Origin of the sequence: Ancylobacter sp. 3268 (assembly GCF_031456575.1) — a bacterium.
Classification (GTDB): Bacteria; Pseudomonadota; Alphaproteobacteria; order Rhizobiales; family Xanthobacteraceae; genus Ancylobacter.
The window spans coordinates 1-55747 of the sequence record NZ_JAVDUX010000003.1; the positions used below are offsets into that span (position 1 = coordinate 1).

Annotated in this window: 55 protein-coding genes, 1 tRNA gene, 2 pseudogenes and 1 riboswitch (1 of these 59 cut by a window edge); of the genes and pseudogenes, 28 read left to right on the top strand and 30 right to left on the bottom strand. The window is 66.5% G+C overall.

Annotated elements, in window-relative coordinates; all coding sequences use genetic code 11:
* The first annotated feature begins 198 nt into the window (after positions 1–198).
* On the top strand, positions 199–663 hold the full coding sequence (locus tag J2X65_RS04430) for a CBS domain-containing protein (RefSeq protein WP_310198577.1): 465 nt from the start codon (positions 199–201) through the stop codon (positions 661–663).
* A gap of 44 nt (positions 664–707) precedes the next feature.
* On the opposite strand, the gene rpoH is transcribed toward J2X65_RS04430, so the two are convergent.
* Together rpoH and J2X65_RS04440 are read right to left on the bottom strand one after the other, a co-directional pair.
* Complete coding sequence (rpoH, locus tag J2X65_RS04435) at positions 708–1616, bottom strand: RNA polymerase sigma factor RpoH (protein WP_310198579.1); 909 nt, start codon at positions 1614–1616, stop codon at positions 708–710.
* A 124-nt stretch (positions 1617–1740) separates the two neighbouring features.
* Complete coding sequence (locus J2X65_RS04440) at positions 1741–2817, bottom strand: RluA family pseudouridine synthase (protein WP_310198583.1); 1077 nt, start codon at positions 2815–2817, stop codon at positions 1741–1743.
* Here J2X65_RS04440 and J2X65_RS04445 point away from each other — a divergent pair.
* The 4 genes from J2X65_RS04445 (at position 2816) to J2X65_RS04460 (ending at position 4572) form a co-directional block, all read left to right on the top strand.
* Positions 2816–3154, top strand: coding sequence for a hypothetical protein (locus J2X65_RS04445; protein WP_310198586.1), 339 nt, complete (start codon positions 2816–2818; stop codon positions 3152–3154). The genes J2X65_RS04440 and J2X65_RS04445 overlap by 2 nt on opposite strands.
* A gap of 109 nt (positions 3155–3263) precedes the next feature.
* Positions 3264–3339: transfer RNA gene (locus J2X65_RS04450), tRNA-Glu, on the top strand.
* 88 nt (positions 3340–3427) lie between these two features.
* Entirely contained in the window at positions 3428–4060 is a 633-nt protein-coding gene (locus J2X65_RS04455) for a DUF6538 domain-containing protein (RefSeq protein WP_310198589.1), read from the top strand.
* Between the two features lie 5 nt (positions 4061–4065).
* Positions 4066–4572, top strand: a complete 507-nt coding sequence (locus J2X65_RS04460) for a LysR substrate-binding domain-containing protein (RefSeq protein ID WP_310198592.1) — start codon at positions 4066–4068, stop codon at positions 4570–4572.
* Positions 4573–4934: 362 nt separating this feature from the next.
* Here J2X65_RS04460 and larB read toward each other — a convergent pair whose 3' ends face one another.
* The 8 genes from larB to J2X65_RS04500 all read right to left on the bottom strand — a co-directional run bounded on the left by larB (position 4935) and on the right by J2X65_RS04500 (position 13081).
* A complete protein-coding gene (larB, locus tag J2X65_RS04465) occupies positions 4935–5636 on the bottom strand; it encodes a nickel pincer cofactor biosynthesis protein LarB (protein ID WP_310198594.1) in 702 nt (233 codons plus the stop codon).
* Positions 5633–6433, bottom strand: coding sequence for an adenine nucleotide alpha hydrolase (locus tag J2X65_RS04470; RefSeq protein WP_310198597.1), 801 nt, complete (start codon positions 6431–6433; stop codon positions 5633–5635). The genes larB and J2X65_RS04470 overlap by 4 nt, the downstream gene beginning before the upstream one ends.
* Positions 6434–6435: 2 nt before the next feature.
* Positions 6436–7641: a LarC family nickel insertion protein gene (locus J2X65_RS04475; RefSeq protein ID WP_310198600.1), complete on the bottom strand. Its 1206-nt coding sequence runs from the start codon at positions 7639–7641 to the stop codon at positions 6436–6438.
* 15 nt (positions 7642–7656) lie between these two features.
* Entirely contained in the window at positions 7657–8979 is a 1323-nt protein-coding gene (locus J2X65_RS04480) for a lactate racemase domain-containing protein (protein WP_310198603.1), read from the bottom strand.
* Positions 8980–9030: 51 nt separating this feature from the next.
* Positions 9031–10530 carry a tripartite tricarboxylate transporter permease gene (locus J2X65_RS04485; protein WP_310198606.1) on the bottom strand — a complete coding sequence of 500 codons (1500 nt, stop codon included), beginning with the start codon at positions 10528–10530 and terminating at the stop codon, positions 9031–9033.
* A 15-nt stretch (positions 10531–10545) separates the two neighbouring features.
* Positions 10546–11016 carry a tripartite tricarboxylate transporter TctB family protein gene (locus J2X65_RS04490; protein ID WP_310198608.1) on the bottom strand — a complete coding sequence of 157 codons (471 nt, stop codon included), beginning with the start codon at positions 11014–11016 and terminating at the stop codon, positions 10546–10548.
* A gap of 61 nt (positions 11017–11077) precedes the next feature.
* Positions 11078–12049, bottom strand: coding sequence for a tripartite tricarboxylate transporter substrate binding protein (locus tag J2X65_RS04495; RefSeq protein WP_310198611.1), 972 nt, complete (start codon positions 12047–12049; stop codon positions 11078–11080).
* 237 nt (positions 12050–12286) lie between these two features.
* Complete coding sequence (locus J2X65_RS04500; RefSeq protein ID WP_404977669.1) at positions 12287–13081, bottom strand: FadR/GntR family transcriptional regulator; 795 nt, start codon at positions 13079–13081, stop codon at positions 12287–12289.
* A 119-nt stretch (positions 13082–13200) separates the two neighbouring features.
* On the opposite strand from J2X65_RS04500, the gene J2X65_RS04505 reads away from it, so the two are divergent.
* The 6 genes and pseudogenes from J2X65_RS04505 to J2X65_RS04530 all read left to right on the top strand — a co-directional run.
* Positions 13201–14493 carry a four-carbon acid sugar kinase family protein gene (locus J2X65_RS04505; RefSeq protein ID WP_310198617.1) on the top strand — a complete coding sequence of 431 codons (1293 nt, stop codon included), beginning with the start codon at positions 13201–13203 and terminating at the stop codon, positions 14491–14493.
* Positions 14490–15515: a 4-hydroxythreonine-4-phosphate dehydrogenase PdxA gene (gene pdxA / locus J2X65_RS04510; RefSeq protein WP_310198620.1), complete on the top strand. Its 1026-nt coding sequence runs from the start codon at positions 14490–14492 to the stop codon at positions 15513–15515. The genes J2X65_RS04505 and pdxA overlap by 4 nt, the downstream gene beginning before the upstream one ends.
* Positions 15516–15529: 14 nt before the next feature.
* On the top strand, positions 15530–16663 hold the full coding sequence (locus J2X65_RS04515) for an iron-containing alcohol dehydrogenase (protein ID WP_310198624.1): 1134 nt from the start codon (positions 15530–15532) through the stop codon (positions 16661–16663).
* Between the two features lie 38 nt (positions 16664–16701).
* Complete coding sequence (locus J2X65_RS04520) at positions 16702–17592, top strand: dihydrodipicolinate synthase family protein (protein ID WP_310198628.1); 891 nt, start codon at positions 16702–16704, stop codon at positions 17590–17592.
* Positions 17593–17602: 10 nt separating this feature from the next.
* Positions 17603–18568: a hydroxyacid dehydrogenase gene (locus J2X65_RS04525; RefSeq protein ID WP_310198630.1), complete on the top strand. Its 966-nt coding sequence runs from the start codon at positions 17603–17605 to the stop codon at positions 18566–18568.
* A 150-nt stretch (positions 18569–18718) separates the two neighbouring features.
* Positions 18719–19161 (top strand): annotated as a pseudogene (locus tag J2X65_RS04530) (SMP-30/gluconolactonase/LRE family protein); the annotation flags it as partial.
* A 384-nt stretch (positions 19162–19545) separates the two neighbouring features.
* On the opposite strand, the gene J2X65_RS04535 reads toward J2X65_RS04530, so the two are convergent.
* The 6 genes from J2X65_RS04535 to J2X65_RS04560 all read right to left on the bottom strand — a co-directional run bounded on the left by J2X65_RS04535 (position 19546) and on the right by J2X65_RS04560 (position 23944).
* Positions 19546–20403, bottom strand: a complete 858-nt coding sequence (locus tag J2X65_RS04535) for an IclR family transcriptional regulator (protein WP_310198632.1) — start codon at positions 20401–20403, stop codon at positions 19546–19548.
* Between the two features lie 58 nt (positions 20404–20461).
* The gene (locus J2X65_RS04540) at positions 20462–20851 is read right to left on the bottom strand and encodes a RidA family protein (protein ID WP_310198634.1); all 390 of its coding nucleotides are present in this window, start codon (positions 20849–20851) and stop codon (positions 20462–20464) included.
* Positions 20852–20865: 14 nt separating this feature from the next.
* Positions 20866–21636: an amino acid ABC transporter ATP-binding protein gene (locus J2X65_RS04545; RefSeq protein ID WP_310198637.1), complete on the bottom strand. Its 771-nt coding sequence runs from the start codon at positions 21634–21636 to the stop codon at positions 20866–20868.
* A gap of 12 nt (positions 21637–21648) precedes the next feature.
* Entirely contained in the window at positions 21649–22332 is a 684-nt protein-coding gene (locus J2X65_RS04550; RefSeq protein WP_310198640.1) for an amino acid ABC transporter permease, read from the bottom strand.
* Between the two features lie 7 nt (positions 22333–22339).
* Positions 22340–23002, bottom strand: coding sequence for an amino acid ABC transporter permease (locus J2X65_RS04555; protein WP_310198644.1), 663 nt, complete (start codon positions 23000–23002; stop codon positions 22340–22342).
* A gap of 96 nt (positions 23003–23098) precedes the next feature.
* Entirely contained in the window at positions 23099–23944 is an 846-nt protein-coding gene (locus J2X65_RS04560; protein WP_310198646.1) for a transporter substrate-binding domain-containing protein, read from the bottom strand.
* A gap of 174 nt (positions 23945–24118) precedes the next feature.
* Here J2X65_RS04560 and J2X65_RS04565 point away from each other — a divergent pair, with 174 nt between their 5' ends.
* The gene (locus J2X65_RS04565; protein ID WP_310198648.1) at positions 24119–25192 is read left to right on the top strand and encodes a D-TA family PLP-dependent enzyme; all 1074 of its coding nucleotides are present in this window, start codon (positions 24119–24121) and stop codon (positions 25190–25192) included.
* A gap of 213 nt (positions 25193–25405) precedes the next feature.
* Here the strand turns inward: J2X65_RS04565 and J2X65_RS04570 are convergent, their stop codons facing one another.
* Both J2X65_RS04570 and J2X65_RS04575 read right to left on the bottom strand, forming a co-directional pair.
* A complete protein-coding gene (locus tag J2X65_RS04570; protein WP_310198650.1) occupies positions 25406–26881 on the bottom strand; it encodes an MFS transporter in 1476 nt (491 codons plus the stop codon).
* A gap of 471 nt (positions 26882–27352) precedes the next feature.
* On the bottom strand, positions 27353–28189 hold the full coding sequence (locus J2X65_RS04575; RefSeq protein WP_310198654.1) for an oxidoreductase: 837 nt from the start codon (positions 28187–28189) through the stop codon (positions 27353–27355).
* Between the two features lie 159 nt (positions 28190–28348).
* Here J2X65_RS04575 and J2X65_RS04580 point away from each other — a divergent pair.
* Positions 28349–29219 (top strand): annotated as a pseudogene (locus tag J2X65_RS04580) (LysR family transcriptional regulator).
* Positions 29220–29382: 163 nt separating this feature from the next.
* On the opposite strand, the gene J2X65_RS04585 reads toward J2X65_RS04580, so the two are convergent.
* The 7 genes from J2X65_RS04585 to J2X65_RS04615 all read right to left on the bottom strand — a co-directional run bounded on the left by J2X65_RS04585 (position 29383) and on the right by J2X65_RS04615 (position 37099).
* Entirely contained in the window at positions 29383–30819 is a 1437-nt protein-coding gene (locus J2X65_RS04585) for a mannitol dehydrogenase family protein (protein WP_310198657.1), read from the bottom strand.
* 109 nt (positions 30820–30928) lie between these two features.
* Complete coding sequence (locus tag J2X65_RS04590; RefSeq protein WP_310198659.1) at positions 30929–31930, bottom strand: ABC transporter ATP-binding protein; 1002 nt, start codon at positions 31928–31930, stop codon at positions 30929–30931.
* A gap of 9 nt (positions 31931–31939) precedes the next feature.
* A complete protein-coding gene (locus J2X65_RS04595) occupies positions 31940–32770 on the bottom strand; it encodes a carbohydrate ABC transporter permease (RefSeq protein ID WP_310198662.1) in 831 nt (276 codons plus the stop codon).
* A gap of 1 nt (position 32771) precedes the next feature.
* A complete protein-coding gene (locus J2X65_RS04600) occupies positions 32772–33644 on the bottom strand; it encodes a sugar ABC transporter permease (protein ID WP_310198666.1) in 873 nt (290 codons plus the stop codon).
* 119 nt (positions 33645–33763) lie between these two features.
* Positions 33764–35083: a sugar ABC transporter substrate-binding protein gene (locus J2X65_RS04605; RefSeq protein WP_310198669.1), complete on the bottom strand. Its 1320-nt coding sequence runs from the start codon at positions 35081–35083 to the stop codon at positions 33764–33766.
* 247 nt (positions 35084–35330) lie between these two features.
* Positions 35331–36290, bottom strand: coding sequence for a sugar-binding transcriptional regulator (locus J2X65_RS04610; protein WP_310198671.1), 960 nt, complete (start codon positions 36288–36290; stop codon positions 35331–35333).
* Positions 36287–37099: an HAD family hydrolase gene (locus tag J2X65_RS04615; RefSeq protein ID WP_310198674.1), complete on the bottom strand. Its 813-nt coding sequence runs from the start codon at positions 37097–37099 to the stop codon at positions 36287–36289. Before J2X65_RS04615 ends, J2X65_RS04610 begins: the two co-directional genes overlap by 4 nt.
* 394 nt (positions 37100–37493) lie before the next feature.
* Between J2X65_RS04615 and J2X65_RS04620 the strand changes: the two genes are divergently transcribed.
* From J2X65_RS04620 to J2X65_RS04635, 4 genes are all read left to right on the top strand, one after another.
* Entirely contained in the window at positions 37494–38033 is a 540-nt protein-coding gene (locus J2X65_RS04620) for a TRAP transporter small permease subunit (RefSeq protein ID WP_310198676.1), read from the top strand.
* A 60-nt stretch (positions 38034–38093) separates the two neighbouring features.
* Positions 38094–39506 carry a TRAP transporter large permease subunit gene (locus tag J2X65_RS04625; protein WP_310198679.1) on the top strand — a complete coding sequence of 471 codons (1413 nt, stop codon included), beginning with the start codon at positions 38094–38096 and terminating at the stop codon, positions 39504–39506.
* A 481-nt stretch (positions 39507–39987) separates the two neighbouring features.
* The gene (locus tag J2X65_RS04630; protein ID WP_310198681.1) at positions 39988–41247 is read left to right on the top strand and encodes a multidrug effflux MFS transporter; all 1260 of its coding nucleotides are present in this window, start codon (positions 39988–39990) and stop codon (positions 41245–41247) included.
* A 129-nt stretch (positions 41248–41376) separates the two neighbouring features.
* Positions 41377–41784: a DUF1236 domain-containing protein gene (locus J2X65_RS04635; protein ID WP_310198684.1), complete on the top strand. Its 408-nt coding sequence runs from the start codon at positions 41377–41379 to the stop codon at positions 41782–41784.
* A gap of 29 nt (positions 41785–41813) precedes the next feature.
* On the opposite strand, the gene J2X65_RS04640 is transcribed toward J2X65_RS04635, so the two are convergent.
* The gene (locus J2X65_RS04640) at positions 41814–42332 is read right to left on the bottom strand and encodes an NUDIX hydrolase (RefSeq protein WP_310198686.1); all 519 of its coding nucleotides are present in this window, start codon (positions 42330–42332) and stop codon (positions 41814–41816) included.
* Positions 42333–42397: 65 nt separating this feature from the next.
* Here J2X65_RS04640 and J2X65_RS04645 point away from each other — a divergent pair, with 65 nt between their 5' ends.
* Complete coding sequence (locus J2X65_RS04645) at positions 42398–42793, top strand: MAPEG family protein (RefSeq protein WP_310198691.1); 396 nt, start codon at positions 42398–42400, stop codon at positions 42791–42793.
* 126 nt (positions 42794–42919) lie between these two features.
* Here the strand turns inward: J2X65_RS04645 and J2X65_RS04650 are convergent, their stop codons facing one another.
* Together J2X65_RS04650 and J2X65_RS04655 are read right to left on the bottom strand one after the other, a co-directional pair.
* A complete protein-coding gene (locus tag J2X65_RS04650) occupies positions 42920–43129 on the bottom strand; it encodes a hypothetical protein (RefSeq protein WP_310198694.1) in 210 nt (69 codons plus the stop codon).
* Between the two features lie 93 nt (positions 43130–43222).
* Positions 43223–43942, bottom strand: coding sequence for a phosphatase PAP2 family protein (locus J2X65_RS04655; RefSeq protein ID WP_310198697.1), 720 nt, complete (start codon positions 43940–43942; stop codon positions 43223–43225).
* 374 nt (positions 43943–44316) lie between these two features.
* Here J2X65_RS04655 and J2X65_RS04660 point away from each other — a divergent pair, with 374 nt between their 5' ends.
* The 5 genes from J2X65_RS04660 to J2X65_RS04680 all read left to right on the top strand — a co-directional run bounded on the left by J2X65_RS04660 (position 44317) and on the right by J2X65_RS04680 (position 49598).
* Positions 44317–46542, top strand: a complete 2226-nt coding sequence (locus J2X65_RS04660) for an MHYT domain-containing protein (RefSeq protein WP_310198699.1) — start codon at positions 44317–44319, stop codon at positions 46540–46542.
* Between the two features lie 50 nt (positions 46543–46592).
* Positions 46593–46730: riboswitch (TPP riboswitch) on the top strand.
* 49 nt (positions 46731–46779) lie between these two features.
* Positions 46780–47814: a glycine oxidase ThiO gene (gene thiO / locus J2X65_RS04665; protein ID WP_310199384.1), complete on the top strand. Its 1035-nt coding sequence runs from the start codon at positions 46780–46782 to the stop codon at positions 47812–47814.
* Positions 47792–47989, top strand: coding sequence for a sulfur carrier protein ThiS (thiS, locus tag J2X65_RS04670; RefSeq protein WP_310198701.1), 198 nt, complete (start codon positions 47792–47794; stop codon positions 47987–47989). The genes thiO and thiS overlap by 23 nt, the downstream gene beginning before the upstream one ends.
* Position 47990: 1 nt before the next feature.
* Positions 47991–48797: a thiazole synthase gene (locus J2X65_RS04675; protein ID WP_310198705.1), complete on the top strand. Its 807-nt coding sequence runs from the start codon at positions 47991–47993 to the stop codon at positions 48795–48797.
* Between the two features lie 195 nt (positions 48798–48992).
* The gene (locus J2X65_RS04680) at positions 48993–49598 is read left to right on the top strand and encodes a thiamine phosphate synthase (RefSeq protein ID WP_310198708.1); all 606 of its coding nucleotides are present in this window, start codon (positions 48993–48995) and stop codon (positions 49596–49598) included.
* 281 nt (positions 49599–49879) lie between these two features.
* Here J2X65_RS04680 and J2X65_RS04685 read toward each other — a convergent pair whose 3' ends face one another.
* Together J2X65_RS04685 and J2X65_RS04690 are read right to left on the bottom strand one after the other, a co-directional pair.
* On the bottom strand, positions 49880–51181 hold the full coding sequence (locus tag J2X65_RS04685) for a hypothetical protein (protein WP_310198710.1): 1302 nt from the start codon (positions 51179–51181) through the stop codon (positions 49880–49882).
* Between the two features lie 290 nt (positions 51182–51471).
* Positions 51472–52062, bottom strand: coding sequence for a DUF1134 domain-containing protein (locus J2X65_RS04690; protein WP_310198713.1), 591 nt, complete (start codon positions 52060–52062; stop codon positions 51472–51474).
* Between the two features lie 332 nt (positions 52063–52394).
* On the opposite strand from J2X65_RS04690, the gene chpT reads away from it, so the two are divergent.
* The 5 genes from chpT to J2X65_RS04715 all read left to right on the top strand — a co-directional run.
* Positions 52395–53036 carry a histidine phosphotransferase ChpT gene (gene chpT, locus J2X65_RS04695; protein ID WP_310198716.1) on the top strand — a complete coding sequence of 214 codons (642 nt, stop codon included), beginning with the start codon at positions 52395–52397 and terminating at the stop codon, positions 53034–53036.
* A gap of 129 nt (positions 53037–53165) precedes the next feature.
* Positions 53166–54275, top strand: a complete 1110-nt coding sequence (locus tag J2X65_RS04700) for a chemotaxis protein CheW (RefSeq protein WP_310198719.1) — start codon at positions 53166–53168, stop codon at positions 54273–54275.
* A gap of 188 nt (positions 54276–54463) precedes the next feature.
* Positions 54464–54925 (top strand): hypothetical protein, encoded by a 462-nt coding sequence (locus J2X65_RS04705; protein ID WP_310198722.1) that lies wholly within the window; start codon positions 54464–54466, stop codon positions 54923–54925.
* A 72-nt stretch (positions 54926–54997) separates the two neighbouring features.
* Positions 54998–55378 (top strand): DUF305 domain-containing protein, encoded by a 381-nt coding sequence (locus J2X65_RS04710; RefSeq protein ID WP_310198724.1) that lies wholly within the window; start codon positions 54998–55000, stop codon positions 55376–55378.
* Between the two features lie 228 nt (positions 55379–55606).
* Positions 55607–55747: the 5' portion of a methyltransferase domain-containing protein gene (locus J2X65_RS04715; protein ID WP_310198726.1), read on the top strand. Its footprint extends 720 nt past the window's final position; 141 of the gene's 861 nt are visible here — the first part of the coding sequence; it begins with the start codon at positions 55607–55609; its stop codon lies beyond the right edge, outside the window.

The following is a 55747-nucleotide window of genomic DNA, read 5'->3' on the forward strand; positions in this document are numbered from 1 at the left end:
GCCCCCGGCCGCCGCCAGGCCAACCGCACCGCACACCCCAGACCGAAATCGCACCCACCCTACACCGCACCATACCGGGGGTGGGCGGGTGACGTTGCGGCACATCCGGTGATTGACAGAAGGTGTACCGTATACCAGAATTAGACAAAAGAATAAGATCGTGAAGACCGTGCAGGCACCGACAGGGAGAGGAACGCCATGCTCGTCGCAGATCTCATGCAGCTCAAAGCCGCACGGGTTCCCACCGTGCGCATGACCGAAAACGTTGAAATGGCAGCGACTTTGCTCAACCGCGAGCGCATCGGCGCCGTCGTGGTGAAGGACGCCTGCGGCTCGGAGGGTGACACCGTCGTCGGCATCTTCTCCGAGCGTGATGTGGTGCGTGCCGTCGCCGAGCGCGGCGTCGCCGCCCTTAAAGCGCCCGTTGCCGATCTCATGTCGCGCAACATGATCTCCTGCCAGATGGACGACAGCGTCGACCATGTCCGTGCGCTGATGGACACCCATCGCGTCCGCCATCTGCCGGTGCTGCAGGATCACCAACTGGTCGGGGTGCTCTCCATCCGCGATGTTCTCGCCTATGATGTTAGAAAGGCTGCGGAATCTTCCGCCCAGCCGAGCCCCGACCGCGTAAATGCGGAGCCATTGCGGCTTCAGGCCTGACGGCAAAAATCCGGCGCCCTCCCGGGAGGGCGCCGGTGGTTAGGTCAGTGCGCCGTGGCAATCTCGCGGGCCGTCGGCGCTTCTATCTTGTTGACCCGGTCGATCACCGCCTTCTGCACCTTCTCGAAGGCGCGGACCTCGATCTGCCGCACCCGCTCGCGCGAGACGCCGAATTCGGTGGCGAGGTCCTCCAACGTCATCGGATCCTCAGCGAGGCGGCGCGCCTCGAAGATGCGCCGCTCGCGATCATTCAGCACCGACAACGCGCCAGACAAAGCATTGCGGCGGTTATCAAATTCCTCGGTTGCCGCCAGCAGGGTCTCCTGGTCCTCGCGCTCGTCGGCGAGCCAATCCTGCCACTCGCCGCCGCCTTCGACGTCGCCGCGCAAGGGGGCATTGAGCGACGAATCTCCGCCGAGGCGGCGGTTCATCTCCACCACGTCCTGTTCGGTAACGCCGAGCTTGGTGGCGATCTGAGCGACCTGCTCGGGTCGCAGGTCGCCTTCCTCGAGGGCGGAAATCTGGCTCTTCGCCTTGCGAAGATTGAAGAAAAGCTTCTTCTGGGCTGCGGTCGTGCCCATCTTCACCAGGCTCCAGGAACGCAGGATGTATTCCTGTATGGAAGCCTTGATCCACCACATGGCATAGGTCGCGAGGCGGAAGCCCTTGTCGGGCTCGAAACGCTTGACCGCCTGCATCAGGCCGACATTGCCCTCCGAGATGACCTCGGAAATCGGCAGGCCGTAGCCGCGATAGCCCATGGCAATCTTTGCCACGAGGCGCAGATGGCTGGTCACGAGTTTATGAGCGGCATCGGGGTCGTTATGCTCGCGCCAGCGCTTGGCGAGCATATATTCCTCCTGCGGCTCCAGCATCGGGAACTTGCGGATCTCGGCCAGATACTGGCTGAGGCCGCCTTCGGCCGATGGGATCGTCATTGCGGAACGGGCCATGGCAGCGCCCTCCTTTCGTTTTGGTCCCCTGCGGGCGACCAGAGTGCTCGGCCGCATGTCGCCGGCCGAGAAGCTAGCATAGCAGCAACGCGCAGGTTTTGCGCAATGGCATCATGAAAACCGGTCACGATGACTTGAGCTGTACAGTCCGGTCCGTGCCGGCAAGTGTTGCCTCGAGCCGGGCAAGGTCAGGCGGCATCGGACTCACAAACCGCATGACCTGCCCGGTGGTCGGATGCTCAAAACCTAGCCGGGCGGCATGAAGTGCCTGCCCCGCAAGCGATTTCAGCGCCTCGCTTGCCGGCGCCGCAAGGCGGCTGGCCTTTGTGCGGAAGCCTTGGCCATAGACCGCGTCGCCGAGAAGCGGATGACCGATATATCCCAGATGCACGCGAATCTGGTGAGTTCGGCCGGTCTCCAACTGGCATTCGATGCGGCTCGCCACCGGTCGTCCGTCGGCATCGCCATAGATTGCCGTGCGCTCCCAATGGGTAATGGCGAAGCGCCCACCCGGCCGCACCGCGATGCGCTCGCGTGAGACCGGATGGCGGGCGAGCGGCGCATCCACCGTGCCCTGCGAATGTTCGGGCACTCCCCAGGCAAAGGCGACGTAAAGTCGCTCCAGCGGGCCGGTGCGGCCGTGATCGGCGAACTGCGCGGCGAGCGCCCGATGGGTGCGGTCATTCTTGGCGACGACGAGCAGACCGGAGGTCTCCTTGTCCAGGCGATGGACGATGCCGGGCCGACGCACGCCGCCGATGCCGGAAAGGCTGTCTCCGCAATGATATAGGAGCGCGTTGACCAATGTGCCATCGGGATTGCCCGGGGCCGGGTGCACCACCATGCCGGCGGGCTTGTCGACGACGATGAGGTCATCGTCCTCATAGACGATGGCAAGTGGGATGGCCTGTGCGATCGGCTCCGCCGGCTCGGGGGGCGGGAGGGTTAGGACGAAGCGGGTGCCGGCGGCGACGCGCGCCGCGCCACCGATGACAGGCTTGCCGTCGCGGGTGAGCCGGCCATCGGCGAGCAGCGCCTGCAGCCGGGTGCGGCTCATCTCCGGCAGATGGCGCACCAGAACGCGATCGAGCCGCAGGCCTTCATCCTCGGGCGCGGCGATGATATCGAGGCGCGTGCCGTCGGCCGCAGCGTCGTCGGCGTCCTCGAAATCCTCCAGCGGCTCTTCCGGCGGTGTGCCCATGCCTTCTCCCGATACAGACGACAAGCTCGATCCCCAACAGGAGCGCGTGCTCCGCAAGCTGCGCGGCTTCGCGGCATTCTCCGGCATCCTGATGGGCTTCGGCTTTCTCGCCCTGTTCGGGGCCATCGGATACAGGGTGATGGTCGGCTGGAAAAGCGTGCCGAAGGAAATCAGCGGCACAATTATGCTGCCGCAGGGTGCGCAGGTGGTGTCGAGCACGGTTTCCGACGGGCTGCTGGCGGTGACGGTAAACCGCCAGGGCGTTGTCGAGACGCGGCTGTTCGATATCGAGACGCGGGCGCCGCGCGGCATAATAAGCTACGCGCACGAGCCGTGAGAAGGGGATCGAGCGGATTGGCGGGCGGCTGTGGATGGATATGGCGAATATTCGGCGGGCGCTCTTGCCTTGAGCCGGCTTTCCCCTTAAGAGACGCCCCTGCCGCGCGGCTCCCATCGTCTAGCGGTCTAGGACGTCGCCCTCTCACGGCGAAAACACCGGTTCGATTCCGGTTGGGAGCGCCAAAGCCTTTGTAGATCAAGGTTTTGGGTTGCATACAGCTCTTGCCAACAGATGTTGCCAACAGCCGGGCCTTGATGGCAGCTTCCACCCATGGTGAAGAAGCCCTCATCAGATAACCTCTACCTTCAGCGACTCGGCACCCGCTGGTACGCGCGCATTCCCGTTCCCTATGCATTGCGTGGCGAGGTGGGGCCGTACTTCCGAAAGGCCCTTGGTACAGCCGACTTGCAGGAGGCTCGGCACCGCCGATGGGACGTTCTGGCGTTGGCGCGCGCGGAATTCGAAAAGCGCGCGCAACGGCCGGGAACGAAGAAGAAGGTTCGCTCCACCGACTATGATGCGTTCCGTGCTCGCTTGAAAGCCGCAGGGCCGCCCACCGTCGTCAATGCCCTTGACGGGGAGGAGATGACCAATCCCGGCTTGGACCTCTTGGCAGACGAGCTGGAAAGGGCAGAGGAGGCCGGCGCGGACGTGGGCGCCGCTTGGGACGCGTTCGGGGACCATGTGCACGGTCGAGAACCGATTTCCGAGGTGTTGAAGGACTACCTTCAGCGGAACCCGAAAGTCAGCCCTACGACGGTTGCCAACTACAACGGCACGGTGAGCCTCTGGATTGCGGAAAGGGGCGACCGCGCGCTCAACGGGACCACCCGAAAGGCGGCCACGGAATGGCTTGAGAAGGTCGCTGAGGGCAAGTCTCGGGAGACCATCAGCGGTACGTGAACCATATGGCGACGCTCTGGGCGTGGTCATTCCGCAAGGAGGAGGAGCGGCACAATATCGGCCGGCGCGAAACCCTGATCGGTATCCGCAACCAGCGACCTTCCGAGCCGGGGCTGGCTGTGCGCCGGACGGCAAGAGTAAGCTTCGCACCCTATGCGCTGGACGACGGATCGGCAGGAGACGGCTGGATCGCTTGCACGGTCGACACCCCCTCGGCGCGCTGGGTTCGCGACCACCGGCGGGCGCAGATCCGCATGGAGGTGTCCCATCCGCGCACGCTGCTCGATCTGGCCTTGGCCGGCGTCGGGCAGGTGGTGCTGCCCTGCTTCGTCGGCGCGGCCCATGAGGGGCTGGTCAGGACCGGCCCGGTCATCGAGGAGCTGTCACATGACCAATGGCTGGTCGTTCATGGGGAGGACCGGAACCGCAGCGGCGTGCGCGAGACGATCGACGCTGTCGCCAGCCTCATCGTCGCAAAGCGATCGATGTTCGCTCCGATGGAAGAGGCGTGATGGCGATGTCGCGCCAGCCGCCGCACTTCGATGCTCGCCAGGTGGCGGAGGTTCGAAGGCGGCGTGATCATTCGCTGGAGGAAGGCCACCCGCACATCCAAATAGCCAGCGTCAGCTTTTCCAGCGCTTTCACAGGGAAGTAAAGAACATTGGTACCCTTGCTGAGCGCCACATTCTTAGCCTCGAGACCATGGACTTGAGCAGGCTGTGCTTAAGAATGAGGACCGCTTCGCCTCGGGCGCGGCAGGCTCATGTCCGATAGAGAGAATGAGACTTCCGCCGCTTGATCGAAGATCGGGCGAAATCCAGCCGTATGAACAAAGTCAATCGCGCAGACATTGACCGCTTCCGGCAACGGTGGGTTAGCCGGAAGTCCCTTCCAGGTCACGGCAGAGCCGAGCGGCTTCGATCTGTGTCCTGATGCGAAGCGCCGCTTGGGCGGCTCCAAAGCCATTGTCGATGTTGACGCTGACGACGCCGGGCGCGCAACTCGCCAGGGCCGAATGAAGCGCGACATGGCCGTCGGCAGCGACTCCGCGTCCGACGGAAGTCGGCACGGCTATTACCGGCGCGGCGATCAGGCCCGCGAGCACGCTGAACAGCGCCCCTTCCATACCCGCCACCGCGATGACAACGCGCGCCGCGCGGATGTCTTCCAGCCGCTCCATGAGGCGCCAGAGCCCGGCGACGCCGACATCGGCGATGACGTTTGCCCGTACACCACAGAACGCCAGTGTTCGCACGGCCTCGCCAACGACCGGCATGTCGGCGAGGCCGGCAGCGACCACCGCGATGTCGGCGACGTCGGGCAGCGCCGGCGGCGTGCCGAGGATGGCAGTGCGCGAGAGCGCGTCATGATCGAGCCGCGCCCGCCACTCCGCCGGCAGATCGGCGAATTGTGCGACCTCCATACGGGTGAACAGCAGCGCTTTATCCCGCGCCGCCGCATCCTCCAGGATGGCGACGAGCTGGGGAACGGTCTTCACCTCGGCATAAACAGCCTCGGGCAGGCCGGTGCGCGCGCCGCGGTCCCAATCCATGCGGGGCGTACCGTCCCGGCTCATTCCGTGGCCTCGCGCAGGAAGGCGCTGCCGGTGCGGTAGGGCGCCATGCCGGCGAAAAGCCGGTTCTCGTCAGTGCAGAGGCACATCATGATGCCGGCGATCTCCGCCTCTCGCGCCGGATCGAGCGCCGAGCCGAGCTCAAGATGAACCCCGTCGCGGCGGAGGCGGACTCGTATGGTCTCGCCACGACCAAGGCGTTCGCGCACGCTGCGTTCCGCCCGGTCGATGAAGGCGAGGTCGCGCGGATTGATGGCGATGCCGGTCTCGACCCGGCTGGCGAGGCAGGGCTGAGCAGGCAGATCGGCGAAGGCGGTGAATCCCAGATGCCGCGCGATGGAGCGTATCGCCGCCTTGTCGATGCCGGCCAGCACGAAAGGATGCACCACGTCATGCGCGCGGGCCGCGTCCAGGCCGGGGCGGTGATCGGACAGGTCATCGAGATTGGTGCCGGATGCGAGCGTGCGGTCGGTCGCCGCGCGCATGGTGCCATACAGGTTTGACTTGCAGAAATAGCAGCGGTTGTAGGGATTGGCGCGATAGTTTGGGTCGTTCTGCTCGCCGGCATCCAGGAGGTGAAGGTTCCAGCCCTCCGCCTCGGCATGGCTCTCGATCAGTGCGCGGGCGGCGGACGGAACCGCCGGCGAGACGGCATGGATCATCATCGGCGGTGTCGGCGCCACACGATGGGCGAGCGTGGCGAGCGTCAAGCTGTCGATGCCGCCGCTGACCGCCACCGCAAGCGGGGGAAGGTCGGCGATCACTGTGGCGAGCCGGGCAAGATGCGGAAGTGCCGACACCGTCAATCCTCCGCCTTTGCGATGCGTCGCCGGACGGCAAGGGACGCGACGCCGGCCAGAGCATCGCTTTCCACCTTGGAGGTCCGCGTGCCGTCCGGGCGACGCGCGTGCTTCACCGGATGTCCCTGCGAGGTGACGGCCTGCTCGCGGGCGAGCACCCTGCGCTCGACCGTATGGAAGCGCAGGCCGAGCGTGGAGGTTTCCAGGAAGATGGTGTCGCTGACAAGGTCGAAGGCCTGCGGCTCGGCGAGCAGCGCGAAGGTGGTAAGCGGGCGGCCTTTCTTGCCGATGGCAGGAATGAGCCGCACGTCGCGTATGCCGGTGTGCGTCCTCAGCAGGTCCGCGGCGTGGGCGATCTCCTCGCCGGTCATGTCGTCGATGTCGAAGGCGATCTCGATCAGGCGCGTCTCGTCGATGCCCGCGGCATCGAGGGTGAAGAGGCTGGCGCGCAACACATTGGGCAGGCCGGGCAGCTGCCGGGTGCCGGCACCATAGCCGACCGTCCCAAGACGCGCGGCGGCGGGGCGAGGTGCGGGAGACGCGCCGACGAGGAAGCGCAGGATGGCGGCGCCCGTCGGAGTGACGCGTTCGCCGGCGATGCCGTCGTCGCGCCAGTCGAAGCCCTTCAGGATTTCGGCGGTGGCGGGAGCCGGCACCGGCAGCAGGCCGTGGGCGGTCTTCACCATGCCGCCGCCGAGCGGCAGCGGCGCGACGCTCCAGCTTTTCGCGTTGAGCGCGGCGATCAGGCTGCCGGCGGCCACCACGTCCATCAGCGAATCCCAGTCGCCGATTTCATGGAAGTGCACCTCCTCGATCGGCAGGCGGTGCATGCGCGCTTCCGCCTCGGCGAGGATGGTGAGGATGCCGACGGCGGCTTCGGCCGTGCCGGGGCTCAGCGCCGAGTCGCGGATGCGCGAGCGCATGCCGGCAAAGGTGCCGTGCGCGGTGTGCTGATGATGGCCGTGCCCGTGGTGATGATGCGCGTCGGGCTGCGAAGGCGCCGCGACGAGCGAGAAGTGCCGCGCGGCGATTCCGCCATTGACCACCTCGGCGAGCCGCGCCGCTCCCGCTTCCGCCGGCAGCACCGCCGCGACATCGGCGAGAACCCGCGCCGCCAGATCCGGCCGCGCATCGAGGAGCGCGGCGACGAACATGTCGCCGGCGATGCCGCCGACCGGATCGAGATGGATATGCACCGCGCTGCTCATCGCCGGATCCACGCCTCAGTGGCCGATAGGCCAGGGATCGAGGAGCCTGCCATCGGCGTCGAACCGCATCGGCGCCGGCTCGCTCATGATCTCGACGCCCGGCCGGCCGACGAGTTGCGGCAGCAGCGCCTCGGAGGCGTAGAGATATTCGAGGTGCAGCGTGTTGGGAATGCGGATCATGGTGATCGCATCCGGCGTGTGCGACTCGCAGGTCTTCACCGCCGCCTGGATCGCCGTCTTCTCGTCCGGCATCGCCATGGGCAGCGAGGCGGCGATCAGGACGCCGGAGGTCAGCGAATTGGTGTAGACCGACTCGCGGTCGAAGCGGTCGAACAGCCGCTCGGTGATGACGTCGGCCCGAGCCACGCCATTGGCGTTGCCCTGGCTCTTGTCGGTAACGTCGAGCACCACGATGCGCGAGACGGACGGACCGCCCTTGATGGCGGTGGTGGAGGGTCGGCCGGTGATGTTGGGGTCCATGCCGCTGCCGGAGAATTCCTTGCCGACATAGTCGACCAGCAGCACGTCGAGAGGACCGGAGGCGAGCGGCTGGTCGAGCGGGCCGAGCGGCAGGCGCGGCATGTTCCGCATCGCCTCGGCGAGAAAGACCCGCTCCTTCTCGATCATGCCCTCGGTGGGCAGCACCACCACCTTGGAGAGGCGGTCATAGGCATTCTCCACCGTGCCGATGCCGAACAGCACCTTGCAGGTGGCGAGCTTCACCCGCGCCATCTCCACCACGAAGCGTCCGACATAATTGAATCCCCAGGCGTGGCAGTTGTCGGCCCCGGACTGCTTGCCGAGGCCGATCGCCAGCATCTTGGCGAGGCCGCTCTCGTTCTCCCAGCGAAAGGCGCTGTGCGGCTTGATGCGGTTGAACAGCACGATGCCGTCCGCCTCATAGGCCAGCTTATCGATGCGGACCGACATGCCGTTGTCGAGCACGCCGACCTCCACCGTTTCCATGCTGGAGCGGATCGGGCAGCCGGCGCTTGCCTCAGTGACGCCGAGCTGGGCGAGGACTTTAACCTGCCCCTCGGCGGTGGCACCGCCATGGCTGCCCATGGAGGGAACGATGAAGGGTTCGGCGCCCAGCGTACGCAACTCGCCGACGATGGCGCGTACCAGTTCCGGCAGGCTGGCGAGGCCGCGCGAGCCGACCGTGAGCGCCACCGACATGCCGGGCCGGATGCGTTCGCGCACGAAGCCGGCGCCAGCGAGCGCGTCGTGGACGGCGTGTGCGGGATCGTCGACATCCTGCGCTGCGAAATGCTGCCGGACGAGGGCCATCCTCGGCAGCTTCACAGTCTCGACGAGCTTCACATAGCTCGGCCGCATCGTTGTCCTCCCGGCGTCTTCCGTCACTGCAAGCGGGCGCGAGCGCCCGCCTCACTCCTTGAACACCACCTCGCGCTTGCGCGAGACGTTCGGCAGCAGCACCACGATCAGGCTCAGCGCCGCGATCGCCAGCAGGCTTGCCGTCAGCGGCCGCGTGAAGAACTGCATGGCGTCGCCGCGGAACAGCAGCATGGAGCGGCGCAGGTTCTCCTCCAGCATCGGGCCGAGGATGAAGCCGAGCAGCAGCGGCGCCGGCTCGCAGTTCAGCTTGTAGAGGATGTAGCCGAACACGCCCATGCCGGCCATCACCAGCACGTCCGCCGTGCTGTTGTTGACGCTGTAGACGCCGATCGCCGAGAACACGACGATCGCCGGGAACAGGTAGTGATAGGGCACGGTGAGCAGGCGCACCCAGATGCCGATGAGCGGCAGGTTGAGGATCACCAGCATCAGGTTGCCGACCCACATCGAGGCGATGAGGCCCCAGAACAGGTCGGGCTTGTCGGTGACGAAGGACGGGCCGGGGGTGATGCCGTGGATGATCAGCGCGCCGACCATCAGCGCCATCACCGGATTCGAGGGAATGCCCAGCGTGAGCATGGGGATGAAGGAGGATTGGGCACCCGCATTATTGGCGCTTTCCGGTCCGGCGACGCCCTCGATGGCGCCCTTGCCGAATTCGCGCGGAGTGCGGGAGAGCTTCTTCTCAAGCGCGTAGGAGGCGAAGGAGGAGAGCAGGGCGCCTCCGCCCGGCAGGATGCCGAGGATGGCGCCAATGCCGGTGCCGCGCAGCACCGGCGGCGTGATGCGGCGAAACTCCTCCCTCGACAGCATCAGCCCGCCGACCTTGGTGACGGCGCTGGAGCGCGTCTCATGGCTCTCGAGGTTGCGCACGATTTCGCCGATGCCGTAGATGCCCATGGCGAGCGCCACGAATTGCAGGCCGTCGCTGAGATTTTCCAGATCGAAGGTGAAGCGTGCCTCGGTCGTGTAGATGTCGCGGCCGACGAGGCCGAGCAGCAGGCCGAGCAGGATCATCGCCAGCGCCTTGAGCAGCGAGCCGGAGGCCAGCGTGATCGAGGCGATGAGGCCCAGCACCATCAGTGCGAAATATTCCGGCGGCCCGAACTGCAGCGCGAGATTGGCGAGCGGCGGCGCGAAGAGGGCGATGAACACCGTCGCCATCGTGCCGGCGAAGAACGAGCCCAGCGCGGCGGTGGCGAGCGCCGTGCCCGCACGACCCTGGCGCGCCATCTGGTAGCCGTCGATCGCGGTGACGACCGAGGTGCTCTCGCCCGGCAGATTGATCAGGATGGCGGTGGTCGAGCCGCCATACTGGGCGCCGTAATAGATGCCGGCCAGCATGATCAGCGCCGAGACCGGCTCCAGACCGAAGGTGATCGGCAGCAGCATCGCGATGGTCGCGACCGGGCCGAGGCCCGGCAGGACGCCGATCAGCGTGCCGAACAGCGCGCCGATGAAGCAGTAGAAGAGATTGGTGACGCTCAGTGTCGTGGCGAAGCCGAGCGCGAGATGGCTGAGGATATCCAACGTGCGGATCCTTCGTCAGGACAGCCAGGTGCCGACCATGGCGATCGGCAGTCCGAGTCCGAGAATGAAGACGGCCCAGGTGAAGACAACAAGCGCCGCCGCCAGGATCACGGCGCCGCGCAGGCCGACTTGGCCGCTGGCGAGCGTGGCGAGGACCGTGCCGATCGCGACCGCGGGTCCGAGTCCGAGGCCGTTGAGGCCGAACCCGAAGACGAGCACCGCCGCGACGACGAGAATGAGGCCGCGCCAAGCGAACGGCGTCATCTGTCCGCCTTCTCCCAGAAGCGCGCGAATGAAGATGGCGAGGCCTATCGCGCCGAGCAGCCCCGACAGCAGCAGCGGGAAATAGCCCGAGCCCATGCGCAGCGCCGTGCCCAACGAGAGATCCTTCGCGAGAAAGGCGAAGCCACCGGCGAAGGCTATGAACATGAGGCCGGAAAGGGCGTCCTGGCTGACCAGGGCCCTAAGGAGGGATTTGCCATTCATCGAAGATATCCGTTCGAGCGGGCGGGAAGCGGGAGCGCGCCCCGCTTCCCGTTTGCGTGCGTCACTGCGGCTTGATGTTGCCGGTCACGATGACTTCCTTCCACTGGGCGGTCATCGACTTGATCAGATCGGTGAACTGCTCGGGAGTGGAGGAAACCGGAGTGATGCCGAGTTCCTGCATCTTCTTGATCGTCTCGGGCTGTTTCATGAACGCCTGGATCTCGGTCGAGAGCTTGTTGGTGACGTCGTCCGGCGTGCCCGCGGGAGCAAGGAAGCCGTGCCAGGCGGTCGCCTCGAAGCCGGGGACGAACTCGGCGACGGCCGGAAGGTTCTTGTCGAAGTCCTGACGCTCCGGCGTCGCCACGGCGAGCGCGACCAGCTTGCCGGACTTCACATGCGGCAGCAGAAGCGGCACGTTGTCGAAGGCGAGCTCGACATTGCCGGCGAGCAGGTCCGGCAGCATGGCGCTGGAGCCCTTATAGGGGATGTGCACCATCTGGGTGCCGGTCTTCTGCATGAACAACTCGCCGGCGAGGTGCTGCGTGGTGCCGGTGCCGGCGGAGCCGAAGCTCACCTTGTCCGGGTTGGCCTTCAGATAGGCGATGAGATCGGGCACGGAGCGCGCCGGGATCTTGTCGGGATTGATGACGAGCACGTTCGGCACCACGCTCACCTGGCTGATGGGCTTCAGGTCGCGCAGCGTCTGATAGGGGAACTTCTCGCCATAAAGCGTGGGATGCACCGCCAGGTTCGAGGTCGAGGCGAGCACGAGGGTGGACCCGTCCGGCGCCGACCTGACCACCTTCTCGACGCCCGAGACGCCGCCGCCGCCGCCGATGTTCTCGACGACGAAGGGCTGCCCGAACTTCTTCTGCAGGTGCTCGGCCGCCATGCGGGCGATGATGTCGGCGGTGCCGCCGGCCGAGAACGGCACGACGATCGTCACCGCCTTGGTGGGATAGGCGGTGTCGGCGAATGCCGGGCTCGCGACGGCGAGCGAAAGACATGCGGCGGCGAGTGTTGAGAACTTCACGGGTTCCTCCCTAAACATCTCGGGTGCGTCCTTGTGGCGGACGCTGATCTGCGCGGCCGGTTAACTCCGGCCTTGGGCGGACGCTCACGGGCGCCAACTGCCGCGGGAAACCTGTCTAGTTGTCCATTATTTGTCAAGATGTAATTGCGCTTGGGCTCGTGCCGCCGTTTCGGCGCACGCGACGACCGGTATGACGCGGGGGTGGCCGCCCCGCGCTGCCTTTCGAATGGCGGCGAATCACAGTGACAGATCGAGGGTGCGTCCTTCGAAGATCCGATCCCGCGAGCCCTCCAGATGACGGCGCATCAAGTCGCGGGCGGTTTGCGCATCGCGACGGCGGATGGCTTCGAAGATCGCCTGGTGCTCGGCGAAGACGCCGGCGAGACCGGGATTCGGGCCCATCAGCGAAACGCCGTGGAACTTCATGCCGACAGCGATGTGGTCCTTAAGCGCCTGCATCGACGAGATGTAATAATGGTTGTTCGTCGCATCGGCGATGGCGCAGTGAAAGGCGTAATCGGCGTCCTCGCGATGGCGTTGTGCCTGGGTGGCGTCGCGCATCATGCCGAGCGCAGCGGAGATCGCTTCGAGAGCCGGCTCGTTCCAGCGACGGGCCGCGTAGAAGGCATGATCCGGCTCGATGGCCAGGCGAAACTCATAGCAGCGCTGGATATCGGCGATGGTCTCCACTGGCGAGTAGCCGATGGTGCGCGATTCCTCGACGCGCACCTTTACGAAACTGCCGGCGCCCTGCCGGGAATAGATCAGCCCCTCGTCGCGCAGGCGTTTCAGTGCCTCGCGGATGATGGGGCGCGATACCAGGAAAGTGGCGGCAAGCTCATGTTCTCCCGGCAGTTTCTCGTCCGGCTGATAGTCGCCGCGGCTGATCTTGGTCAGGAGCATCTGATAGACGCGCTGGACCAAGGGAGTCCGCGGCGCGCGGTCGTCGGCGGTTTCCGTGGCGACCTGCGAGCCATGGTTTTCTGCCGGAGCCTCTTCAGATGCTTCCTCGAGGGTGTCGCGTTCAGCCATGACATATTTCCAGGTGTCGATTCGGTGCGAGGGCGGCCGCTCAGGCCATCCGCATGCCTGTCCGGGAGGACGTTTCTTTATAACAGATTGCGTCCGCAATCGTATTCGGCAAGCCCATCATGGGCGGTGCTATCGTTTCACTGCAAGGTCAACATTACAACATGTTGACATCACAATCAGCCGTGTTTAAGCAATGTTCCAAATTATGCGGCGGGCCCACCGTCGCGGGTGTGGAGGATCACGTCTTTGGTCATGGGCCTCATCCGTCCCAGATGCGCCGTTCTGGCGGAAAGGTGCGGCCGATGACGGGCGTGCGCCTGATCGCCGACGATCTGACGGGCGCCCTCGATGCGGCGATCGCCTTCGTCGAGGCGGGACGGGGCGTTCCTGTCTATTGGGGCGGCGTGCCGGTCCTGGAAGCCGCCGGAAGCCTCGCCGTCGACAGCGCTACGCGCGAGGCCGGGCCGGAAGAGGCGCGCCGCAAGGTTGCCGAACTGGCGCGGGCGATGCCGCGCGGGGACGGCGCCATCTGCTTCGCCAAGCTGGACAGCCTCCTGCGCGGGCAAGCGGCGGCCGAGATCGCCGGATGGATCGAGGCGTTCGCACCGGATCGTTGCATCGTGGCTCCGGCCTTTCCCCATCATGGTCGCATCACACGGGGCGGCCTCCAATATCTGCACACCGAGGCGGGCGAACGGGCGGTGGGCGCCAGCCTAGCCGCCGGCCTGCGCGCCGAAGGTGTGCCGGTGCGTCTGTGCCGCCCGGGCGACGCGGCGCCGGCCGGCGTCAGCCTGTGGGATGCGGAGAGCGACGAGGACCTGGCGTCGGTCGTCGAGGTGGGCAGGGCGTGCGAAGGCGTCACGCTGTGGTGCGGCAGCGGCGGCCTCGCGGCCGCACTGACGCAAGGGCCTGGACAGGCGGCGATCGATCCGGCCGCCCTGCCGCGGCCGATCCTCGGCCTGTTCGGCACCGACCATCCGGTCACAAGGGCGCAGCTGGCGGCGTGCGGCGATGCGGTGCTGGCGCTTGCCGATGGAGGGCGCGCGAGCGCGGCGAGCCTGTCGGCGAAACTCTCGGCCGAAGGCGCGGCCCTTGCCTGTCTCTCGCTGCCGGAGGGGCTGGCGCGGACGGAGGCGGCAGGGCGCATCGGCAGCGAATTCGCCCGTCTCGCCGAAGTTCTCGACGCACCAGGCACGCTTGTCGTCGCCGGCGGCGAGACGTTGCGCGGCCTGTGTCTCGCGCTCGGCGCCGACCATCTCGACCTCTACGGCCAGATCGAGGCCGGCGTGCCGTGCTCCGTCCTGCGCGGCGGCCGCTTCGACGGTGTGCATGTCGTGTCGAAATCCGGCGCCTTCGGAGCGCCTTCGCTGCTGCGGCGGCTGATTTTTCCAGTTCAGGGAGACCACACATGACGCCGCATCTGGCGATCACCATGGGCGATCCGGCGGGCATCGGCCCAGAGATCATCGTCAAGGCCTGTGAACGCCTAAAGGATCGGCTGGCGGCGGGCGAGTTGCGGCTGCTGATCATCGGCAGCAATCCTGCGCTGCGACGTACGCAGGCCGCGCTCGGCAGCGCCTTCGATATTCCCGAGGTGTCGGTCGAGGATGCCGCGTGGCCGGCGCTGGCCTGCCTCCAGGCCGGTCCCGAGGGCGAGCCGATCCTGCCCGGCGTGCTGTCGATGGATGGCGGCCGCTTCGCTTATCTCGCCATCGAGCAGGCGGTCCGCCTCGCCCAGGCCGGGCGGATCCAGGGCATGGTTACGGGCCCGCTAAACAAGGAATCGCTCAACAAGGCCGGCTATCACTATGCCGGCCATACCGAGATGCTGGCCGACCTGACCGGCGCGCGCGGCTCGGTGATGATGCTGGCGCACGGCAATATGCGCGTGAGCCACGTTTCCACCCATGTGGCGCTGGAGGATGTGCCCAAGCGCCTGACGCCGCAGCGTCTGCGCTATGTGATCGAGCGCACCGACGAGGCGCTGCGGGGGCTCGGTCTTGACCGTCGCCGCATCGCCGTGGCCGCGCTCAATCCGCATGCCGGCGAGGGCGGACTGTTCGGGCGGCAGGACATCGACGTCAGCGAACCGACCATCGCCCAGGCGGTTGCCGACGGTTTCGATATCGTTGGCCCGGTGCCGGGCGACACCGTGTTCGTCAAGCTGCGCGCCGGCCAGTACGACGCGGTGATCGCGATGTATCACGACCAGGGGCACATTCCGGTGAAGCTGCTCGGCTTCAATGTGAACCCTGAGACGGGGAGCTGGGACGCGCTGTCGGGCGTCAACATCACGCTCGGCCTGCCGATCATCCGCACCTCGGTCGATCACGGCACCGCCTTCGACATCGCCGGCAAGGGCATCGCGAGCGAGACCAGCCTCATCGAGGCGATCGACTACGCCGAGAAACTCGCCGCTTCCCGCGCCGCCTGAAGGAACCGAACAGCATGACCCTCGGGCTTTCGACCCCCATCGAACTGGTGCGCCCGCCGCGCATCGCCTTCGGTTCCGGCACGCTGCCGGCCGTGCAGCGCTGGCTGGACGAGAAAGGCTATCGACGCGTCCTCGTGGTGGCCGATGCCTTCAACGCGACACGCGTCGATCTGCTCGACCTCACCGGCGAGGTGACGGTGTTCGCCGAGGTGAAGCCCGAGCCGGACCTGCCGAACCTCGAGGCGCTCATCGCCCGTGCCGAACAGGCAAAGGCCGAGGTGGTGATCGGCTTCGGCGGTGGCAGCGCCATGGACCTCGCCAAGCTCGCGGCCGTGCTGCCCGGCTCGGGCCAGACGCTGCACGACGTCGTGGGGCCGGAGAAGGTCGCGGCCAAGCGCGCGGCGCTGATCCAGGTGCCGACCACGGCCGGGACGGGGAGCGAGGCGGGTACCCGCTCGCTCGTCACCGATCCCGCGACGCAGAACAAGCTCGCGGTGCAGAGCCTCCACATGCTGGCCGACCTCGCGGTGATCGACCCGGACCTGACGCTTACCGTGCCGCCCGCGGTGACGGCCGCGACGGGGGTGGACGCGCTCGCCCATTGCGTCGAAGCGTTTACTAGCCGCAAGGCGCATCCGGCCATCGACCTCTACGCGCTGGAAGGCGCTCGGCTCACCGGCCGCTATCTTGCCCGCGCCATCGCCGACGGCAGCGACCGCGAGGCCCGCGCCGGCATGGCGCTGGCATCCCTTTACGGCGGCTTCTGCCTCGGGCCAGTAAACACGACCGCGGGTCATGCGGTCGCCTATCCGCTCGGCACCCGCCATCACATCGCCCATGGCGCGGCCAATGCGCTGATCTTCCCGCACGTGCTCGCCTTCAACGCCCCGGCCGTGGCGGAGAAGACGATGCTTGTGCTTGAGGCGCTCGGCCTGCCGCCCTCGAGCGATCCGGCTGCCGTGCTCGATGCCGCCCATGGGTGGTGCAGGGGGCTGGGCTGCGAGATGGCGCTGTCGGCGTACAAGGTGCCGGAGGACGACCTGCCGGTGATGGCCGCCGAGGCGCATGCCATCCGCCGCCTGCTGGACAACAACCCGCGCAACATCAGCCGCGAGGAGATACTCGCGATCTACCGCGCCGCCCTTTGATGGGCGCTTCAAGAACACGATACGGAAAGGCCGAGGACATGAGCAAGATCAAGGGCACCTTCGTCGCCATCGTCACCCCCTTCGACAAGGACGAAGCCGTCGACGGCGCCGCGTTGCGCCGTCAGGTCGAGCGTCAGGTGGGCGCCGGCAACGGCATCTTCTGCGCCGGCACCAATGGCGAGTTCTATGCGCTCTCCTTCGAGGAGAAGATCGAGGTTGCGCGCATTTGCGTGGAGGCAGCGGCCGGACGTCAGCCGGTGCTTGCCCATATCGGCGAGATCTCTACCCACCAGACCATAGCGCTCGGCAAGGAAGTCCAGACGCTCGGGGTGAAGGCGGTCTCGGCCATCACCCCCTCCTTCATCGCCTGCTCGCAGGCCGAATTGATCGATCACTACCGCAAGGTCGCGGACGCGCTGTCGGTTCCCTTGTACCTCTACAATATTCCCGCCCGCACGGGGAACACCATCGAGCCGGAGACGGCGCGCATCCTCGCCGACCATCCGAACATCATCGGCATCAAGGACAGTGCCGGTTCGCAGGAGAGCCTCGACGGTTTCCTCGCCATCGCCCGCGAGCGCGACGATTTCGACGTGCTGGTCGGCCCGGATTCGCTGATCCTGCACGGGCTGAAGAACGGCGCCGCCGGCAACATCTCCGGGCTCGGCAATGTCTCGCCGGTCACGCTGAACGCCATCAGCTCCGCCTTCGAGAGGGGCGATCTCGCAGCCGCCGAGGCGGCCCAGACCCGCTTCAGCACGCTGCGCAAGGATCTCTATGCGTTCGGCTTCCCGCCGGCGCTCGTCAAGCGCGCCCTGCGCCATGCCATGCCGGAGGTCGGCGCCAGCCGGGCGCCGGTGCTGATCACCGACGAGGCGGATGCCCAGGTGGCGCTGATCTCCAAGGCCAACGCCGAAGCCGTGGCGTGAGGAGCGGAGTATGAGCTTCACCGTCATCAGCCTCGGCGGACCGGTTGCGCCCGAGGGCGAAGAAATGCTGAAGGCGGCGGGGATCACCTCGCTCGCCACCAAGCCCTATCCGTCTAAGGCCGAGACCGTCGACCTGCTATCGACCACACAGGCGGACGCGATCATCGTGCGCCTCGTCGAGCGCGTCGACGAGGAGATCCTGCGCGCCTCGCCGAAACTGAAGCTGGTGCACAAGCACGGGGCGGGCACCAACGACATCGACGTGGCGGCGGCCAAGAGCCTCGGCATCCCGGTGCTGGCGGCGGTGGGCGCCAACGCGCATTCGGTGGCCGAACACGCGCTGGCGCTGATATTCGCGCTCATCAAGGACATGCGTCGTCAGGATGCTTTCGTGCGCGGCGGCGGCTGGGCGAACAAGTCCTATCAGGGCCATGAACTGCGCGGACGCAAGCTCGGCCTCGTCGGCATGGGATTGATCGGCCGCAATCTCGCCCGGATGGCCGGAGCGATCGGCATGACCGTCGAAGCCTATGATCCCTATGCCCCGGACGAGGCCTTCGGTCCGGAGTGCGGGCGCGCCGCCGATCTCGATGCGCTGCTGGCAAGTTCCGATGTCGTCAGCCTGCATTGTCCGCTGACGGAGCAGACCCGCAACCTCATCAATGCCCGCACGCTGGGGCTCATGAAGCCAGGCGCGCTGCTCATCAATACGGCGCGCGGCGAGGTGGTGGACGAGGTGGCGCTCACCGAAGCCCTGCGCGACGGCGTGATTGCCGGCGCCGGTCTCGACACCTTCTCGCCGGAGCCCCCGGCCTCCGACAATCCCCTGTGGCAGCTCGACACTGTGGTGGTGTCGCCGCACGTCGGTGGCGTGACGGAGGAGGCGCGGCGCGAGGTGTCGCTCATCACCTGCGCCAATGTGATTGCCCTGTTGAGGGGCGACGAGGTTCCGCCGCGCTTCTTCGTGCGGGGCTGACGGCGTCGGCGCGGCTTTGCCCGCGCCGGCTTTTCCGCGTTCGAGCCGTCGTTTCGGCTGCCTGGGTGTGCCGCAAGGCTTGCCGCCACTCAAAGAAGGGCCCGGATTCCCAAGAAAAGACAGGACGATCATACGAAGACACGCCGGCCCATGTGGCAGCCCGGCGAACGCTATCCGGATCCCGCCAGCGAGGTGCTCGATGCGCGCTTGCGAAATGCGCACTGAATCGCGCCGCGGCCGAGCGTCTCGTCACCGGCATGCGCTGGACTGAGGGCCGGTCTGGTTCGGCGATGGCCGGCATTTGCTCTGGAGCGACATGCCGAACGACCGGATCATGGAAGGGGAGGAGGACACAAGGGGCGATCCGTGTCTTCCGCAAGCCGTCCAACGTCGCCAACGGCCACACGCGCGACCGGTAGGGCCGGCTCGTTCCTGCGAGCAGGGTGGCCGCCGGGTCGTGCGCACGCAATAGGACCGCAGCCTGCCGTCCTCGCCGACAGCTTCGGCGGCAAGCGGTTGAATTCTCCCTATGATGTGGTGGTGAATAGCGACGGCAGCGTCTGGTTCACCGAATCCCCTTCGGCATCCTCGGATAATACGAGAGGGACAAGGCGGATGCTGAGCTCCCAACCTCCACCTCCCCTGTTGGCTGGAGATAGCTGGCGCCAGTGCAGGCGGTGCCCCGAGGCGGACGTTCCCGACAGGGCAGACGGAGGTCCGCTCGCGAGCCATGCCCGTTGGGTCTCCGCCTTGCCGGCACTTGCTCCGCGCCGTTCTGCGCAAGGACGGCATCACCTATCCTCAATATGTCGCTGAACTTACCTATCTGCTCTTCTTGAAGATGATGCACGAGACCGGCGCGGAACGAGGGAGAGTGGCGTCGGGCCTCCGCTGGGGAACTTGGTCGCGGCGTCCTCTGCCGAGAAGCTCGATCTCTACAACGGGGTCTCGGTGGGCTTGGGAAGAGGATTGCCCCCTCACTCCGCCGGACGGGCGGCGGGCAAGCGGGGGCGTAGCCCGGTGCCGGCGGGGAGATAGCCGAGTTTCTCGGAGAGTTCGCCGGCGGCGGCGAGCAGCCGGTCGAGATAGGAGTCGCGATGGCGCAGGCCGTCCTCGCGCGGCGCGACGAGACACAGCGTTGCAATCACCGCACCATCGGCCTGATGCACCGGCACGGCGAAGCAGTAGGTGAAATTCTCGACCGTGCTGTTGAAGGTGAAGAAGCCGTCGGCGGTTGCACGCCGCACCTCGGCGAGGAACTGACCAGGCTCGAGCAGCCGGCCGTTCGGCAGCATGAAATCCTCTTGCGGTATGAAGCCGAGGATCTCCTCATCGCTCATATGGCCGACGAGCAGGCGGCCGGAAGCGGTCCACGGGATCGGCACGATCTCGCCGATATCGGATGAGATGCGGAATGGACGCAGGCCCTCGCGCATCATTGCGACAGTGTATTTGTTGCCGTCGAGCATGCACATCTGTGAGGTCTCGCGCGTCTCCTCGGCGAGGCGCTGCAGCAGCGCCGCGCTTTCGCGCATCAGGTCGAAGTGCCCGGAATAGGCCATGCCGAGGAAATAGAGTCGGCGACCGAGAAACACCCGGCCATCGCCGCCGGAATAGTCCAGCATCCCCTGGCGCAGCAGCAGGTTGACGAGTTCATAGATAGAGGAGCGCGGCCCGCCCATCTCGGCGGCGATCTCGTTCGGACGCATCGGCTGGCGACGGGCGCGCAGGAATTCGAGGATCTCGAAGGCGCGATCGAGCCCGCGGCTGCGCTTGGTGCCGCCAGCTGCCCCGTCCGCCTGCTCCTGCCCGATCTGCGGTTCTCTGGACGTCATCTCGCTGCTCCCGCTGGAGGGCGCCGCCCCGCCCGGTCGGACGGGACGGCGGCGGGCGTCACATCTTGTCGGCGCGAAAGGCGACGCAATCGATCTCCACCTTGCAATCGACCATCATGCGGGACTGCACGCAAGCGCGGGCCGGGGGATTTTCCGAGAAATACTCGGCATAGACGCCGTTGAAGCTCCAGAAGTCGCGCGGGTCATCGAGCCACACGCCGCAGCGCACGATGTCCTCGATCCCGTAGCCGGCTTCGTGAAGGATGGCGATCATGTTCTCGATGGCCTTGCGGCTCTCGGAGACGATGCCGCCGCGTACGATCTCGCCCTTCTCCATGGCCACCTGGCCGGAGACATAGAGCCAGCCATTGGCCTGGGTGGCGCGGGCGAAGGGCAGCTTCTGGCCGCCCGCGCCGGTCTCGCCGGCGCCGTATCGGATGATGGTCATGCGGTCCTGCTCTGCTACTGGAAACTGGAGGTCTTGAGGAATTCGGCGAGCCGCTCGGTGCGCGGCCGCACGAACATCTCCTTCGGGTCGCCCTCTTCGCCGATCACGCCCTTGTTCATGAAGATGACGCGGCTGGACACCTCGTAGGCGAAGCGCATCTCATGGGTGACGAGCAGCATGCTCATGCCCTCGGCCGCGAGGCCCTTGATTACCTGCAGCACCTCGCCGACGAGTTCGGGATCGAGCGCCGAGGTCACCTCGTCGAACAGCATCAGCTTGGGATTCATCGCAATGGCGCGGGCGATGGCGACGCGCTGCTGCTGGCCGCCGGAGAGCTGGCCGGGATAGTGATCGGCCCGCGCCGCCAGCCCCACCCGCCCCAGCCACTGCTCGGCGAGGGTGCGGGCCTCGTCGCGGCCCATCTTCTTCACCTTGACGAGCCCGAGCATGACATTCTGCGCGGCGCTCATATGCGGGAACAGGTTGAACTGCTGGAACGCCATGCCGGTGAGCGCGCGCTGGCGGGCGACCTCCTTCTCGCTCTTGCGACGGCGGCCGGACGGGTGCTCCTCATAGCCGATGGCCTCGCCGTCGAGCAGGATCTGCCCGCCCTGAAACTCCTCCAGCATGTTGATGCAGCGGAGCATGGTGGTCTTGCCTGAGCCGGAGGAGCCGATGATCGAGATCACCTCCCCCTGGGTCATGGTGCAATCCACCCCCTTGAGCACCTCGACGGCGCCGTACTGCTTGCGCAGCCCCTTGATTTCGAGAAGCGGCTTGTTCATCGGCGCGCGCCTTCAGGACGGAACGGCGGTCTTGCGCTCGACATATTTGCCGAGCCGCTCGATGCCGAAATTGATGAGGAAATAGAGGAAGCCGGCGAGGAAATAGAAGTGCAGGCTGAGGAAGTTGCGGGAGATGATCTCCTGCGTGCGCAGCAACAGTTCCGCCACGCCGATCACCGAGAGCAGGGTGGAGGCCTTCACCATCTCGGCGGCGGTGTTCACCCAGGTCGGCAGGATCTGGCGTAGCGCCTGCGGCCACAGCACGCTTGAAAAGGTCTGGCCGAAGGTGAGGCCGATCGCCTTGGCCGCCTCGGTCTGGCCGGGCGGGATCGCCTGCAGCGCGCCGCGGACGATCTCGCCGACGTGCGACGAGCAGAACACCGCGAGCGCCAGAACCCCGGCCTGGAAGGGCCCGAGATCGAGCCCGACCGTGGAAAAGATATAGTAGCTCGCCAGCACCAGCACGAGCACCGGCGTGCCGCGCACGATGTCGACATAGACGCGGATCGTCGCCCGCACCACGCGCGGGCCGTAGACGAGGCCCAGCGCCACGCCGACGCCGAGCACCGAGCCGGCGACGATGGCGAGCGCCGAGATGGACAGCGTGACGCCGAGCCCCCTAAGCAGGGCGTAGCGGGCGATCCAGATCTCATTGGCGAAGAGGGAGAGATCGTTGAATACGCTCAGATCCAGCATCGGCGCCTCACTTCGGAATGGCGAGGCGGCGCTCGAGGGCGCGCATCAGCGCGGCGAGCACGGCACAGGTGACAACGTAGAGTGCGGAGGTCACCATCCACACCTCGATGACGCGGAAGGTCTCCACATTGATCTTGCGCGCCTCGAAGGTGAGTTCCGGTACCGCGATGGCGGCGGCGAGCGAAGTGTCCTTGAACAGCGAGATCAGCGTCGAGGATAGTGAAGGCAGCACGTTGCGCAGCATCAGCGGCAGGACCAGCGAGGTGCGGATCTGCATCGGAGTCAGCCCGATGGCGAGCCCCGCCTCCTTCACCCCGCGCGGCACCGAAAGAAGCCCGGCGCGGAATACCTCGGCGAGATAGGCGCCGGAATAGACCGCCAGCGTCAGCACGAAGCTCTGGATCTTGTCGATGCGGACCCCGAGCTGCGGCAGCGCGAAATAGGTGAACAGGATCAGCACCAGGATCGGCAGGTTGCGGATCAGCGTGACATAGGCACCCGCCACGCGGCGCAGCGGTGCCGGCCCGCCCGCCAGCGCGAAGGCGACGGCCAGGCCGATCACCGCGCCGAGGGCGAGCGCCGCCGCCGCCAGCTCAAGGCTGAGCAGCAGGCCGCCGAGCAGCAGGTCGAAGCTGCGCCAGACCGCGGAGAAATTGAGCGTGTAGCCCATGACGGAGTCCCGTTGGGAGGACGGGCGCGCGGGGAACGCCGCGCGCCCGGAGATCATCGGCCGCGTCGCCGCACCGGCCTCAGCCGGCGCGCCGGATCACTTGAACTCGACCGGGAAGCCGATCTGCGGCGGCGGCAGGTCCTTGCCGAACCAGGTCTTGTAGGACTTAGCATAGGTGTCGAACTCGACGCCGGTCATCGCCTCGTGCAGGGCGGTGTTGACGAAGTTCAGCCAATCCTGGTCGCCGCGCTTCACCGCGCAGGCATAGGTCTGGGGGCTCCAGCCATAGCCGGCATCGACATAGCGGCCGGCATTCTGCGTCATGAACCAGGCGATGGAGGACTGGTCGGTGGCCACCGCATCGGCGCGGCCGGAATTCAGCGCCTGATAGACGAGGTCCTGGCTGTCATACTGGTCGACCTTCGCCTCCGGCAGCGCGGCATGGACCATGGCTTCGGCATAGACGTTCTGCAGCACCGCGACGGTGACCTTGGAGCCCGCCGCCTTCAGCGCCGCGAAATCCTTGTAGGACCCACCGGCCTTCAGCATGAGGCCGACGCCCTCGCGGTAATAGGGAATGGTGAACGCCACCTGCTGGGCGCGGGCCCCCGTCACCGTCATGAACTGGCAGGTGATGTCGACCTTGCCGGTGGTGATGTTCGGAATGCGGGCGTCCGAGGACTGGTTGACGTACTCGACCTTGTTCGGGTCGTTGAACAGGGCCTTGGCGATGATGTGACCCATGTCGACGTCGAAGCCCTGCAGAGTGTCGTCCGCGCCCTTGAAGTGCCAGGGCGCATTGGTCGAACCCGTGCCGACGATCAGATGGCCGCGGGCGAGCACCTTGTCGAGCGTGCCGCCGGCGTCCTGCGCGAGCGCCGCGCCGGAGAGAAGAAGAGATGAAGCCAGCGCGATGACGCCGGCGCGGAAGGACGCGCGCATGCCAGTTCCCCTGTGTTGCGTCTGCTTGTGTCGCTCATTTTTGTCCAATATAACGGACATGCATCCATTTTATTGGATTGACGTCATCATGCGCCCGTCCCATAGCTTGTCAAGATGGAAAGAGGCGGCCGCGGCTCGCGTCGCCGCCGGAACCGCCATATGAAGAGGATGTCCATGAGCCCGCTCCCCGATCTCCCCGTCCTTCCGAGCACCCCGGCGGTCCTGGTCGATCTGGCAGTGGCGCGCGCCAACATCGCCCGCTTCCAATCCTATGCCGATGCGCATGGGTTGAAGGTCCGCCCGCACATCAAGACCCACAAGCTGCCACAGATCGCCCGCCTGCAGCTGGCAGCCGGGGCGGTCGGCATCACCTGCCAGAAGCTCTCGGAGGCGGAAGCCATGCTGGCGGGCGAGCCGGCGATCCGCGATGTGCTCGTCACCTACAACATCGTCGGCGCTGACAAGCTCGCCCATCTCGCCATGCTGGCCCGGCGGGCAAGGCTGTCCGTGGTGGCCGACAGCGAGGCGGTCGTCGCCGGCCTGTCGGCGACCTTTGCCGCCGCGCCCGAGCCGCTCGCCGTGCTGGTGGAATGCGACACCGGCGCTCATCGCTGCGGCGTCGCCAACCCCGAGGCCGCCGCCGCGCTTGCCCGGACGATCGCCGCCTCACCCGGCCTCGTCTTCGGCGGGCTGATGACCTATCCGCCGGTCGGCGCCGCCGCGGCGGTGGAAGCGTTCATGCGCGAGGCGAAGGCGCGGATCGAGTCGGCGGGGATTGCCGTTCCGGTCGTCACCTCAGGCGGCACGCCCTCGATGATGCAGGCGGCCGAGGCGCCGGTGACCACCGAATACCGGCCGGGCACCTATGTCTACAACGACCGCTCGCTGGTGGAACGCGGCGTCTGCGGCTGGGACGACTGCGCCCTCACCGTGCTCGCCACCGTCGTCTCCGTCCCCGCGCCGGACCGCGCCATCATCGATGCCGGCTCCAAGACCCTCACTTCCGACCTGCTCGGCCTCAGCGGCTACGGCCATGTGCTCGGGCGGCCGGACATCGCCATCGACCAGCTCTCCGAAGAGCATGGCCGGCTGGTAAGCCGCGGGCCCATCGGCCTCGCGGTGGGGGAGCGTCTGCGTGTCGTGCCCAATCATGCCTGCGTGGTGACCAACATGGTCGACACGGTGCATGTACTGGACGCCGGCACGCTCACGCCCTGGCCGGTCGCCGCGCGCGGGCGCATCGTGTGATTCCGGGCGTGACCGACGCTGGAGTTGGAGATCGGCGGGAAACGATCCGCCGCTGCTACATCCCCGCCCCAACTCCCTGCCGGTCCCACAGCATCGCCCTCACGATGAAGCGGGTGCCGGCAGGCCGGTGTCGAACGTCCTGCACGAGCATGTGAGCATCGGCAGCGTGCCGCGCAAGGACGCTTCTACGGCCGGCGCTTAGCGTCCTGCTCTTCACTGGGAAGTGGACCGCGCCAGCCGGACGAGGCTGATGCTTAGACCCACGCCCCCTGCGAGACAGAAGGCGATGCAGAGGAGGGCCACGATAAGCGCCTGCGTGATGGCGGCCGGGTCGGTTGGCGCGCCCAGGACCTCGTAGAAAATTCCACCGATCACGGCGACGCTGAGCGCGGTGCTGACCTGGAGAGTCGAGCTGGCGATGCCGGCGATCATGCCGGAAAAAGCCGGCGCGACCCGGCCTGTCACCATCCGCATCAGGGTCGGCAACGCGAGTCCCTGCCCAAAACCGATGACGAACAGAAGGGCGGCAAGCGGCATCGGTGCGGGATGCACGCCGGTCAGCGTCGCCGCGATGAGCCCGGCGAGACCCAGGAACCCGACGACCTCCAGCCCCATGCCGATGGCATTGACGTAGGCGCCGAAGAACCGCCTGAAAAAAGGCGCCGACAGTGGTCCGAGCAGGAATCCGGCACCAAACGGCAGGAAGACGAGACCTGCCTGCAAGGCTGTTACATGTAGCGCACCCTGCAAATAAACCGAGAACAGCAGGAAGAAGGTGCCGATCGAATAGAACGGCAGCGCGATCAGCAGCGCGCGACCCAGTCCGGGGACGCGTAAGGCGTTGGGGTCGAGCAGGGGAACGCCGCCTGCCCGTGCCAGTCGTGTCTCATAACGCCAGAAGAGCCATGCCAGCAGCGGCACCGTGATGAGCGACAGGCAGGACCAGAGCGGCCACCCGGCCTCGCGCCCCTCGACCAGCGGCACGATCAGCGCCCCGAGCGTCACCATTGACAAGGCCATGCCGCCGAGATCCAGCGTGCGCGCGTCCCGTGCGCTCGTCTCTTTCAGCAGCGGAGCACCGAACAGCAGGACAAGTACCGCCACTGGGAGATTGATGAGGAAGATCGCCCGCCACCCCAGCCCCACGGGATTGAGCGAGATCAGGAGACCGCCTAGCGACTGCCCGACCACCGCGGCCAGGCCGAAGACCGCACCAAAGATGCTGAGGGCGAGCGGCTTTTCCTTTTCCGGGAATATCGCCTGCACCGAAGCGAGCGCCTGTGGGGCCATCACGGCTGCCGTAACGCCCTGCAATGCGCGTCCGGCGACCAGCTCCCAAGGCGACCAGGCGAAGCCGCACAATGTCGAGGCGGCGGCAAAACCGATCATACCGAGAAAGAACATGCGGCCACGACCGTACAGATCGCCAAGCCGCCCGCCCGTCGTCAGCGTCACCGCATAGAGCGCGGCATAGGCGGAAATGACGAGTTGCTCGGCAGAGGAACTGGTGCCCGAATCCCCTTGGATCGAAGGAAGGGATACATTGACGATGAAGAAGTCGAGCGGTGGCAGAAACGCGCCCACCAGCAGGATCACGAACATCGCCCAGCGATGCGGATCGAGCGGGGCACCATCGTTCCGGGCCATGGCGGTCGACGGGGCCGTTGATTGAGACAGTGTCGTGCTCACGGGCGTTTTCCATTCCTGATCGAGCGGCTTCGGGCCACACTGGATGACTCGCAGCGACGAGGTTCGTCGCCAGGGCAGGGGTCATCGGCCCCAAGCCGACAACAAGGCCGATATTCACGTCTCTAGCGGTTCGCTGAATTCCCGGCTCGCGTGCTGCCACCGCTGAGCGGGGTAGCCAGGCTGCGCCGCGGCCTGACGGCGGTGACGAGATCGATATCGGCCATCACGCGCACCGTTTCCGGTGAGGCCAATGCCGCTTCCTGGCGGCCTCGTCTCTAAAGATGCAGGTGGCGATCGCGATCAGGTCGCCGCCGTCTCCCTGCGGGAAAAAGCCGACGAGGCCTTCGAGACCGTAGGGGACCCCAGCATTGGCGCACGAGTGGGAAATGGACGTTGATCCGGTGTTCGCGGTCGAATGGCGTGTCGGCATCGCCGGCATAGGTCACGTACATGGTGGTCATGACGGGGGACCTAGTCGTGCGTGTCAAAGTCGGTGGCGATGGAGATGTCGCGCCAGGCGACGATGTCGGTGCGAAAGGAGTCCAGCTTCCGCTCCGCCACCGCGTGGGCGCGCGGCCCGATCGGCAGGTGCAGCGGCGGGTGCTCGGCATCGACGGCCTGCAGCATCACGGCGACCGCGTTGGCCGGGTCGCCAGCCTGCCGGCCGTTATTTGTTTCACGGTATTGGCGTCTCGCCGGCACCGTCGCGGCGTAGGCGGGGATCTCCCGCGCCGCGGTGATCATCGAGCGGCCGAGAAACTCGGTGCGGAAGGGGCCGGGCTCGACGATGATCACGTGCACACCGAGCGGACGAAGCTCATCGGCGAGTGCCTCAGACAGCCCTTCTACGGCAAACTTACTAGCATTGTAGAAGCCAAAACCCGCCGAGCTGGCGATCCCGGCACCGAAGGAGAGATTGACGATGCAGGGTCCGGCACGTTTGCGCAGCGCCGGCAGGGCGGCGCGGGTCGTCTCGATCAGGCCGAAGAGGTTCACCTCGAACATCGGCCGATATTCGTCGGGCTCTCCCTCTTCGATTGCGCCGATGGAGCCGAAGCCGGCATTGTTGACGAGGACGTCGAGACCGCCTAACGCGCTTTCGGCCAGAGCTACGGCCCTTGCGGCGTCGCCGGCGCGGGTGACGTCCAGCGAGAGGCTGCGCACCGTCTCGGGATAGCGTTCGCACAGCGATTCCAGGCTATCCGTCGAACGGGCGGTGGCGACGAGGCAATCGCCTCGCGCGGCTACGGCCTCGGCAAGCTGCCGGCCCAAGCCCGACGAGCATCCTGTGATCAGCCAGGTTTTCATCATGTCCTCCTTCAGCGTCGGGAAGCGCGCCGCATAAGCCGGCGCGAGAAGCGGCCGGCGCGCGGCCACGTCCGACGGGGTGAGGCGAATATAGGTGATTGGATTTGTTCGATAGCTGACAGTATCGTACGTTATCCGTTCATTTTTGTAGGTATGGCGATGGAATGGAGCGACGTCAGGATCTTTCTGTCCATAGCCCGTACCGGCACGCTGGGTGCGGCCGCGCGCTTCATCTGAGCCACCCCACGGTCGGGCGCCGCCTTCGGGCCCTCGAACAGGCCATCGGCCACACGCTGTTTCAGAGAACGGCCGACGGTTTCATTGCGACGGAAGAAGGCAACGCCGTCATCGCCCTGGCGGAGCAGATGGAAGAGGGCGCTCTTGCCATCGAACGGCGGCTCGCGGGGCAGGAACAGGACCTTCAGGGCACCTCGCGCATATCGTCTGCCGATTGGTTTGGCGCCTATGTCCTGCCGCCGATCATCGAAGATTATGCGAAGGCCTATCCCAGCGTTGATATCGAAATCCTGACGGGCACGCGCCTTTTCAGCCTCGCGCAGCGGGAGGCGGACATCGCTTTCCGGATCGTCCCGTTCGACAACCCTGATGTCGTGCAGTGACGACTGGTCCGTCTGCCCTATGGCGTCTACGTTGCGGGAGGCTCACTCAAGCCGGTGTATGGGACGGAGCCGGCTTCCGGCTCATCACCCACGACACGTCGACCGGCCAGTTCCCGGATATTGCCTGGCTCATCGAGAGCTTTCCAAATGCGAAACCGCTCCTCCGGTCGAACAATCGGAACGTGCAGGGACGGATATGCCGCCAAGGCATCGGCATTGCCGTTCTGCCGCAAATCGTCGGCAATCAGATAGCGGGCCTACGCAAGCTCGATCTGCCGGAAGAGCCACCCTCAAGGGATATCTGGATAGGTTATCACCGGGACCTCCGGCGCCTCCAGCGGCTACGGGCCTTCATCACCATGGTGACCAATCATGTCGCGGACGAGCAATTTCGGCTTGGAGCGCCGTAGTCCGACAGGCCGGGACGTCGGCGTCGTCGGACTGTGAACGCGGAAGCCGCCGTTCAGGCTCCCGCACCGCCCGGTGAACGGTCAGTGTCTCGCCGGCTTGACCCATCCGGGGAGGATCGCGCGGTGGCCGGGATGGCTGCTTGCCGCGTCAGCATCGCGAAGGTCAGCTGCGGACATAGTCGGCGAGTACCGCTCGTGCGCCGTTTGTCCATAACGCGTCCAGCGCCGCGGCGAAGGCCGCTGCCACCTCGTCGTCCGCGGCAAGATCGCCATAGACCTCCCTCATGGCGAGCCAGACGGCCGGGTCGGTCCTGGCTTGCCGCGCCCGTGCCGTCAGTTCGTCCCAACTGGGATCGTTCGGCGCGATGACGGCGCCACTGTCGGTCGTACCGGCGCAGTAGCGGCACCATAGCGCGGAGGCGAGGATCAGGCCCTTGGGGAATCGCCCGGCGGCACGGTTATCGCGGATCGAAGGCACGATGAATTTCGGCTGGCGATTGGAGCCGTCGAGGCAAAGTCGCCGCACCGTGTCGGCCACTTCGGGATTGGAAAAGCGTTCGCGAATGACGGCGTAGTAGTCGCCGAGGTCGGTGTCCGGCACCGGCGGCACGATGGGGATGATTTCCTCGCGCTCCAGCTTGTCGAGAAAGGCGGTGATCAGCGGCTCTTCCATGGCCTCGTGCACGTAATCGATGTCCATCAGCCCGGCGGGATAGGCGATGATGGCATGGCCGCCATTGAGGATGCGGATCTTCATCGTCTCATAGGCGTGGACATGCTCGGTGAAGATCACGCCGACTTTTTCCAGCGCCGGCCGGCCGGCTGGAAACCGGTCCTCCAGCACCCATTGCCGGAACGGCTCGCAGGTGACGGGAACCGGGTCGCCCAATCCGAATTCCGCCGCCATCGCCCGCTCGCGCTCACCTGTGGCCGGGGTGATGCGGTCGACCATGCCGTTGGGAAAGGCGACATTGGCCGCCACCCATTCCGCGAGTCCGGCATCGAACAGCCGGGCGAGGCCGACCACAACCTGTCGCGTGACATCGCCATTGCCGGGCAGGTTGTCGCAGCTCATGACGGTAAAAGGGGGACTGCCATTCCGGCGACGTGCGTTCAGCGCCGCGAGAATGGTGCCGAATGCGGTTTCCGGCGCCGTGGGGGTGGCGGCATCGGCGGCAATTTCCGCGTTGGCGGTGTCCAGCCGGCCGGCCGGATCCAAGAAATAGCCACCCTCGGTCACGGTGAGGCTGACGATGCGGATCTCCGGCTTCGACATCGCCGCAATCAGCGCAGCATTGCCCGCCTCGATCGGCAGGAAGTCGATCATCGCGCCCACCCGGCGTGCGCGCTTGCCGCTCGGATCGAGCTCGATCACCGTGGACAGGTAGTCCTGCGCTTTGAGGGCCTCGCGCATGCGAGCGTCGGTCGGTCGCACGCCGGCGCCGATGATCGCCCAATCATGGCCTTCTCCGCGCGCAAACAGGTCATCGAGATAGACCGCCTGATGCGCGCGATGGAAATTGCCCAACCCGATATGAACGATGCCCGGCGTCAGCGCCGAGCGGTCATAGGAGGGAAGCGATATGGCAGGCGTGGTCATCTCTTGTGCCATCCAGTTTGCCGCCGTCCACGCCGGAGCCTTGGGCGACGAATGAATCCGCCTCGTACCTTGCGAGGCAACCTGTCATGCCGGTCGGAGCCCTCAGGGCTCAGGCGGCGATGGCTTTTCCGGCGGCATCGAAGCGATGCAGTTTGCCGGCTTGCGGTGCCAGGCTGACCGGATCGCCGTGATGCAATCTCACTTCGCCGCCGGCGCGTACGGTCAGGGGCCCGATGCCCTCGACCTGCACCTTGAGAAAGGTGTCGGAGCCGAGATGCTCGGAGATGCCGACCACGCCCTTCCACGGCCCGTCGGCGGCGATGTCGATATGCTCGGGCCGCACGCCCAGCGTATGGGCGGCATGCCTGGCCGCCTCGGCGCCGTCGATGAAGTTCATCTTCGGCGAGCCGATGAAGCCGGCAACGAACAGATTGGCGGGTGTCTTGTAGAGTTCCAGCGGCGAGCCGACCTGTTCGATCCGCCCGGCGTTCAGCACCACGATCTTGTCGGCCATGGTCATGGCTTCGACCTGGTCGTGGGTGACGTAGACCATCGTGGTCTTGAGCGATTGGTGAAGCTCGGAAATCTCCTGCCGCATCGAAACGCGGAGCGCCGCGTCGAGATTGGAGAGCGGCTCGTCGAACAGGAAGGCCGAGGGTTCGCGCACGATAGCGCGCCCGATGGCGACGCGCTGGCGCTGACCGCCCGAGAGCTGGCTGGGGCGCCGGTCGAGATAAGGGGTGAGGTTCAGAACCTTGGCCGCCGCCTCGACCTTGCGGTCCTGCTCTTCCTTCGGCATGCCGGCCATGCGCAGCGGGAAGGCGATGTTCTTCCCCACCGTCATATGCGGGTAGAGCGCGTAGCTCTGGAACACCATGGCGAGCCCGCGTCGCGCCGGCGGCAGGCGGGTCGCGTCGCGACCGTCTATGGCGATGGTGCCGGAGGTGGTGTCCTCCAGCCCGGCGATCAGCCGCAGCAGGGTGGACTTGCCGCAGCCGGACGGGCCGACGAACACCACGAACTCGCCGTTCTCGATGGCGAGGTCGATCCCCTGTATGATGGAGATGCCGCCGAACGACTTCTTGACCTGTGAAAGGACGATCTCACCCATCGATATCTCCTATTTCACGGCGCCGAAGGTGAGGCCGCGCACGAGTTGTTTCTGGCTGAACCAGCCGAGGATCAGGATCGGGGCGATGGCCATGGTCGAGGCAGCCGACAGCTTGGCGTAGAACAGGCCTTCGGGGCTCGAATAGCTGGCGATGAAGGCGGTGAGCGGCGCCGCGTTGGCGGCGGTGAGGTTCAGCGTCCAGAAGCTCTCGTTCCAGGCGAGGATGACGTTGAGCAGCAATGTCGAGGCGATGCCCGGCACCGCCATCGGCGTGAGCACGTAGAGGATCTCCGAGCCGAGCGAAGCGCCGTCCATGCGCGCGGCTTCGAGGATTTCGCCGGGGATTTCCTTGAAGTAGGTGTAGAGCATCCAGACGATGATCGGCAGGTTGACCAGCGTGAGCACGATGACGAGGCCGGTCTTGCTGTCGAGCAGCCCGGTGTCGCGGGCGAGCAGGTAGATCGGCACCAGTACGCCGACCGCCGGCATCATCTTGGTGGAGAGCATCCACATCAGCAGGTCCTTGGTCCTTTTGCCCGGCACGAAGGCCATCGACCAGGCCGCTGGGATGGCGATGAGGAGGCCGAGCAGCGTCGAGCCGAGCGCGATCACCACCGAGTTCCAGAAATGGCCGAGATAGTCGGAACGCTCATTGACGGTGTGGTAGTTCTCCAGCGTCCAGTCGAAGAACAGGAAGGACGGGTGCGGGTTGATCGCCTCGCCCTCGGTCTTGAAGGAGGTGAGCACCGTCCAGAGGATCGGGAAGAAGATGAGCAGCCCGATGCCCCAGGCGATGGCGGTGACGACAGCCTTGCGGCTGGTGGAGACTTCGCGCGCCATCTCAGGTCTCCAGATTCTTGCCGATCATCCGCATCAGGAAGATCGCGACGATGTTGGCGAGGAGGACGGCGACGATGCCGCCGGCGGAGCCGAGGCCCACGTCGAATTGCAGCATGGACTGCATGTAGACGAGGAAGGTCAGCGTGGTGGACGCGGTCCCGGGTCCGCCATTGGTGGTGACCAGGATTTCGGCGAAGACCGACAACAGGAAGATCGTCTGGATCAGCACGACGACGGTGATCGCACGCATCAGATGCGGCACGGTGAGGTGAAGGAAGCGCCAGAACGGCCCGGCGCCGTCCATCTCGGCCGCCTCCATCTGCTCGCGGTCGAGGCTCTGCAGCGCCGTGAGCAGGATCAGCGTGGCGAAAGGCAGCCACTGCCAGGCGACGATCGTGATGATCGAGGCGAGCGGCGCCTCGGCGAAGAAGTCGAAGGGTTGCAGCCCCAGTCCCCGGGCGATGGCCGCGAACAGCCCGTTCACCGGGTTCATCAGCATGTTCTTCCATACCAGCGCCGAGACGCTGGGCATGACTAGGAACGGCGCGATGACCAGGATGCGCACCACTCCTTGTCCCCATATCGGCTGATCGAGCAGGACTGCGAGGCCGACACCGCCCAGCACGGTGATCACCAGCACGCCGAGCACGAGCGTCAGCGTGTTCGTCAGCGCCGGCCAGAACGCCGGATCGGTGAAGAAGTAGAGGTAGTTCTCGAAGCCGGTGAACTCCTCCGTTCCCGGCATCAGCAGATTGAAGCGCAGGAGCGAGAAGTAGATCGTCATGCCGAGCGGCACGATCATCCATAGGAACAGCAGGACGACCGCCGGGGAGAGCATGAGCCGGCTTGCGGTGCGTGAGGCTTGCGTCGCCATGAACGGATTCCCGGCTTGGGCACGTCGCCGACGATGGGGCTGCGGCGGCGGGGCAAGGGAGGGGTGGCGGGCGGCGCGGGAGCGCGCCACCCTCCTCGAATCGCCGTTAAGTGGCGCCGCTATTTGGGATAGCCGGCGCGGGTCATCTCGCGGGACGTCAGGGCCTGGGAGGCGGCCAATGCCTGGTCGGCCTTTGCCTTGCCGGCGAGCGCGGCGGAGAATTGCTGTCCCACCGCGGTGCCGATCGCCTGGAATTCCGGGATCGCCACGAACTGGCCGCCGGTATAGGGCACTTCCTTCTCGGAGGGATGCTGCGTGTTGGCCGACTGGATGGCCTTGAGCGTCATCGGCGCGAAGGGGGCAGCCTTGAGATAATCCGGGTTCTTGTAGAGCGAGGTGCGGGTGCCGGGCGGCACATTGGCGATGCCCTCTTTCTCTGCCACCAGCTTGGCGTAGGCCGGCGAGGTCGCCCAGGCGACGAAGGTCTTGGCGGCATCGGCCTTGGCCGAGCTTGCCGGGATGGCAAGGTTCCATGACCACAGCCAGTTGCCGTGGTTCCGGCCGCCCGCGCGGGTTGGAGCCGGTGCGAACCCCAGTTTATCGGCAACCTTGGACTCCTTAGGATCGGAGAGGAAGGAAGCCGCGACAGTGGCGTCGATCCACATGCCGCATTTGCCGGTCTGGAACAGCGCGAGATTCTCGTTGAAGCCGTTGGACGAGGCGCCGGGCGGGCCATAGCTGCTCATCAGCTTCAGATAGGTCTCAAGCGTCTTCTTCCACTCGGGGCCGTCGAACTGCGGCTTCCACTTCATGTCGAACCAAGCGCCACCCATGGAATTGTTCATGGAGGTGAGGAACGCCATATTCTCGCCCCAGCCGGCCTTCCCGCGCAGGCAGATGCCGTACATGCCGGCCGCCTTGTCGGTCATCTTGGCCGCCGCCTCGGTGATGAAGTCCCAGTCCGGATTTTCCGGCATTTTCAGTCCGGCCTTCTCCAGAAGGTCGGCGCGGTACATCAACATCGAGCTTTCGGCGTAGAACGGCACCGCATAAAGCTTGCCGTTGACGGTGAGGCTCTGCGCCACCTGCGGCAGCAGGTCGGCCTCCTGATAATCGGCGCCGAGATTTTCGAGCGGCAGGAGCCAGTTCTGCTTGGCCCAGATCGGTACCTCGTAATTGCCGATGGTCAGCACGTCATACTGGCCGCCCTTTGAGGCGATATCGGTGGTGACGCGCTGGCGCAGCACGTTTTCTTCCAGTGTCACCCAGTTGACCTTGATGTCGGGGTGCTTGGCGTTGAAGTCCGGCATCAGGCGCTGCATCCGGATCATGTCACCATTATTGACCGTCGCAACGGTGATCGTGGTTTGTGCCGAGGCGGCTCCGGTGGCGGCAAGCAGCAACGACGCGCCCATCAGGGCGCGAACGGCAACAGTCATGGCTTCCTCCCTGGCGATTTGAGCAATTCATCGCCTTGTGGGCAAACATTCACCTCCTGTGGCGCGACGTCAATCCCCCGCCCATGCTGCGGGTGCGAGACAAGGATGCCTCGACGCGTCGCCCGCGGCAGGAATGGCCTGAAAAACAGGAATTTAGGGGGCGTGCGCCGTGAGCGCCGGAAGCGTTTCGCCTCGGCCTGACGCCATGGCACTTGCCGAAGCGGCACGGCGTAACGGTAACAGCGCCTCAGGTGGCGAGCACGCTCCGCGCCGTCGGCTCGTCGGTGATCAGCCCGTTGAGTATCCCCGAGCGCAGCGCCGCGGCGATGGCGGCGACCTTCGAAGGGCCGGCGGCGATGCCGATAACCGGGCGATCGGGGCGCGGTGCCGGGGCATGCATGCCGCCCAGGCGTTGATTGATGGCGAGATCGAGATAGCGACCTTCACTATCGAAGATACGGCCGGCGACCTCTCCGACCGCGCCGGCCTTCTGCACTTCGCTCAGTTCCGCCGGCTTGAGGAAGCCGTCGGTGAGCAGGGGGGCGTCGTCGCTCATCTGGCCGACACCGACAAAAGTCACGTCGGCGGCGCGAGCGAGTTCGCGCACCTTGCGCACCGGCCCCAGAGACTGGAAGGTCTGGTTCTCTTCGGCGCTATCGGAGATCACCGGTACCGGCATCGGATAGTGCGGCGCGTGCACCTTTTCCGCCAGCCGCATGATGACGTCGAAATAGGAAGCCGAGCCGTCCGGCGCGATGTTGCCGATCAGCGAAACGAGCCGATGCTGCGGCGCCTCGATCACGCCGAGCGCCTCCACCATCCCCCGCATGGCGCGCCCGGTGCCGAGAGCGACGACGAGGGGCGCGGCTTCGCGCAGCACGCGCTCCATCTCCTCGGCCGCAGCCGGGGCTATGGCGCGCACCGGGTCGCGGTCGGGACCCAGCCCGGGCATGACGCGGCAGCGCACCAGATGAAAGCGCTCGCGCAGCGCCGTCTCCAGTTCCTGGCAGCTAGCCAGATGGTGGTTGAGACGCACATGGATCAGCCCGGCGGCGACGGCACGGCTCACTAGCCGCTGCGCGCGCTGGCGCGACACGCCCATCTCGGCGGCGATCTGGTCCTGCGTCAGGCCGCCGACATAATAGAGCCAGGCTGCGCGGGCGGCTTGGTCGTCGGTGGAGGACCCGACTTCGATCGGAAGGTTCATGCGGGATCGGCCAAATCGGCGGGAGCGGCAGCGGATCCTCGAAACAGGTCCGGCAGCGCCGTCCTTAATTCGGTGAAGCTGGCAAAACTCCGGTGAAAATGAAGTTCGTCCGGCAGGACAAGGTCCATGAGGGCGAGATGACTACCACCAGTGAAATGCCACACCTGCATGCCGGCAGCCAGCCCCGCCTTCAGTCCCGGGATACTGTCCTCCACCACGACGCACGCCGCGGGAGCGACGCCCATCCGGGCAGCGGCATGCAGGAAGAGATCGGGAGCCGGCTTTCCCCGCGCCACCTCGCTCGCGGTGAAGGCGCGGCCCGTGAAGAAGCGGTCGAGCCCGGCGATCTTCAGCGACGCCGCGAGCCGCGGCGGACTCGACGAGGTGGCGACGCAATACGAAACGGCCAAGGCCTCGAGCGTCTCGACAGCGCCAGTCATCGGCGCCAGCCGGCCCTCGAAGGAGGCGATCAGGCGGGCGCGATAATCGGCCTCAAAGCTCGATGGCAGCATGACATCGAAGCGCTCGCGCACTTCCGAGAGGATCACCGGATAGGAGCGGCCGATAAAGTGTCGCGCCACGAAGCCGATGTCGACGGCGACGCCGTGACCGGCTAGCTCGTCGATGAGCGCGCGGGCGCTGAGCACTTCGCTGTCGATCAGCACGCCGTCGCAATCAAAAATGATGAGCCCGGGACGCATGCTGAGCGATCTAATCCTCATCGAACCCGACGTCCAGTGAAGGCACGCTTGCGCAGCATGCCACAGGCATGCGGGGATCGGCGGCTGCCGAACCTCGTATTCGAGCACGTTTGTCGCTGCGTGGCTGTTCACCCACGATTGCAGGGACGTGTGGGGCACTCGAAACTGCGCGATGACCAGCGCTCCCGTGCCGGGGACGCGCCGCCGCAGAGGGAGGATGCACACGTCCTGGCAAGGCCGCCGCCAGTCTCGACAGTGGCGCTTACGTTACGGTGGCTGCGGTTTGAAGCTGTGGGCCACGAAGCTGCTTGCTTTCCCCGGCCGTTCAGTCTTTCTGCAAGAAAGCCTGCCGTTAATGAGCGGGCGGTCGCCTTCCCGCCGAGGCAGGGAAAGCCGCGCAGACGCCTGCCTGAGACGATCGTCTAGCTTGCGTGCTTAGCTGAAATCGGCGGAAGCAACGGAACAACCAGAAACGACGCCGAGTAAGAGGGGAAACGTTGCAATGAGTGGGCTTCTCGCCTTTAGTCGCGTGGTCGACTGGATCAATGAGCGGTTTGGCCGTATCGCCGATTACTGCGTGCTCTTTGCCTGCATGATCAGCGCCGGCAATGCGACCGTACGCTATCTTTTCAGCTACAGCACCAACGGCCTCCTGGAGATCCAGTGGTACCTGTTCGGGGCCGTGGTTCTGCTCGGCGCGTCCTACACGTTGAAGCGAAACGAACATGTCCGAGTCGACCTCATCTATATGATGCTGTCCGATCGCGGGCGGCTGTGGGTGGATGCCGTCGGATTCCTCGTCATCCTGATCCCGGCGGGCCTTTATCTCACCTGGCTCAGCTTTCCTTTCTTCTGGCAGGCCTATCTCTCCGATGAGGTCTCGCAGAACGCCGGCGGGCTGACCCTTTGGCCAGCCAAGTTGTTGTTGCCGCTCGGCTTCTTTCTGCTCACGCTCCAGGGCGTGTCGGAGCTGATCAAGCGCATCGCGGCGCTGCACGGCGATATCGCCGTCGAGACCCATTACGAGAAGCCGCTGCAGTGATGCGGTGCCTGCCGCGTCTGCCCGCCGCCTCTCTCCTTTCTCATCACGAGTGAGCCCGACATGTTCTCCCATGGCGTGATGCCCCCGCTGATGTTCGGCGGCATGATCTGTTTCATGCTGGCCGGCTTTCCCGTCGCCTTCTCGCTGGTCGCGGTCGGCCTGTTCTTCGGCACGCTCGGTATCCTGACCGACCACTTCCACTCGAGCTTCCTGCAGGCGTTGCCGCTGCGCTTCTACGGCATCATCTCCAACGACCTGTTGCTGGCGATCCCGTTCTTCACCTTCATGGGTGCGATCCTCGAGCGCTGCGGCCTGGCCGAGGACCTGCTCGAAGGTACCGGTAAACTGTTCGGCCGCGTTCCCGGTGGCCTTGCTTATGCGGTGATCATCGTCGGTGCCATTCTCGGCGCCATCACCGGCACGGTGGCGGCCTCGGTCATCGCCATGGGCGTGATCTCGCTGCCGGTGATGATGCGCTATGGCTATGACCAGAAGCTCGCCACCGGCGTCATCGCCGCTTCCGGCACCATCACGCAGCTGATCCCGCCCTCGCTGGTTCTCATCGTGCTGGCCGAGCAACTCGGCAAGCCGGTCGGGGACATGTATCTCGGCGCCATCGGGCCCTCGATCCTGCAGGTCCTGCTGTTCCTCCTCTATGTGTTCGTGCTGTCGCTCATCAAGCCGCAGCACATGCCGCCGCTGCCGCCCGAGGCGATCGGGGAGGGCGGCTGGCCGCTGATCAAGCAGGTGCTGTGGGGCATGATCCCCTCCATCGTGCTGATCGCGCTGGTGCTGGGCACGCTGGCGCTGGGGCTTGCCACTCCCACCGAAGCCGGTGCCATGGGCGCGGTCGGCGCCATCGTGCTTGCGGCCCTGCACCGGCGCCTGAGCTGGGATCTTATCCGGCAGGCGATGGCGTCCACCATGCGGCTGACCGCCATGGTGGTCTTTATTCTGATCGGTGCCACCGTGTTCAGTCTGGTGTTTCAGGGCATGGACGGTTCGCGCTGGATCGAGCATCTGCTCTCGCAACTGCCGGGCGGCCGTGTCGGCTTCCTTATCTTCGTAAATATCTTCGTGTTCTTCATCGCGTTTTTCCTCGATTTCTTCGAGATCGCGTTCATCATCATCCCGCTTCTGGTTCCGGTGGCGGTCAAGCTGGATATCAACCTGATCTGGTTCGGCGTCCTGCTCTGTGTGAACATGCAGACGGCGTTCATGCATCCGCCCTTCGGTTTCGCGCTGTTCTATCTGCGCGGTATCGCTCCGCCTTCGATCCGCACCTCGCAGATCTATTGGGGGGCGATCCCGTGGCTGTTGATGCAGCTCGTCCTGGTGGTGGTGGTGATCCTGTGGCCGGAATCGGTCACCTACTGGATCGATGCCGGTTCGGGTGTCGATCCCTCCACCATCGAGCTGAACATCCAGCCGTTTGACGCGCCGGCGCTGGACATGGCGCCGCCGAAGTTCTGACCGCCTAAGCGCCGGCCGTCTGGCCGGCCGCCGCTCCGCGCTCATGCAACAGGTGGCTGGCTTTGCCGGCCACCTGTGCCGCGACGTGCCGACACTGCGAACGTCGCGGAAATCCCGTGCACGGCGCCCTTGCCGTCGCGACGGCAGCTGCGATCGCGTCGGGCTGCGGTGTTCGGGGCTGAATATCAGCAGGGGCCTGGATGGCGGCTGATAACACCGTGAGCGACGATGGCGAACCGTGCCCCGTTAGAATCCTAGTCCGATTCCACACCGAATGTCGGCGATTGCACATTCCTGTTATCTGTCATAAATACGCGCTGACCGCCGCATATTCTTCCTGCTATGCACGAGATGCGACACCCTGAGCCTCCTGGCCGGTGTTCGCCCCCTCGTCCCTACTTCCTTCCGCTCAATTGTGTCCACGGCTCGATTGCGCGATAAGGCGGGCCTCCAAGCCCGCCGCATTCTGGATATTTCAAGCATGAACTCTGCGATTCCCACGCCGGATAATCCCCATCCCGGCATGGGGTTCAGGCAGTTCGTGGCCTTTATCGCGATGATGATGGCCACCAATGCCATCGCGATCGATTCGATGTTGCCGTCGCTTCCCGAGATCGGGCGGGCATTGAAGATCGATACTGCCAACCATGCGCAGCTCATCATCACCAGCTATCTTCTGGGCTTCGGCGCGGCGCAGATCGTCTACGGGCCGCTCGCCGACCGCTTCGGCCGTCGTCGCGTATTATTGGTAGGAATGGCCATCTACACGCTGGCATCGCTGGGGGCGGTTTTCGCCACCACGTTCGAAGTGATGATGGCGGCGCGCGTGCTGCAGGGCGTCGGTGCTGCGGCGACGCGGATCCTGGCCGTCGCCATCGTGCGCGACTGCTATTCCGGCCGGCAGATGGCGCGGGTGATGTCGCTGTCCTTCATCGTGTTCCTTGCCGTGCCGATCATCGCGCCGTCGATCGGCCAGCTCATCGTGCTGGTTGCCCCCTGGCGGGCGATCTTCGGCATGCTGCTGATCTTCGGATCGCTGCTGATCTTCTGGATCACCGTGCGTCTGCCGGAGACGCTGCATCCGGACGACCGTATCCCGATCTCCTATCGCGGCATCACCTATGCCTTCGGTCTGGTGCTGCGCAGCCGCATCAGCATGGGCTACATGTTCGCCATGACGATGATCATGAGCGGCTTGTTCGCCTTCATCACCAGCGCTCAGCAGGTGTTTTCCGTCGTCTTCGATGCCGCCGGCCTGTTCACGCTGATCTTCGCCGCCATCGCCCTCTTCATGGCCATGTCCTCGTTCCTGAATTCGCGCATTGTCGAGCGGCTGGGCATGCGCCGGGTGTCGCATGCGGCGCTGCTCGGCTATCTCGCGGTCACCTGCATCCATGCCGTGCTGGTGCTCATGGGCCATGAAACCCTGTTGCTCTTCTCGGTGCTGCAGGCCGTGACCATGTTCTTCTTCGGTCTCGTCGTATCAAACTTCAACGCCATGGCGATGGAGCCGGTCGGCCATGTGGCGGGAACCGCTTCCTCGCTGCTGGGCTTCACCACCACGATCGGCGGAGCCATCCTCGGCTCCAGCCTTGGTCAGATGTTCGACGGCACCACCCTGCCGCTCACGGTCGGCTTTGCCGCTTTTGGTGTTGCTGCTCTAGGCTTTGTGCTTTTTGCCGAACATGGCCGTCTATTCCGGGCGCATGCGCATGGTGCCTCGCCCGTGGTAAAGAAATAGAGGGAAGAGTTCCCTGTAGATCCTGGTTCTCCTGCCTGACCCGTCGATATCTCTCTGTGTTGGGGAACGGTCTGCGTATGTTCGCGTTGTAACCGCATCGCAACGGGCGCTGGGTAACAGGAGTATATCATGATACGTCACGCTATTATTGCGAGCGCATTTCTCGTGGCCGTTCCTCTTGCTGCGAATGCACAGCAGGGTGCAGGCGTTGCTGCCGGGGCGACGTCCGGCGCCGTAGGCGGTGCCATCGTCGGCGGGCCGGTCGGTGCGGTGGTTGGCGGCGTAGCCGGCGCTGTGGTCGGTGGCATTGCCGAGGATCATCGCACGCGTTTCCACCAGTATGTCGTGGAAGAGCGCGTACCTTCCTACAGTTATGACCGCGAGGTCGTGGTCGGTGCCGAGCTGCCCACTGCGGGTGTCCGCTATTATGAGGTGCCGGCGGAATATGGCGTCACCGAATACCGCTATACGGTGGTGAACGACCGGACAGTCCTGGTCGATCCGCGCACCCACCGCGTGGTGCAGGTCCTGGAATGACGGCTGTGGAATAATCTCGCAGCCGGACTTCAGGTCGTCGTGGCAGCCGGCTCCCCCGTCCTCTCGGGGAGGCCGGTTGCATGATCGTGTCGCCGTCGGAGATCGCCCGCGACGTCGAGGATGAGGGCGCCCAGATCGGTTTCATCGACCAGCAGCGCTGCGTCTTCCGGCGGCAGCCACATCAATACGCGCTCGTTGCGTTCCGGCCAGTCGTCCAGCTGGCGCCTCACTTCGAGCGGATAGACCGAGACCTGCACCAGCACGAACTGGCGGTCGATGCGTTTCCAGTAGCGATAGTGCCCGGCGCTCTTGCGGGTTATTTGCCCGACCAGCCCGGCTTCCTGCCGCGCCTCGATCTCGGCGGATTTCCAGTCCTTGCGTCCCTTGATCGGCCATCCCTTCGGAATGACCGGCCGATGCGTTTCCCGCGAGGAAAGCACGAGCATCTCCAGCCGGCCAGCCTCCGACCAGCGATAGGCAAGCGCGGCGACCTGGGGCAGCGGATAGCCATGTGACGCACGCTTCTTGCGTTGTTTGACCTTGTCCATGGGGGCATATGTAAACAAGTTTGGAGAATATTCGATCCTCGAATCCGGTGATGCGGCGAGGTGACATGACGATCGAACTTACGATGCTCGGCTGGACGTTGGTGGTCGCGCTCCTGCAAATATTTCTGGCCGCGACGATCCGGACCCGGGAGACGGGGCTCGATTACAATGCCGGGGCGCGAGACCGGTCGGGGCCACCGGAGGGTGTTCTTGCTGGCCGATTGCGCCGGGCGCAGGCCAATTTGCTGGAAACCTTGCCGCTCTTCGCCGCGGCCGTGCTGATCGCTCACGTCGCCGGCCGGAACGGTGCCGCGACCTTCTGGGGCGTCTGGTTGTATTTCCTGTCCCGCCTCGCCTACGTGCCGCTCTACGGCTTCGGCGTGCCGTATGTGCGTTCCCTCGTCTGGCTGGTCGGCGTGACCGGTTTAGGGCTGATCCTGATTGCCGTCCTGTGGCCATGACGGCCGTCGCCGGGCGCTCGTTTCGCGGAAGTTTGGAGTTCATCAGCGCAGGAAGGCTCGCCCAACGGGGTGGCCGAACCTTCCTTGTCTTTTGCTGGCGGTGACGCGCTGCGTCCTGTATCGCGCTCAGTGCTGATGCAGCAATGTGGCAAGGGCCTGGGCGACGCTGCGCGTCACCCGACGCTTGTACTTGCGGTGTACGAGCTGTCCGTTGTGGTAGATGTCCTGCTCGACATAGAGTTCCTCACCGTCCCAACGCAGGATGTTGTCGGACTGGGTGGTTTCGATGACCCCGATCTCGCGGATCAGATTGCCTTCGGGCGTGCTGGTGGACATGAGATCCTCCTCGATTGGCGTTCCTCACAAGGCTCTGGCGGCCCCGTCGGCACAGCATAGGCGCGGGGCGGAGCGGCCGCCAAGGGCCTTGTCTCAGTTAGAATCCGCCGGCTCGATCTGCCCGCGTCGCTGCAGCCAGCTCGCTACCAGCCAGCACAGCAATGCCCATGCGCTGCCGGCGCACCAGCCGGCAAGGACGTCCGTCGGCCAATGCACGCCGAGATAGATGCGACTGAGGCCAATCAGCAGCGTCAGTCCCAGCGCGACCCCGAGCACATAGACCTTGATGCGTCGCTTGCTCTCCGTGCGCACGATCAGCACGCCGAGCGTGAGATAGGTGACGGCGGCGCCCATGGCATGGCCGCTGGGAAAGCTCAGCGTATGGACATCGACGAGACGATCGACGATGTCGGGTCTCGGGCGGTCGAAGCCGATCTTGAGCACGAAGCTGAGCAGCATCCCGCTGCCGGTGGCGATGAGCACGAACAGAGCGGCGGCACGTTTGCCATCCACCGCGAGGTAGCCGGCAGTCAGCAGGGTGAGGGTGGCGAGCCCTGTGGTGCTGCCCAGGCTGGTAAAGTCGCGCACTGCGATTTCCAGCCAAGCCGGTCCGATCGGCAAGGCGGGGTAGCCGGGCTGGCGGAACAGGAGCAACACCGCCTCATCAAAGCCGCGGGTCCCTCCCTCGCGCACGCCATCGGCGATGAGGGCGAAAACCAGCAGGCCGGCGGCGGCCAGGGCCAGGATAAGCAGGCCGCCGATCTCGGCGGGGTTCGCGTTCCGGCGCGGCGGATTGGTTGGGTTGACGGTCATGTCGTTCTCAGGATGACGGATTCTTTGCCGGATGGGAACCGAAGCACGGGCGGAGTGTTTCTTCGACACATTCACGACGGAGGCATTTATGTTGAAAGGTGGTCTGCTCTGGCTCCTTGGAATTCCCCTGCCGATCATCCTGGTCCTGTGGCTGCTCGGCTATCTGCACTGAAATGATCATCCACGTCGTCGATCTCTCCCGCCGCCTGCCAGAGGAGAGAGAGATCAAAGCATATGCACGTAGGGGATGTCTCAAGAAGATGCCGGCGCGTGGGTGATGCCGCCGTGGTGTTGGTGGGAGTTGGGCAAAGGTGGAGATACATGGCGTTGAGGGGCACGACGTTGCACTGATCGGCTTGTCGGTCTTCATTGCGATGGCAGCGTCCTATACCGCGCTCGATCTGGCGACTCGCATTCCGTCCGCCGTGGGCGCGGCGCGGCGGTGGTGGTTATGCGCCGCGGCCGCGGTTCTCGGTGGTGGCATATGGTCCATGCATTTCATCGGCATGATGGCGATCCGCCTGCCCATCCCCGTCGCCTATGACGCGTTGCAGACATTGGCGTCCTTCATCGTTGCGCTGGTTGCCACCGGTGCAGCGTTCTATGCCGCGTGCCGCCGTGCCGGTCGACGGGTGGTGCTGATCAGCGGCATTGTCATGGGACTAGGCATCGTCGGCATGCACTATGCCGGCATGGCCGCCATGCGCATGCAAGCCCATGTGAGCTATGAGCCGATCCACGTGGCGGTTGCCGTGGGCGTGGCGATCGTCGCGTCGACCGCAGCGCTTTGGCTTTCTTTCCGTCTTCACTCCACCATGCAGAGGCTGGCCGCCGCCGCCGCACTCGGCATCGGCATTTCCGGCATGCATTACATCGCTATGGCCGGCTTCTCCATGGTTCCGGACATGGCGATTCCGGTGCCGGCGGCAGGCACCGTGGTGGGGTCGGGGCAATTGGTGACCGCTGTCACCGCTTCGACGGTGGTGATCCTATTTACGGCAATCCTCGCCGTCATGTATGACCGCCGCTCGGGCGTGCTCGCGGACCATGCCGCGGCGATGGTGCGGGACAGCGAGGAGCGCTTCCGCCACCTCTATCGCCATACGCCGCTGCCGCTGCATTCGCTGGGGGCCGATGGACGCATCCAGCAGGTGAGCCAGAGCTGGCTCGACCTCCTCGGTTATCGCGAGGAGGAGGTCATGGGCCGGCTGCTGACCGATTTCATGACGCTGGACTCCGCCCGTCGCCGCAATGAGGAGCATTGGCCGCGCCTGCTGAGTGCTGGCGAACTGCACGAGGCAGAATACACAATGGTCGCCAAGGACGGGCGACATATTGATTGCGTTCTCTCCGCCGTCGCCGAGCGCGATGCCGAGGGACATCTCGTCAAGACCTTATGCGGTCTCGTCGATGTAACGGAACGCAGGCGGGCCGAGGCGGCGCTTCGTCAGGCGCAAAAGCTGGAGGCGGTAGGACAGCTGACCGGCGGAATCGCCCATGATTTCAACAATCTGCTGGCGGTGATCGTCGGCAATCTCGAACTTGCGCGCCGCCGGGCGCAGGAGGATGAGCGCCTGCGGGTCCTGTTGGAGAACACAATGCAGGCGGCGCAGCGCGGCGCCGCGCTGACCCAGCGCATGCTCGCCTTCGCTCGCCGGCAGGATCTCAAGCCCGAGCCGGTCGACGTGCCCGAACTGGTGCTCAGCATGGCGGATCTGCTGCGCCGCTCGATCGGGCCGACGATCAGGGTGGAGACCCGCTTTCCGCTCGGCCTGCCGAGGGCAATGGTCGATGCCAACCAACTTGAACTGGCGCTGCTCAATCTCGTCGTGAATGGCCGGGATGCCATGCCGGAGGGCGGCACCATCGTGATCAGCGCCAGTGAGGCCAAGGCGGAGACCGTGGGGGAGGGGGCCGAGGGCAGCTTCCTGTGCCTGACGGTTGCCGACAATGGCGTCGGCATGGACGAGACGACGCTGGCGCGGGCCACGGAGCCGTTCTTCACCACCAAGGGGGTGGGCAAGGGAACGGGCCTTGGCCTTGCCATGGTGCATGGGCTGGCGGCGCAGTCCGGCGGCCGGCTGACACTCACCAGCCGGGCGGGGCAAGGTACTGCGGCGTCCATATACCTGCCGATCGCCCCCGGCGCACGCGCCCCGATCGCGGCGCCAGCGGCGCCTGCGCCCGCGCGCCCGCGACGCGAGGACGGTTCGCAGCGCGTGCTGGTGGTCGACGACGATCCGCTGGTGCTTTCCGCGACCGCGGCCATGATCGAGGATCTCGGCTATCAGGTCGTCGAGGCGAGCTCGGGTAAAGAGGCACTGGCGCTGCTGGCCGATGGCGAGACCTTCGACCTCGTTCTCACCGATCAGGCGATGCCGGGCATGACCGGGTTGCAGCTCGCGGCGGCGATTGGCGAGCGTTTTCCGTCACTTCCGATCGTTCTCGGCACCGGCTACGCGCAGCTGCCCGACGGGGCCGATGCCCGTTTCCGCCGGCTTGCCAAGCCGTTCGGGCAGGATGCGCTCGACCGGGTGTTGAACGAGGTGCTGCATCGGCCGGTCGACAACGTGGTGTCCTTATCGTCGCGGCAGGCGTGAGGGAATATTGTCGACCGCATCGTGACAGCGTGCCGACGAATGATTATATCAGATGCGTCCGGGGGAGCCTCGTCAGGAGGCTGAGAGGCCATCGGCGCAAACAGCTTGAATATCAGCGTTTTGCGGCATGGCGACCCTTTGAACCTGATCCAGTTTGGACTGGCGGAGGGAGGCTGCATGAGCGATCCGATCATTCTCCATCATGACGAAGCCGCGCCCGCCCGCGCCGCGAATGCCATGCGTGTCACCATTGTCGGCGCCGGGGTCGCCGGGCTGACCTGCGCGCACGCTTTCGCGCAACGGGGCGCGCAAGTTACTGTTCTTGAAAGGAAATCCGGCTCGGGGCAGGGGTGCTCCTGGTATGCCGGCGGCATGCTGGCGCCGTGGTGCGAGCGCGAGAGCGCCGAGCCGCTTGTCGCCGAGCTGGGTTTCGAGTCGCTCGACTACTGGCGCCGCGAGGTGCCGGGCGTTCCCGCCGAGGGGAGCCTTGTGCTGGCGCAGGCGCGCGATCTGCCTGATCTGAAACGCTTTTCCCGCCGCACCGAAGGCTATGACTGGATCGACGGCGCCCGGCTCGCGGAGCTGGAGCCGGATCTTGCCGGCCGCTTCGAGCAGGGGCTGTTCTTCCCGACCGAGGCGCATCTCGAGCCGCGCAAGGCGCTCGCCGCGCTCACCGGACGGCTGGTTGGCGAGTATGGCGTTACCTTCCGCTATCAGTCCGACGTGTCCAGTGAGGTGTACGATCCGGCCAACTCGTCCGCGCCGGTGGACGATGGCGCCGATGTGGTGCTGGATTGCCGCGGGCTCGCCGCCCGCGACGTGCTTGCCGACCTCCGGGGGGTGAAGGGCGAGATGCTGGTGCTCTACTCCACCGAGATTTCGCTGAAGCGTCCCGTCCGCATGCTGCACCCGCGCATCCCGGTCTATATCGTGCCGCGTGGCGACGGGCATTTCATGATCGGCGCCACCTCGATCGAGAATGACGAGCGCGGGCGGGTGACCGGGCGCTCGCTGCTGGAGCTGCTCTCCGCCGTCTATGCGCTGCATCCCGCCTTTGGCGAGGCGGAGGTGGTGGAGATCGGCGCCGATGTGCGGCCGGCCTTTCCCGACAACCTGCCGCGCATTCGCCGGCGTGGCCGCACGATCCTCGTCAACGGTTTCTACCGCCACGGCTTCCTGCTGGCGCCGGCGCTCGCCCGCCGCGCCGCGGAGCTGGCTTTCGACGGGACGCATTTCCCGGAGGTGATGGATGAAGATCATCGTGAATGGTGAGGCGGCGGAGATCCGCGCCGCCACCCTTGCCGAGCTGATGGCCGAGCTCGGCTATGCCGATGCCATCGTCGCCACCGCCGTGAACGGGGCGATGGTGCGCAAGGCCAAGCGTGACGCAACCCCGATCGCCGCCGGCGACCGGGTGGAGATCCTCGCGCCGATGCAGGGAGGCTGAGATGGACGCCTATACGCCCCACGCCGCCGCCGACCCGGTGGAATTCTACGGGACGCAGGTACAGTCGCGGCTGCTGCTCGGCACCGCGCAATATCCCTCGCCGGCGATCCTGGCCGAGGCGATCCGCGCCAGCGCGGCGGAGATCGTCACCGTGTCGCTGCGCCGCGAATCCGGCGCGGCGAAAGCCGGTCAGAGCTTCTGGCAGCTGATCCGCGACCTCGGGGTGAAGGTGCTGCCCAACACCGCCGGCTGCAAGACGGTGAAGGAGGCGGTGACCACCGCCGAGATGGCGCGCGAGCTGTTCGACACCCCGTGGATCAAGCTGGAGGTGATCGGCGAGGACGACACGCTGCAGCCCGACGTGTTCGGCCTCGTCGAGGCGGCGCGACTTCTCTCGCGCGACGGCTTCCAGGTGTTCCCCTATACGACGGACGACCTGATCGTGGCCGACAAGCTGCTCGCCGCCGGCTGCGAGGTGCTGATGCCCTGGGGCGCGCCGATCGGTTCCGGCCGCGGGCTCAACAACCCCTATGGCCTGCGCTCGATGCGGGCGCATTTCCCGCGCGTGCCGCTGGTGGTGGATGCCGGGGTGGGCGTGCCCTCGCACGCGGCGGCGGCGATGGAGCTCGGCTATGACGCGGTGCTGCTCAACACGGCGGTGGCCAAGGCTGGCGACCCGGTGAAGATGGCCCGCGCCTTCGCCCTTGCCATCGAGGCCGGCCGCGAGGGCTTCCGCGCCGACCCGATGGAGGCCCGCGACATGGCGGCACCTTCCACCCCGGTGATGGGGCAGGCGCATTTCGGCTAGAGGACTTCCGGTGGGCTCGAGTGCACCGGAAGGACTCCAGCTTGCTGTTTTCACGCGTTTTCTTCTCGCGAGCCGGCATCCGCTTCGCCCGAAAATGCGCCAGACGCCCCGCCTTGGCGGCGTGGACGGATGCCGTCGTCCCCGGCCGGGGCGACGCCTGCCCCGCGGCAACGGCAAAACCAAGAAAGACGCCCCATGAAGCTCGACCCCTTCTACCTGATCGTCGACCGCGCCAGCTGGCTGCCGCGCCTGTTGCCGCAGGGCGTGAAGCTGGTGCAGCTGCGCGCCAAGGACATGGAGACGGACGAGCTTCGGCGCGAGATTGCCGAGGCCAAGGCGGTGTGCGCGCGCTACGGCGCGCAGCTGGTCGTCAACGACTATTGGCAGCTCGCCATCGATGCCGGCTGCGACTTCGTGCATCTCGGCCAGGAGGACCTCACGGAGGCCGACGTGCCGGCGATCCGCCGCGCCGGAATGCGGCTCGGGGTCAGCACCCATGACGAGGCGGAACTCGACACCGCGCTGGCGGTGCAGCCCGACTATGTGGCGCTGGGGCCGGTCTATCCGACCATCCTCAAGGCGATGAAATGGGCGCCGCAGGGGCTGGAGCGCGTGGCCGGATGGAAGAAGCGGGTCGGCGACCTGCCGCTGGTGGGCATTGGCGGCGTCAATCTCGACCGGGCCCGCGGCGTGCTCGACGCAGGCGCCGACAGCATCTCGGTAGTGACCGACGTGCTGCTGAACCCGCATCCGGAAGCCCGCGCCCGCGCCTTCGTCGAACTGACCCGCGACTATGTGTGAAGGCGAGGCGCACTGCGCCTCGCCGCGCCCGGCTTTCGCCGGGCTCCATTCCCTTGGGAGGCTGGAGCCGGACATGCGCCTTCCGCTTGCCGGCATCATTGACCCGCGGCGGAGGCGGGGGCGACGATGGGCCTCCCGGCGGTCGCGCGGGCGGCCCTTGACCTGTCCCTGAGCCGGGCGGGCTCGGCTGGTTATCGACAATCCACAGGCGCATTCCGGCGCGCGGCCGATGCGCGCGCCGGTGCCCCGACGTGGCGGCGGGCCTGGGGCGTCCGCCCGCGCTATTCCGCCACCGCCCTATCCGAGGGCACCAGCGAGACCGGTGAATCCTGCCGCATGTCTTGCCGCATGTCTTGGCGCACATCCTGCCGCACGTCCTGCCGCGTCTGCTGCCGGGCCTGCTCCCGCAGCGCGCGGATGCGGTCGGCGAGCAGCGGCGCACCGCCCACCGGCGGATTGGCCGCGAGGATGGCGTCGATCGGCGAGCCCGCGCCTTCCAGCGTCGCCACCATGGCGGCCACCTCGGCCCCGATCTCGCCGATGCGGGCCCGCAGCGCCGCCGCATCCGGCGTGCCGCCGCCGGCCTCCGGCCGCAGCGCATCGAGGCGGGCCTGCACGTCGCCGCGCTCCGCCCGTGCCTTGGCGAGCGCGCCTTCCAGCATGTCGATCTCCGCTCGCAGCATGCGGGCGAGGTCGTTCGCCTGAGCGGCCGCGGCTTCGGCCGAGCTCTGCGCGGCGTGAGCGGCAGCGACGGCGCTGTCGGCCTGATGCAGCGCCTCGTCGCGGCGGGCCTCGGCGGCGCGGGTGCGCTCCGTCAGCCGTCCGGCCTCCATGCCCAGCGCCGCGAGATCGGTGGCGAGCACCTCGGCACGCGCGGACGTCGTCTCGAATTCGAGCTGCAGCGCCGCGAGACGGGTGGTGAGCTCGGCCGTGCGGGCGCGCTCGGCGGCAAGAGCCTGCTCGCTGTCGCGCAGCCGCACGCGATCCTCGGCGAGATGGGCGGAGGTGGTGGCAAGGTGACGGTCGAGATCGTCGACCCGCGCCTTCAGCGTCTCGCGCAAGGTCGTCAGCGCCGCGTTCTCGACCTCGAGGCCATTGGCGCGGGCCGCGGTGTCGTCCAGCGTCCGGCGGGTGGCCAGCAGCGCGGTCTGGGTGGTCTCCAGCGTCGCGCGGGTTTCGTCGAGCTCAGCGGTGCGCTCGGCGAGAGCGGCGGCGAGGCCGGCATCATGGGCGGCGAGCTCGCCCTGCCGGGCCTGCAGCTCCTCGAACCGGGCGGTGATTTCGGCCAGCGCGGTGGAGCGGGCGAGAAGCTCGCCATCCTGGGCGACCCGGCGCTCCCACTGCTCGCTGGTGCGGGCATAGAGCGCATCGACCTCCCGCTCGAGGCGGCGCAACTCCACGGCGTGGGCGGCACGCAGATGGTCCTTGTCGGCCTGGATCTCGGCGAGGGTGACGGGAATGGCGTTCTCCACCCGCCGGCGCGTGAGCCGCACCGCCCGCCGCCAGACGGCCGGCAGGATCAGCAGGGCGAGCAGGGTCGCCGTCAGGAAGCCGATGGCGGCATACATGACCGCTTCGATCATGCGGCGACCTCATCCATTACGCGTGCCCCGAAGGCGCAGGCCCATGCGCCGACACTAGAGCATGTCGGGCAAATGTTGAAACTACGTTGCAAGGGTACCAGCCCCTTGAATCCAGAGCATTTTCCGTCGGAGCGGCGACGCTTCCGGTTCCGGGCGGGCCGCCGCCGGCCCGCATGGCCACTGCCCGGGCGCCACCGAGGCCCCCGGTCCCGCCAGTCTAGGAGGGTTGCGCGCCGCGCGGAACCACCCGGCATGCCGGCGTCCGGTCAATTCTTGCGATATCGCCCGGCTCAGAACGGGTTCCAGGTCGCGTTGGGGGTGAACTTCAAATAGCCGATATTGGCGCCGAGGCGCACGCCGACGCCCGAGCGGATCGGCACCACCACCATATTGTCGCTGGCGAGCGCGGTCATGCCGAAGCCGGCGACGAAATAGGCCGAGCCGGAAATGCCGCCGAAGCGGCGGAAGATGTCGTTGATGGAATTGAGGTTGTAGACCAGGATCATGGTGCGGGCGCCGTCGCCGCCGAAATCCCAGCCCAGCGACGGGCCCTGCCAGAACACCTTGAGATCGCCGGCATTGCGGGTGTACAGCGTGCCCTCGCCGTAGCGCAGGCCGCCGACAAAGGCGCCGCCGCCCTCCTGGCCGAGAATATAGCCGTTGGGCTGGCCCCACTGGCCGACCGCCTTCTCGATCGACAGGGCGAGGCCGCGCGAGACCTCGCCGAAGAAGCCGTGGCCGCGGGAGACCAGCTCGTCGGTGGAATAGGTGCTGTTGCCCGGCTGTTGCGGCGGCTGCTGATACTGCGCCGCCGCCGGGACGGCGAGGGCGGGAAGCACCAGGAGCGACAGGCAGGCGAGAAGGGCGCGCAAGGTCGGCATGAGCGGTCTCACATTGGGAACGGGCTGACGTTCTGACATGCGTAGGAAGCGGCGTGCGTGTGGATCGTGCGGCTCGCGGGAGACGGTGGACGGCCGAATCCCAACGTATCATTAACACGCAGATGGGCGTTAGGAAGGCAGCCGGCGCCCGTGCCGCGCGCCGTGCCGCCTCTGGGCCGCGCCCGTGCCGCCTCCGTGACGAGGCGAGGGGCCGCGCCTGCCGGTTGGCGCGGCGGCGGGTGCGGTGTATCACCGCCTCCTGTCCGCCCGCGCCGGGTGCCCGGCGATTCGCGGGATGTTTTGTCTTTTCGCCTTGCCGTGACGGAGCCGCGATGACGACCGCCATCGACCTCGACAAGCTCGACCTCGCCGCCCTGCTGTGCTCACGCGTCTGCCACGACGTGATCAGCCCGGTCGGCGCCATCGTCAACGGGCTGGAGGTGCTGGAGGACGAGGACGATCCCTCAATGAAGCAGTTCGCGCTGGAATTGATCGCCAAGAGCGCCCGGCAGGCGTCCGCCCGGCTGCAGTTCTGCCGGCTGGCCTTCGGCGCCGCCGGCTCGGCCGGCGCGCAGATCGACACCGGCGACGCCGAGAACGTCGCGCGCGGCTTCATCCAGGACGACCGGACCAGCCTCGATTGGCAGGTGCCCCGCGCGCTGCTGCCGAAGAACCGGGTGAAGCTGCTGCTCAACCTGCTGCTGGTGGCGGTCGCGACGATTCCGCGCGGCGGGCGCATCCAGGTGGCGGGAAGCGGCGAGGGCGACGGCTTCCGGCTGCGCACCGAGGGCAGCCATGCGCGCATTCCCGCGCATCTGCCGACTTTGCTGGCCGGCCAGGTGGCGGAGGACGGGCAGATCGATGCCCACGCCATCCAGCCGCACTATACCGGCCTGCTCGCCCGCGAGGTCGGGGTCGCCATCACCTTCTCGATGGACGGCGAGGCGGTGCTGATCGCGGCGGCGGCGTCCTGAGGGCGGGCGTCCGGCTTTCGCCTGACCCTCGGTCAGCGATCTTCAGAACCCGTTAACATTGCCCGGCGCACACTCGACGGTACCCCGAAAGGGAATTGCTCCCTTCCCGTGAGAGTAGCCGGTTCCGAGATGTCGCCGATCGAATCCCTCGCCCCGCTAGCTTCTTCCGCCCGTGCTGCCGGCGCCCCCGGTCCGTTGCCGGCACGCGGGGATGCCACTGTCGGCGTGCTGGTGTTTCGCCTCGGCGGCATGCGGTTCGCCCTGCCGTCCTCGCGCATCGTCAACGTCATGCCGCTGGGACGCGCGCGCTTCGAGCAGCTCGCCCGCATGGCGGGCAAGGGCACGCTCGGCACTTCCGGCCTGCCGCTGATCCGGCTTTCCACCCGGCTCGGCCTTGCCGAGGCCAAGTCGCCCGAGTGCGGTGCGCTGGTGCTGTTCGGCAGCGAGGGCAAGGTGCGAGCGACGGCGCTGATCGACGACGAGCCCGTGGACTCCCGCGCCGAGATCCAGCTGATGCCGGAGGACTGGCGCAGCCGCTTCGCCCCCTGTGCCGACCTGATCGGCGGCGTCGCCCGCCTGCCCGACGGACGGCAGGCGGCGATGCTCGACATGACCATCGGCGTGTTCGGCCGCAAGGCCGCCCCGGCGGCGCCCGAGGCGCATCTGGTGGTGCGCCGCGCCGGCCATGGCCCTGAGGCGGTGAGCGTCGCCAGCCTCAAGGCGATACGCTGCCCCGGCGAGATCGCCGGACGTTCCTATCTGCTGCGCCTCGGGCGCGACGGCACGCCGGTGCCGGTGGAGGCCATTCTCGGCCTGGCGCCGGAGGGGCGGGTGGAGAGCGCCGGTCCCGCGCGCCGGCTGGTCGCCGACGGGCACAGCTATCCGCTGCTGGAGCCCGGCCGGGCGCCGGCGGAGCGCGGCGTGGCGCGGGTGCTGCTGGTGATGCGGGACGGCCCGGCGCGGACTCAGGCGCAGGCGCTGGTGCGGGCGCTCGGCCATCACGTCTCGCTTGCCGACCATGCGCGGGCGCTGGAACTCGCTGCCGGCCGCTTCGACGTGGTGATCTATGACGTCGACGCCTATGGCGTGCCGACGGGCGCGGCGCCCTCGACGGCGGTGTGCCTCGCCTTGACCGGGCGGCCGGGCCGGCTGGAAGGCTTTGACGGCCATCTGCCGCCGGGCGACACCGCGCGGCTGGTCGCCGCCGGGCTCGGCTGGGGGCCTCGCACGGCTTCGTGAACCAGGGCATTGCGCCTGCCATTCGCGGCCTGCCGCCGGTCGACAATGCGGCAGGTTCCGTCCGATGGAGCCGTGACCGAACGCCACTGGCCGAAGGCGACTGGCCGGAGCTGACGCAGAAGTCATTCGGATTGCGCGGCACATGCTCTAATCTGACGTCTCGTCGAAGCGGAAGGTGGAACCGCCCCTTGGCAGCACGCCGGATAGCCCTTGCGAGATTGATCGCCGCGCTGATCGCGCTGGCCTTCACCCTGGCCGGGCCGGTGACGGCGGCGCAGGCAATGGCCGGCCGCATGATGGCAAGCGCCGCCACGCCGCAGCACGCCGCGACGGACGCTTCCCCGCTTGGGGCCGCGCTGGCGGCTGCTCCCATGCCGTGCCATGAGGGCGTCGCCGCCGAAGCGGTGGCGGTGCCGATGCAACATGCCGCCCAGCCGGACGGCACCACCGTTCGGGACGGGGCGCCGCATGGGGGAGGGGTGTCACTCGCGCATCTGTGCTGCGTCCTCACCTGCCTGATGGTGCCGCCGCTCAGCGTCTCCCATCTCGCTTCGCCGCTAGCGACGCCGGCCGCGCTCACCGCCCGGCCGGCACTGCCGATGGCTGGCACCAGCCTCGCCCGACCGGATCCGCCGCCGCGACACGCCTGAGCACCATCGACGTGTCATCGCGCCCGGCCGCATGTCGGGGCGCGTTTCGATCCCATTTCAGGAACTGATCCCATGAATACGACACTCAAGGGCGGCCTTGTCGCCGCCGGTCTGCTTGTCTTCGCCGCGCCGGCCTTCGCCCAGTCCGCCGCCATGCCCGGCATGGATCACAGCGCGCATATGGGCGGGGGCGCGGCCAGCCCGTCCTCCAAGGCCTTCGAGGCCGCCAATGCCCGCATGCACCAGGGCATGAGCGAGCCGATGACTGGCGATACCGACGTCGATTTCGCCCGCGGCATGATCCCGCATCACCAGGGGGCCATCGACATGGCCCGCATCGAGTTGCAGTACGGCAAGGATCCGGAACTGCGCCGGCTGGCCGAGGAGATCATCAAGGCGCAGGAGAGCGAGATCGCCTTCCTCAAGGCCTGGCTGGCCAAGAAGGCGGAGTAAGGCTGCCCCAGGGCAACCAGGCCGCGGCGACCAGGCCACGGGCGACCAGGCCACGGGCGACCGGGGCCTGGCCGTTCCACCAAAGGCGCGCCGTGCGGGAAGGGCCGGGGCCACCCCGGCTCTTCCACTCTGCCGGGAGGGCGCGGCGCGGGCGGGCCGGACGCGGGGACGCAGGCGTGCTATCATCTGCCGGCGCGAGCACACGGGGGGGTGTCTACGGAGGCCGCCATGCCGGGCAGTGACAGCCTATTCGCCGGCGCCGTTCCCGACATATATGACCGGCTGCTGGTGCCGGCCCTGTTCGCGCCCTTCGCCGCCGATCTGGCGCTGCGGGTGGCCGCGCTGGAGCCCTATCGCGTGCTGGAACTG

Coding starts and splice junctions, on each gene's coding strand:
- pdxA (WP_310198620.1), top strand. CDS start 14,490: ATGACGCCGCATCTGGCGATCACCATGGGCGATCCGGCGGGCATCGGC.
- J2X65_RS04710 (WP_310198724.1), top strand. CDS start 54,998: ATGAATACGACACTCAAGGGCGGCCTTGTCGCCGCCGGTCTGCTTGTC.
- J2X65_RS04430 (WP_310198577.1), top strand. CDS start 199: ATGCTCGTCGCAGATCTCATGCAGCTCAAAGCCGCACGGGTTCCCACC.
- chpT (WP_310198716.1), top strand. CDS start 52,395: ATGACGACCGCCATCGACCTCGACAAGCTCGACCTCGCCGCCCTGCTG.
- J2X65_RS04560 (WP_310198646.1), bottom strand. CDS start 23,944: ATGCGCGCGTCCTTCCGCGCCGGCGTCATCGCGCTGGCTTCATCTCTT.
- J2X65_RS04515 (WP_310198624.1), top strand. CDS start 15,530: ATGACCCTCGGGCTTTCGACCCCCATCGAACTGGTGCGCCCGCCGCGC.
- J2X65_RS04650 (WP_310198694.1), bottom strand. CDS start 43,129: ATGTCCACCAGCACGCCCGAAGGCAATCTGATCCGCGAGATCGGGGTC.
- J2X65_RS04525 (WP_310198630.1), top strand. CDS start 17,603: ATGAGCTTCACCGTCATCAGCCTCGGCGGACCGGTTGCGCCCGAGGGC.
- J2X65_RS04620 (WP_310198676.1), top strand. CDS start 37,494: ATGAGTGGGCTTCTCGCCTTTAGTCGCGTGGTCGACTGGATCAATGAG.
- J2X65_RS04490 (WP_310198608.1), bottom strand. CDS start 11,016: ATGAATGGCAAATCCCTCCTTAGGGCCCTGGTCAGCCAGGACGCCCTT.
- larB (WP_310198594.1), bottom strand. CDS start 5,636: ATGAGCCGGGACGGTACGCCCCGCATGGATTGGGACCGCGGCGCGCGC.
- J2X65_RS04505 (WP_310198617.1), top strand. CDS start 13,201: ATGGGCGGTGCTATCGTTTCACTGCAAGGTCAACATTACAACATGTTG.
- J2X65_RS04660 (WP_310198699.1), top strand. CDS start 44,317: ATGGCAGCGTCCTATACCGCGCTCGATCTGGCGACTCGCATTCCGTCC.
- J2X65_RS04550 (WP_310198640.1), bottom strand. CDS start 22,332: ATGCTGGATCTGAGCGTATTCAACGATCTCTCCCTCTTCGCCAATGAG.
- J2X65_RS04595 (WP_310198662.1), bottom strand. CDS start 32,770: ATGGCGCGCGAAGTCTCCACCAGCCGCAAGGCTGTCGTCACCGCCATC.
- J2X65_RS04690 (WP_310198713.1), bottom strand. CDS start 52,062: ATGCCGACCTTGCGCGCCCTTCTCGCCTGCCTGTCGCTCCTGGTGCTT.
- J2X65_RS04635 (WP_310198684.1), top strand. CDS start 41,377: ATGATACGTCACGCTATTATTGCGAGCGCATTTCTCGTGGCCGTTCCT.
- J2X65_RS04685 (WP_310198710.1), bottom strand. CDS start 51,181: ATGATCGAAGCGGTCATGTATGCCGCCATCGGCTTCCTGACGGCGACC.
- J2X65_RS04440 (WP_310198583.1), bottom strand. CDS start 2,817: ATGGGCACACCGCCGGAAGAGCCGCTGGAGGATTTCGAGGACGCCGAC.
- J2X65_RS04480 (WP_310198603.1), bottom strand. CDS start 8,979: ATGCGGCCGAGCTATGTGAAGCTCGTCGAGACTGTGAAGCTGCCGAGG.
- J2X65_RS04565 (WP_310198648.1), top strand. CDS start 24,119: ATGAGCCCGCTCCCCGATCTCCCCGTCCTTCCGAGCACCCCGGCGGTC.
- J2X65_RS04545 (WP_310198637.1), bottom strand. CDS start 21,636: ATGAACAAGCCGCTTCTCGAAATCAAGGGGCTGCGCAAGCAGTACGGC.
- J2X65_RS04700 (WP_310198719.1), top strand. CDS start 53,166: ATGTCGCCGATCGAATCCCTCGCCCCGCTAGCTTCTTCCGCCCGTGCT.
- J2X65_RS04460 (WP_310198592.1), top strand. CDS start 4,066: ATGGCGACGCTCTGGGCGTGGTCATTCCGCAAGGAGGAGGAGCGGCAC.
- J2X65_RS04445 (WP_310198586.1), top strand. CDS start 2,816: ATGCCTTCTCCCGATACAGACGACAAGCTCGATCCCCAACAGGAGCGC.
- J2X65_RS04520 (WP_310198628.1), top strand. CDS start 16,702: ATGAGCAAGATCAAGGGCACCTTCGTCGCCATCGTCACCCCCTTCGAC.
- J2X65_RS04540 (WP_310198634.1), bottom strand. CDS start 20,851: ATGACCATCATCCGATACGGCGCCGGCGAGACCGGCGCGGGCGGCCAG.
- J2X65_RS04605 (WP_310198669.1), bottom strand. CDS start 35,083: ATGACTGTTGCCGTTCGCGCCCTGATGGGCGCGTCGTTGCTGCTTGCC.
- J2X65_RS04675 (WP_310198705.1), top strand. CDS start 47,991: ATGGACGCCTATACGCCCCACGCCGCCGCCGACCCGGTGGAATTCTAC.
- J2X65_RS04625 (WP_310198679.1), top strand. CDS start 38,094: ATGTTCTCCCATGGCGTGATGCCCCCGCTGATGTTCGGCGGCATGATC.
- thiO (WP_310199384.1), top strand. CDS start 46,780: ATGCGTGTCACCATTGTCGGCGCCGGGGTCGCCGGGCTGACCTGCGCG.
- J2X65_RS04590 (WP_310198659.1), bottom strand. CDS start 31,930: ATGGGTGAGATCGTCCTTTCACAGGTCAAGAAGTCGTTCGGCGGCATC.
- J2X65_RS04455 (WP_310198589.1), top strand. CDS start 3,428: ATGGTGAAGAAGCCCTCATCAGATAACCTCTACCTTCAGCGACTCGGC.
- thiS (WP_310198701.1), top strand. CDS start 47,792: ATGAAGATCATCGTGAATGGTGAGGCGGCGGAGATCCGCGCCGCCACC.
- J2X65_RS04680 (WP_310198708.1), top strand. CDS start 48,993: ATGAAGCTCGACCCCTTCTACCTGATCGTCGACCGCGCCAGCTGGCTG.
- J2X65_RS04610 (WP_310198671.1), bottom strand. CDS start 36,290: ATGAACCTTCCGATCGAAGTCGGGTCCTCCACCGACGACCAAGCCGCC.
- J2X65_RS04600 (WP_310198666.1), bottom strand. CDS start 33,644: ATGGCGACGCAAGCCTCACGCACCGCAAGCCGGCTCATGCTCTCCCCG.
- J2X65_RS04475 (WP_310198600.1), bottom strand. CDS start 7,641: ATGAGCAGCGCGGTGCATATCCATCTCGATCCGGTCGGCGGCATCGCC.
- J2X65_RS04655 (WP_310198697.1), bottom strand. CDS start 43,942: ATGACCGTCAACCCAACCAATCCGCCGCGCCGGAACGCGAACCCCGCC.
- J2X65_RS04645 (WP_310198691.1), top strand. CDS start 42,398: ATGACGATCGAACTTACGATGCTCGGCTGGACGTTGGTGGTCGCGCTC.
- J2X65_RS04575 (WP_310198654.1), bottom strand. CDS start 28,189: ATGAAAACCTGGCTGATCACAGGATGCTCGTCGGGCTTGGGCCGGCAG.
- J2X65_RS04585 (WP_310198657.1), bottom strand. CDS start 30,819: ATGACCACGCCTGCCATATCGCTTCCCTCCTATGACCGCTCGGCGCTG.
- J2X65_RS04640 (WP_310198686.1), bottom strand. CDS start 42,332: ATGGACAAGGTCAAACAACGCAAGAAGCGTGCGTCACATGGCTATCCG.
- J2X65_RS04630 (WP_310198681.1), top strand. CDS start 39,988: ATGAACTCTGCGATTCCCACGCCGGATAATCCCCATCCCGGCATGGGG.
- J2X65_RS04535 (WP_310198632.1), bottom strand. CDS start 20,403: ATGACGTCCAGAGAACCGCAGATCGGGCAGGAGCAGGCGGACGGGGCA.
- J2X65_RS04555 (WP_310198644.1), bottom strand. CDS start 23,002: ATGGGCTACACGCTCAATTTCTCCGCGGTCTGGCGCAGCTTCGACCTG.
- rpoH (WP_310198579.1), bottom strand. CDS start 1,616: ATGGCCCGTTCCGCAATGACGATCCCATCGGCCGAAGGCGGCCTCAGC.
- J2X65_RS04500 (WP_404977669.1), bottom strand. CDS start 13,081: ATGGCTGAACGCGACACCCTCGAGGAAGCATCTGAAGAGGCTCCGGCA.